General features: G+C 73.0%; 53 protein-coding genes and 1 tRNA gene (2 of these 54 cut by a window edge). 34 read left to right on the forward strand and 20 right to left on the reverse strand.

Features of this window, described 5'->3' with window-relative positions:
* The 3 genes in view from H1226_RS00255 to H1226_RS00265 are tightly spaced (at most 14 nt apart) and all read left to right on the forward strand, a layout consistent with a single transcriptional unit that may run on beyond the window.
* Window positions 1-523: the end of an ABC transporter ATP-binding protein gene (locus H1226_RS00255; RefSeq protein ID WP_258344751.1), read on the forward strand. It extends 689 nt beyond the left edge of the window; only the last 523 of its 1,212 coding nucleotides appear in the window; the start codon falls outside the window, past its left edge; it ends in the stop codon at window positions 521-523.
* Entirely contained in the window at window positions 520-1,287 is a 768-nt protein-coding gene (locus tag H1226_RS00260) for an ABC transporter permease (protein WP_258344754.1), read from the forward strand. The genes H1226_RS00255 and H1226_RS00260 overlap by 4 nt, the downstream gene beginning before the upstream one ends.
* A 14-nt stretch (window positions 1,288-1,301) precedes the next feature.
* Entirely contained in the window at window positions 1,302-2,282 is a 981-nt protein-coding gene (locus H1226_RS00265) for a glycine betaine ABC transporter substrate-binding protein (protein WP_258344756.1), read from the forward strand.
* Window positions 2,283-2,360: 78 nt separating this feature from the next.
* Here the strand turns inward: H1226_RS00265 and H1226_RS00270 are convergent, their stop codons facing one another.
* On the reverse strand, window positions 2,361-3,083 hold the full coding sequence (locus H1226_RS00270) for a DUF6474 family protein (protein WP_258344758.1): 723 nt from the start codon (window positions 3,081-3,083) through the stop codon (window positions 2,361-2,363).
* A 219-nt stretch (window positions 3,084-3,302) separates the two neighbouring features.
* Between H1226_RS00270 and H1226_RS00275 the strand changes: the two genes are divergently transcribed.
* Window positions 3,303-4,940: a TM0106 family RecB-like putative nuclease gene (locus H1226_RS00275; RefSeq protein ID WP_258344760.1), complete on the forward strand. Its 1,638-nt coding sequence runs from the start codon at window positions 3,303-3,305 to the stop codon at window positions 4,938-4,940.
* A 19-nt stretch (window positions 4,941-4,959) separates the two neighbouring features.
* On the opposite strand, the gene H1226_RS00280 is transcribed toward H1226_RS00275, so the two are convergent.
* Together H1226_RS00280 and H1226_RS00285 are read right to left on the reverse strand one after the other, a co-directional pair.
* Window positions 4,960-5,994 carry an NAD(P)-dependent alcohol dehydrogenase gene (locus tag H1226_RS00280; RefSeq protein ID WP_258344762.1) on the reverse strand — a complete coding sequence of 345 codons (1,035 nt, stop codon included), beginning with the start codon at window positions 5,992-5,994 and terminating at the stop codon, window positions 4,960-4,962.
* Between the two features lie 46 nt (window positions 5,995-6,040).
* Window positions 6,041-6,799 carry an SDR family NAD(P)-dependent oxidoreductase gene (locus H1226_RS00285; RefSeq protein WP_258344774.1) on the reverse strand — a complete coding sequence of 253 codons (759 nt, stop codon included), beginning with the start codon at window positions 6,797-6,799 and terminating at the stop codon, window positions 6,041-6,043.
* Between the two features lie 234 nt (window positions 6,800-7,033).
* Here H1226_RS00285 and H1226_RS00290 point away from each other — a divergent pair, with 234 nt between their 5' ends.
* On the forward strand, window positions 7,034-8,344 hold the full coding sequence (locus tag H1226_RS00290) for a UDP-glucose dehydrogenase family protein (protein ID WP_258344776.1): 1,311 nt from the start codon (window positions 7,034-7,036) through the stop codon (window positions 8,342-8,344).
* 711 nt (window positions 8,345-9,055) lie between these two features.
* Here the strand turns inward: H1226_RS00290 and H1226_RS00295 are convergent.
* The 3 genes from H1226_RS00295 to H1226_RS00305 are packed head-to-tail and all read right to left on the reverse strand — an operon-like array spanning window position 9,056 to window position 11,500.
* Window positions 9,056-9,718, reverse strand: coding sequence for a response regulator transcription factor (locus H1226_RS00295; protein ID WP_224966687.1), 663 nt, complete (start codon window positions 9,716-9,718; stop codon window positions 9,056-9,058).
* Window positions 9,715-11,184 carry a sensor histidine kinase gene (locus tag H1226_RS00300; protein ID WP_258344779.1) on the reverse strand — a complete coding sequence of 490 codons (1,470 nt, stop codon included), beginning with the start codon at window positions 11,182-11,184 and terminating at the stop codon, window positions 9,715-9,717. Before H1226_RS00300 ends, H1226_RS00295 begins: the two co-directional genes overlap by 4 nt.
* Window positions 11,174-11,500, reverse strand: coding sequence for a hypothetical protein (locus tag H1226_RS00305; protein WP_258344781.1), 327 nt, complete (start codon window positions 11,498-11,500; stop codon window positions 11,174-11,176). Before H1226_RS00305 ends, H1226_RS00300 begins: the two co-directional genes overlap by 11 nt.
* A gap of 185 nt (window positions 11,501-11,685) precedes the next feature.
* Here H1226_RS00305 and H1226_RS00310 point away from each other — a divergent pair, with 185 nt between their 5' ends.
* Complete coding sequence (locus H1226_RS00310) at window positions 11,686-14,925, forward strand: glycosyltransferase (protein ID WP_258344783.1); 3,240 nt, start codon at window positions 11,686-11,688, stop codon at window positions 14,923-14,925.
* Between the two features lie 304 nt (window positions 14,926-15,229).
* Here H1226_RS00310 and H1226_RS00315 read toward each other — a convergent pair whose 3' ends face one another.
* On the reverse strand, window positions 15,230-16,429 hold the full coding sequence (locus tag H1226_RS00315) for a flagellar basal body-associated FliL family protein (RefSeq protein WP_258344785.1): 1,200 nt from the start codon (window positions 16,427-16,429) through the stop codon (window positions 15,230-15,232).
* Between the two features lie 225 nt (window positions 16,430-16,654).
* Between H1226_RS00315 and H1226_RS00320 the strand changes: the two genes are divergently transcribed.
* Complete coding sequence (locus tag H1226_RS00320) at window positions 16,655-18,727, forward strand: acyltransferase (protein WP_258344788.1); 2,073 nt, start codon at window positions 16,655-16,657, stop codon at window positions 18,725-18,727.
* A gap of 179 nt (window positions 18,728-18,906) precedes the next feature.
* Entirely contained in the window at window positions 18,907-19,569 is a 663-nt protein-coding gene (gene msrA, locus H1226_RS00325) for a peptide-methionine (S)-S-oxide reductase MsrA (RefSeq protein ID WP_224958328.1), read from the forward strand.
* Window positions 19,570-19,798: 229 nt separating this feature from the next.
* On the opposite strand, the gene H1226_RS00330 is transcribed toward msrA, so the two are convergent.
* Entirely contained in the window at window positions 19,799-20,407 is a 609-nt protein-coding gene (locus H1226_RS00330) for a lytic polysaccharide monooxygenase auxiliary activity family 9 protein (RefSeq protein ID WP_224958330.1), read from the reverse strand.
* A gap of 187 nt (window positions 20,408-20,594) precedes the next feature.
* Here H1226_RS00330 and H1226_RS00335 point away from each other — a divergent pair, with 187 nt between their 5' ends.
* Window positions 20,595-20,804 (forward strand): dodecin, encoded by a 210-nt coding sequence (locus H1226_RS00335; protein ID WP_224958332.1) that lies wholly within the window; start codon window positions 20,595-20,597, stop codon window positions 20,802-20,804.
* A gap of 54 nt (window positions 20,805-20,858) precedes the next feature.
* Here H1226_RS00335 and H1226_RS00340 read toward each other — a convergent pair.
* Both H1226_RS00340 and H1226_RS00345 read right to left on the reverse strand, forming a co-directional pair.
* Window positions 20,859-20,931 (reverse strand) — tRNA-Gly (locus tag H1226_RS00340).
* A gap of 102 nt (window positions 20,932-21,033) precedes the next feature.
* The gene (locus H1226_RS00345; RefSeq protein WP_224968868.1) at window positions 21,034-21,549 is read right to left on the reverse strand and encodes a PPOX class F420-dependent oxidoreductase; all 516 of its coding nucleotides are present in this window, start codon (window positions 21,547-21,549) and stop codon (window positions 21,034-21,036) included.
* Between the two features lie 151 nt (window positions 21,550-21,700).
* Between H1226_RS00345 and H1226_RS00350 the strand changes: the two genes are divergently transcribed.
* The 15 genes from H1226_RS00350 (at window position 21,701) to H1226_RS00420 (ending at window position 35,883) form a co-directional block, all read left to right on the forward strand.
* Window positions 21,701-22,138, forward strand: coding sequence for a DUF983 domain-containing protein (locus tag H1226_RS00350; RefSeq protein WP_224958336.1), 438 nt, complete (start codon window positions 21,701-21,703; stop codon window positions 22,136-22,138).
* Window positions 22,139-22,169: 31 nt separating this feature from the next.
* Entirely contained in the window at window positions 22,170-23,015 is an 846-nt protein-coding gene (locus H1226_RS00355; protein WP_258344802.1) for an Fpg/Nei family DNA glycosylase, read from the forward strand.
* 131 nt (window positions 23,016-23,146) lie between these two features.
* On the forward strand, window positions 23,147-24,394 hold the full coding sequence (locus tag H1226_RS00360; RefSeq protein ID WP_258344816.1) for a sensor histidine kinase: 1,248 nt from the start codon (window positions 23,147-23,149) through the stop codon (window positions 24,392-24,394).
* 196 nt (window positions 24,395-24,590) lie between these two features.
* Window positions 24,591-25,487: a S49 family peptidase gene (locus H1226_RS00365; protein ID WP_224958339.1), complete on the forward strand. Its 897-nt coding sequence runs from the start codon at window positions 24,591-24,593 to the stop codon at window positions 25,485-25,487.
* A 314-nt stretch (window positions 25,488-25,801) separates the two neighbouring features.
* Window positions 25,802-26,659 carry a LytR/AlgR family response regulator transcription factor gene (locus H1226_RS00370; protein WP_258349521.1) on the forward strand — a complete coding sequence of 286 codons (858 nt, stop codon included), beginning with the start codon at window positions 25,802-25,804 and terminating at the stop codon, window positions 26,657-26,659.
* Window positions 26,660-26,777: 118 nt separating this feature from the next.
* Complete coding sequence (locus H1226_RS00375) at window positions 26,778-27,083, forward strand: hypothetical protein (RefSeq protein WP_224958340.1); 306 nt, start codon at window positions 26,778-26,780, stop codon at window positions 27,081-27,083.
* A gap of 12 nt (window positions 27,084-27,095) precedes the next feature.
* Window positions 27,096-28,880, forward strand: coding sequence for a sodium/solute symporter (locus H1226_RS00380; RefSeq protein ID WP_258344826.1), 1,785 nt, complete (start codon window positions 27,096-27,098; stop codon window positions 28,878-28,880).
* A 507-nt stretch (window positions 28,881-29,387) separates the two neighbouring features.
* Window positions 29,388-29,702 carry a DUF485 domain-containing protein gene (locus tag H1226_RS00385; RefSeq protein ID WP_258349522.1) on the forward strand — a complete coding sequence of 105 codons (315 nt, stop codon included), beginning with the start codon at window positions 29,388-29,390 and terminating at the stop codon, window positions 29,700-29,702.
* Window positions 29,699-31,339, forward strand: a complete 1,641-nt coding sequence (locus H1226_RS00390) for a solute symporter family protein (RefSeq protein ID WP_373689998.1) — start codon at window positions 29,699-29,701, stop codon at window positions 31,337-31,339. Before H1226_RS00385 ends, H1226_RS00390 begins: the two co-directional genes overlap by 4 nt.
* A gap of 103 nt (window positions 31,340-31,442) precedes the next feature.
* Entirely contained in the window at window positions 31,443-31,784 is a 342-nt protein-coding gene (locus tag H1226_RS00395) for a rhodanese-like domain-containing protein (protein ID WP_224958358.1), read from the forward strand.
* Window positions 31,781-32,707, forward strand: a complete 927-nt coding sequence (locus H1226_RS00400) for a DUF4328 domain-containing protein (protein WP_258344828.1) — start codon at window positions 31,781-31,783, stop codon at window positions 32,705-32,707. The genes H1226_RS00395 and H1226_RS00400 overlap by 4 nt, the downstream gene beginning before the upstream one ends.
* A gap of 127 nt (window positions 32,708-32,834) precedes the next feature.
* Complete coding sequence (locus H1226_RS00405) at window positions 32,835-33,653, forward strand: glycerophosphodiester phosphodiesterase family protein (RefSeq protein ID WP_258344830.1); 819 nt, start codon at window positions 32,835-32,837, stop codon at window positions 33,651-33,653.
* A 71-nt stretch (window positions 33,654-33,724) separates the two neighbouring features.
* A complete protein-coding gene (locus H1226_RS00410) occupies window positions 33,725-34,675 on the forward strand; it encodes a DUF5926 family protein (RefSeq protein WP_258344831.1) in 951 nt (316 codons plus the stop codon).
* A gap of 120 nt (window positions 34,676-34,795) precedes the next feature.
* Window positions 34,796-35,371 (forward strand): SigE family RNA polymerase sigma factor, encoded by a 576-nt coding sequence (locus H1226_RS00415; protein ID WP_373689999.1) that lies wholly within the window; start codon window positions 34,796-34,798, stop codon window positions 35,369-35,371.
* Entirely contained in the window at window positions 35,371-35,883 is a 513-nt protein-coding gene (locus tag H1226_RS00420) for a hypothetical protein (protein ID WP_258344832.1), read from the forward strand. Before H1226_RS00415 ends, H1226_RS00420 begins: the two co-directional genes overlap by 1 nt.
* 71 nt (window positions 35,884-35,954) lie before the next feature.
* On the opposite strand, the gene H1226_RS00425 is transcribed toward H1226_RS00420, so the two are convergent.
* The 6 genes from H1226_RS00425 to H1226_RS00450 all read right to left on the reverse strand — a co-directional run bounded on the left by H1226_RS00425 (window position 35,955) and on the right by H1226_RS00450 (window position 41,580).
* A complete protein-coding gene (locus H1226_RS00425) occupies window positions 35,955-36,515 on the reverse strand; it encodes a ferritin (protein ID WP_224958348.1) in 561 nt (186 codons plus the stop codon).
* A 152-nt stretch (window positions 36,516-36,667) separates the two neighbouring features.
* Complete coding sequence (locus H1226_RS00430; RefSeq protein WP_258344835.1) at window positions 36,668-37,237, reverse strand: hypothetical protein; 570 nt, start codon at window positions 37,235-37,237, stop codon at window positions 36,668-36,670.
* Window positions 37,238-37,469: 232 nt separating this feature from the next.
* Window positions 37,470-38,411: a DNA-processing protein DprA gene (locus H1226_RS00435; RefSeq protein ID WP_258344836.1), complete on the reverse strand. Its 942-nt coding sequence runs from the start codon at window positions 38,409-38,411 to the stop codon at window positions 37,470-37,472.
* A 123-nt stretch (window positions 38,412-38,534) separates the two neighbouring features.
* Entirely contained in the window at window positions 38,535-39,716 is a 1,182-nt protein-coding gene (locus tag H1226_RS00440) for an arginine deiminase (RefSeq protein ID WP_258349525.1), read from the reverse strand.
* A gap of 222 nt (window positions 39,717-39,938) precedes the next feature.
* The gene (locus H1226_RS00445; protein WP_373690000.1) at window positions 39,939-40,748 is read right to left on the reverse strand and encodes a CPBP family intramembrane glutamic endopeptidase; all 810 of its coding nucleotides are present in this window, start codon (window positions 40,746-40,748) and stop codon (window positions 39,939-39,941) included.
* 52 nt (window positions 40,749-40,800) lie between these two features.
* Window positions 40,801-41,580 carry a DUF2470 domain-containing protein gene (locus H1226_RS00450; RefSeq protein ID WP_224958367.1) on the reverse strand — a complete coding sequence of 260 codons (780 nt, stop codon included), beginning with the start codon at window positions 41,578-41,580 and terminating at the stop codon, window positions 40,801-40,803.
* 397 nt (window positions 41,581-41,977) lie between these two features.
* Between H1226_RS00450 and H1226_RS00455 the strand changes: the two genes are divergently transcribed.
* From H1226_RS00455 to H1226_RS00485, 7 genes are all read left to right on the forward strand, one after another.
* Window positions 41,978-42,844: a hypothetical protein gene (locus tag H1226_RS00455; RefSeq protein WP_224958368.1), complete on the forward strand. Its 867-nt coding sequence runs from the start codon at window positions 41,978-41,980 to the stop codon at window positions 42,842-42,844.
* Window positions 42,841-44,046 carry a fumarylacetoacetate hydrolase family protein gene (locus H1226_RS00460; RefSeq protein WP_224958369.1) on the forward strand — a complete coding sequence of 402 codons (1,206 nt, stop codon included), beginning with the start codon at window positions 42,841-42,843 and terminating at the stop codon, window positions 44,044-44,046. The genes H1226_RS00455 and H1226_RS00460 overlap by 4 nt, the downstream gene beginning before the upstream one ends.
* A gap of 120 nt (window positions 44,047-44,166) precedes the next feature.
* Window positions 44,167-44,820, forward strand: a complete 654-nt coding sequence (locus H1226_RS00465; protein ID WP_258349527.1) for an IclR family transcriptional regulator — start codon at window positions 44,167-44,169, stop codon at window positions 44,818-44,820.
* 203 nt (window positions 44,821-45,023) lie between these two features.
* Entirely contained in the window at window positions 45,024-46,529 is a 1,506-nt protein-coding gene (locus H1226_RS00470; protein ID WP_224967125.1) for a cytochrome ubiquinol oxidase subunit I, read from the forward strand.
* Window positions 46,530-46,596: 67 nt separating this feature from the next.
* Complete coding sequence (gene cydB, locus H1226_RS00475) at window positions 46,597-47,604, forward strand: cytochrome d ubiquinol oxidase subunit II (protein ID WP_224967124.1); 1,008 nt, start codon at window positions 46,597-46,599, stop codon at window positions 47,602-47,604.
* The gene (cydD, locus tag H1226_RS00480; RefSeq protein WP_258344848.1) at window positions 47,601-51,050 is read left to right on the forward strand and encodes a thiol reductant ABC exporter subunit CydD; all 3,450 of its coding nucleotides are present in this window, start codon (window positions 47,601-47,603) and stop codon (window positions 51,048-51,050) included. Before cydB ends, cydD begins: the two co-directional genes overlap by 4 nt.
* A 95-nt stretch (window positions 51,051-51,145) precedes the next feature.
* Window positions 51,146-52,285: a GAF domain-containing sensor histidine kinase gene (locus H1226_RS00485; RefSeq protein WP_258344849.1), complete on the forward strand. Its 1,140-nt coding sequence runs from the start codon at window positions 51,146-51,148 to the stop codon at window positions 52,283-52,285.
* A gap of 233 nt (window positions 52,286-52,518) precedes the next feature.
* On the opposite strand, the gene H1226_RS00490 is transcribed toward H1226_RS00485, so the two are convergent.
* Both H1226_RS00490 and H1226_RS00495 read right to left on the reverse strand, forming a co-directional pair.
* Window positions 52,519-53,154: a response regulator gene (locus tag H1226_RS00490; protein ID WP_224958377.1), complete on the reverse strand. Its 636-nt coding sequence runs from the start codon at window positions 53,152-53,154 to the stop codon at window positions 52,519-52,521.
* Between the two features lie 70 nt (window positions 53,155-53,224).
* Window positions 53,225-53,752 carry a DoxX family protein gene (locus H1226_RS00495; protein ID WP_224958379.1) on the reverse strand — a complete coding sequence of 176 codons (528 nt, stop codon included), beginning with the start codon at window positions 53,750-53,752 and terminating at the stop codon, window positions 53,225-53,227.
* A 225-nt stretch (window positions 53,753-53,977) separates the two neighbouring features.
* Here H1226_RS00495 and H1226_RS00500 point away from each other — a divergent pair, with 225 nt between their 5' ends.
* Window positions 53,978-54,472: an Hsp20/alpha crystallin family protein gene (locus H1226_RS00500; RefSeq protein ID WP_258344858.1), complete on the forward strand. Its 495-nt coding sequence runs from the start codon at window positions 53,978-53,980 to the stop codon at window positions 54,470-54,472.
* Between the two features lie 66 nt (window positions 54,473-54,538).
* On the opposite strand, the gene H1226_RS00505 is transcribed toward H1226_RS00500, so the two are convergent.
* Complete coding sequence (locus tag H1226_RS00505; protein ID WP_224967122.1) at window positions 54,539-55,138, reverse strand: macro domain-containing protein; 600 nt, start codon at window positions 55,136-55,138, stop codon at window positions 54,539-54,541.
* A gap of 120 nt (window positions 55,139-55,258) precedes the next feature.
* On the opposite strand from H1226_RS00505, the gene pheA reads away from it, so the two are divergent.
* The gene (pheA, locus tag H1226_RS00510) at window positions 55,259-56,182 is read left to right on the forward strand and encodes a prephenate dehydratase (protein WP_258344871.1); all 924 of its coding nucleotides are present in this window, start codon (window positions 55,259-55,261) and stop codon (window positions 56,180-56,182) included.
* Window positions 56,179-56,820 (forward strand): histidine phosphatase family protein, encoded by a 642-nt coding sequence (locus tag H1226_RS00515; RefSeq protein WP_258344872.1) that lies wholly within the window; start codon window positions 56,179-56,181, stop codon window positions 56,818-56,820. The genes pheA and H1226_RS00515 overlap by 4 nt, the downstream gene beginning before the upstream one ends.
* Before the next feature lie 132 nt (window positions 56,821-56,952).
* Here H1226_RS00515 and H1226_RS00520 read toward each other — a convergent pair whose 3' ends face one another.
* Window positions 56,953-57,014: the 3' end of a metallopeptidase family protein gene (locus H1226_RS00520; RefSeq protein WP_258344873.1), read on the reverse strand. The gene runs 289 nt beyond the window's last position; the window shows 62 of its 351 coding nt (coding positions 290-351); its start codon lies beyond the right edge, outside the window; its stop codon occupies window positions 56,953-56,955.

Genomic DNA, 57,014 nt, shown 5'->3' on the forward strand with positions numbered 1-57,014 from the left:
CGAGCGGTCGAAGATCCTGCAGTACGACACGCCCGAGGCGATCCTGGCGAACCCGGCCGACGACACCGTCGCGGGCTTCGTCGGCGCCGGTGCCGCGCTCAAGCAGCTCACGCTGCGCCGGGTGCGGGAGATCGAACTCGGCCAGGTGCCGACCGCCGGGATCGACGAGCAGCCCAGCGCGCTGCAGGAACGCCTCGGCACCCGGCGCGGCGCCATCGGCCTCGTGCTGGACCGCCGCAAGCGGCCGCTGCGCTGGGCCACCGCCCGCGAAGCCGGTGCCGTCTCCTCGCTGGAGCGGGCCGGCCGCGCCGTGGAGGACAGCGTCTCGCCCGCCTCCACGCTGCAGGACGCGCTGGAGGCCATCCTCACCGACGACGACGGCGTCGCCGTGGTCACCGGGTCGCGCGGGGAGTACGTCGGCGTCGTCGACATCGACACCGTGATGACGACGATCAAGGACCTCCGCGAGGAGCACGCCGACGACCACGCCGACCAGCCCGCCGACGCCGGGGACCGGTCATGAGCGGTTCCTACGCCGCCGACTCCGGGTCCCGCACCGCGGAACGGCTGCGCCTGTTCGCGCAGCCGCTCGCCGCGCTGGTGCTGGTCGTGGTCGTCGTCGGCGTGGCGTTCACCCACCGGGACAACGTCGTCACCAGCCGGAACATCACCGCCTCCACGCTGCTCACGCTCACCTGGCAGCACCTGCTGATGAGCGTGGCGGTCGCGTTGATCGTGGTGCTGGTCGCGGTGCCGCTGGGCATGCTGCTCAGCCGGTCGTGGGCGCGGCGGGTGAGCCCGCTGATCATCGGTCTGGCGAACATGGGCCAGGCGGCGCCGTCGGTCGGTCTGCTGGTGCTGTTCTTCCTGCTCACCAACGGAACCACCGGGTTTTGGATCGCGACGCTGCCGATCGCCGTGTACGCCCTGCTGCCGGTGCTGCGCAACACCCTGGTCGGCCTCCAGCAGGTCGACCCGTCGCTGATCGACGCGGGACGCGGTATCGGCATGTCCGGGTTCTCGGTGCTCGTCCGCATCGAACTGCCGCTGGCCGTGCCGTTCATCCTGGCCGGGCTGCGGACCGCGCTGGTGCTGGCGGTCGGGACCGCCACGCTGGCCTGGTTCGTCGGCGCGGGCGGGCTCGGCGAGCTGATCGACACCGGGTACAAGCTGAGCAACTGGACGGTGCTCTCCGTCGGCGCGGTGCTGGCCATGGCGCTGGCCCTGCTGGTCGACTGGCTCGGCGGGCTCGCCGAGCGGTACCTGTCACCGAGGGGGCTCCGATGATGCGTGGAACACCGATGTCCCGCCGAGGCGCGCTGAAGCTGTTCTCGGCCGCCGCGGCGGGCGCGGCGCTCACCGGCTGCGGGCTCAGCTCGGGCTCGTCGGTGCCGCTGAGCGTCCGGCCCGGCTCGATCAAGCCGGTCCCGGAGCTGGAAGGCGTCCCGCTCACCGTCGGCTCCAAGGACTTCACCGAGCAGATCGTGCTGGCCTACATCGCCGAATTCGCGCTGGTGGCCGCCGGTGCGGACGTGCGGGACCTGAGCAACATCACCGGTTCCGCGAGCGCCCGCAACGCGCTGGTCAGCAAGCAGATCGACGTGGTGTGGGAGTACACCGGCTCGTCCTGGATCAGCTACAACGGCAAGACCGACCCGATCCCGGACGCGATCGCCCAGTACGAGGCGGTGCGCAAGCTCGACATCGAGCAGAACGGGGTCACCTGGTTCGCGCCGTCGCTGAACTCGGACAACACCTACGCGCTCGCGCTGAACCGGGAGAACGCGGACCGGCTCGGCGTGCACACGCTGTCCGACCTCAAGCGGCTCGGCCAGGAGAAGCCGGACGAGCTGTCGTTCTGCCTGGAGAGCGAGTTCGCCAGCCGCAACGACGGCATGCCGGGCGTCGCGGAGACCTACGGGTTCGCGGTCGATCCGGGCCGGGTGGAGACGCTGAACACCGGCACCATCTACACGGCCACGGCGACCGGCAAGGCCTGCAACTTCGGTGAGGTGTTCACCACCGACGGCCGGATCCAGGCGCTGGACCTGAAGGTGCTGGAGGACGACAAGAAGTTCTTCCCGCGCTACAACCTGGCCGTCACGGTGCGGGTCGACATGCTGGAGAAGTACCCGCAGCTGGAGGACGTGTTCCAGCCGATCTCGGACCGGTTGAACAACCAGGAGCTGCTGGACCTCAACGCCGGGGTCGACGTGGACGGCCGGGACCCGGCCGACGTCGCCCGCGACTGGATGGTGAAGCAGGGGTTCGTCACGCTCTGACGACCCGCCTCCGACGCGGCAGGGCCGGTCGCTCCGTTCGTGGAGCGACCGGCCCTGCCGTCGTGCTGCCCGGTCCGATCAGACGCCGAGGCGCTGGAGCAGGTCGGCCTCGATGCGGTCCAGCTCGCCGGTCACCGCGCGGTGCGCGGCGCGGCGGCGCGGGGCGGGCATGTGCTCGGCCGCGCGGACGGCGCTGGTGAGCTGGCCCAGCCTGCTCTCGGCCTGGTCGGCGAACTTCTCCACCAGCGAGATCTCGGCGGCGCTGCGGCCGCCGGTGCGGGTGCGCAGGTCGCGCAGCGCCTCCGCGTCCCCGGCGATGCGGGCGTGCAGCGCCGCCCCGCGCCCGGTGAACCGGCCCAGGTCGTCGACGGGCACGCCGAGCCGCCGCGCGCGGGCCCGGTCGTAACCGTCCCGCGCGGCGGTGAACGCCTGCCACGCGTAGGGGGCCAGCGCCGGGCCGAGGATCTTGGCGACGCCGACGGCCTTGCGGGCGTCGCCGGGGGTGAACCGGCCGTGCTCGCCCTTCTTGCGCGCCTTCTCGTCCCGCTTGGCGGCCTTGGCCGCGGCCTTCGCCTCCTGCTTGGCGGCCTTGGTCTCCGCCTTGGCCCCCTGCTTGACGGCCTTGGTGCCCTCCTTGGCCGTCCTGGTCCGCTGCTGGGCGGCCTTCGCCTCCAGCTTGGCGACCTTCTTGACCTGCTTGGCGGCCGAGCGCACGTCCCCGCCGGTGTCCCCGCCGGTGAGCGGCTCGGCGTCGAGCACCTCGGTGGTCAGTGCTGCGGTGGCCGGTTCGCGTCGCGTCATCGCCGCCTCCTGCTGTTCCGGCGCGGTCCGCGCCGTGCCGATGCCCCGACCCGGGGCTTCACCTCGCTCGCGGATCACTGTAAGGAGTCGCGGCGGCGGCTGCCGGTTGACCGGAAGCGCGAGTGATCCACCAGATGTGCACGCCGAGTCACCACTCGTGCAGCTGCGTCACCGGGGTGATGGGCGCGATCGTCGGGGGCACGGCCTACGCTGCGGGGCGTGGAGAACGAGGTGCTGCTCGACGCGGGCGTGGTCACGCGATGCCGCAGGAGGGTGCACCTCGACAACGACCCGCAGGCCCGCGACCTGCCGAAAGCACCCGTGGACCCGGGCATCGAGCAGCGCGTCAGCGACGCCGCCGACCACCGCCGCGCCATCGCCGACCGGCTCGAAACCGCGCTCGGCGAGTCCTGGGCGCGCATCCCCCGCGATGCGAGCAGGCGGCAGCGCGAACGGGAGACGCTCACCGCGATGCGGGACGGCGTCCGCTTCATCTCCGGCGCGCAGCTGCCCGCCGACCCCGAAGCCGGCCGGTTCGGCGGCATCGACCTGCTGGTGCGCGTCGACTCCGGCTACCTGCCGGTGCTGGTGGTGCGGCACAAGACCACCGACCCCGGCAACGGCGCCCGCACCTCCCCGGTGGAGGACCCGCTGCCCGGCTCGGCGCGGCGGGACCCGCGGCGCAAGGTGCGGTCCCAGCCCCGGGACCAGCTGCGGCTCGCCCACCTGGTGCGGCTGCTCGCCGCGTGCGGGATGGCCGCGCCCGGCAACCCCACCGGCGGCGTCATCGGCGTCGACGGCGACGTCGTCGTCTGGCACGACCTGCTCGCCCCGAACTGGCCGGGCGGCCGCACCGCGCTCGCCGAGTACGACGCCCGGTTCACCGACCGGGTCGCCGTCGCCACCGCCGCCGCGACCGGCGCCGAACCGCTCGCCCGGCCGTCCCGCGTCACCGAGTGCAAGGGCTGCCCGTGGTGGCCGACCTGCTCGGCCGAACTGCGCGAAGCCCGGGACGTGAGCCTCGTCGTGCGCGGCGAGGACGCCACCGCGCTGCGCGGCGCCGACGTGCACACCGTCGACGACCTCGCGGCCATGACCCCCGAGCGGGGCGCGGGCACCGCGCTCGGCGCCGCCCGCACCGCCGAGGCCGTGCTGCTGGCGAAGGCGTGGCTGCGCGACCTCCCGCTGGTCCGCCGCGTCCGCGAGCTCGACGTGCCGCGCGCCGACGTGGAGATCGACGTCGACATGGAGAGCTACGCCGACTCCGGCGCCTACATGTGGGGCTGCTGGCTCTCCGGCGTCGACGTCGACGAGGAACCGGGCTACCGCGCGTTCGTCACCTGGGACCCGCTGCCCTCCGACGACGAGGCCCGCTCGTTCGCCGAGTTCTGGTGCTGGTTCACCGCCGTCCGCGAGCGGGCGCACGCGCGCGGCCTCACCTTCCGCGCCTACTGCTACAACGAGCTCGCCGAGAACCGCTGGATGCTGTCCTCCGCCGAGCGGTTCGCGGGCAAGCCCGGCATCCCCGAGGTGTCCGAGGTGCGCCGGTTCATCGGCTCCGGCGAGTGGGTCGACCTGTTCGCCGCCGTCCGCGACCAGTTCCTGTGCCCGCAGGGCAAGGGGCTCAAGGTGATCGCGCCCAGCGCCGGGTTCGCCTGGCGGGACCCGGAGGCCAGCGGGGAGAACTCGATGCGCTGGTACCGGGACGCCGTGGGCCTCGACGGGCAGCGGCCCGAGCCGTCGCAGCGGCGGCGGCTGCTGGAGTACAACGAGGACGACGTCCGCGCCACCCTCGCCGTCCGCCGCTGGATGACCTCGCCCGAAGCGGGGGAGATCCCGTTCACCGAGGACCTCTGACCCGGTCCGGCCGAACCGGTCACGGGACGAGGACCGCCCGGCCGGTGATGTCCCCGTGATGGAGCCGCTCGTAGACCTCGGGCGCCTGCTCCAGCGGGAAGGTCTCGGTGTGCACCGAGATGGCGCCGGAGCGGCCCAGCGCCAGCACGTCCAGCAGCTCGGCGCGCCCGCCCCAGCAGGGCGCCGCCACCGACACCCCGAACGGCACCGCGCCGAACGCCACCGGCAGCCGGCCCTCGCCGACCCCGACGAGCGTGACGTCCCCGGCGATGCCGACGCACTCCGCCGCGGTGCGCACCGTGGGTTCCGCGCCGACGAAGTCGACGACGAGCTCGGCGCCGCGCCCGCCGGTCAGCTCGCGGACCCGCCGGGCGGCGTGCTCGTCCGAGCGCAGCACCTCGTGCGCACCGACCCGCCGCGCCAGCTCCAGCGGCTCCTCGGCCAGGTCGATCGCGACGATCCGGGCGGGGGTCAGCGCCCGCAGCAGCTGCACGCCGAGGTGCCCGAGCCCGCCGACGCCGATCACCACGGCGGTGCTGCCCGCCACCAGCTTCGGCAGCGAGCGGCTGATCGCGTGGTACGGGGTGAGGCCCGCGTCGGTCAGCGGGGCCGCCACCACCGGGTCCAGCCCGTCCAGCGGCGCCAGGTGCCGCGGGTCGTCGACCACCATGTACTCGGCCATCGCGCCCGGAGCGCCGAGCCCGGGCGCCACCACGCCGAGTTCGGCGGTGCGGGTGCAGTAGTTCTCCATGCCGGTGGCGCACTGCCGGCAGCCGCCGCAGCCCCACGGCCCGTACACCGCGACCTGCTCGCCCTCGGCCACCGCGGTGACGCCGCGCCCGACGGCGGCGACGGTGCCCGCGCCCTCGTGGCCGAGGGTCAGCGGCAGCGGGTACGGGAAGCCCTCGGCGGGCCAGCTCATCACGGTGAAGTCGGAGTGGCAGACGCCCGCGGCCTCGACCCGCAGCAGCACCTGGCCGGGGCCCGGTTCGGGGACGGGGATCTCGACGACCTCCGGCCTGGAACCGACCTTGCGGTACTGCACGGCCTTCATCGAGCCCATTCGCGAGCGCCCTCCCCGATCCGGATCACCTGGCTGATCATTTTGGCGGCATCCGCAGCGCGCCGTCCATGCGGATGACCTCACCGTTGAGGTAGTCGTGCTCGACGATGCCGACCGCGAGCTTCGCGTAGTCGCCCGGCACGGCGAGCCGCTTCGGGAACGGCACCCCGGCGGCGAGCCCGGCGCGGAACTCCTCGCTGACGGTGGCCAGCATCGGGGTGTCCACGATGCCGGGAGCGATGGTCATCACCCGGATCCCGGCGGAGGCCAGGTCGCGGGCGGCGGGCAGCGTCAGGCTCGCCACCCCGCCCTTGGAGGCCGCGTAGGCGGCTTGGCCGATCTGCCCGTCGAAGGCGGCGACGGAGGCGGTGTTGATGACGACGCCGCGCTGCCCCTCCCGGTCGGGTTCGGTCTCGCGGATCGCCGCGGCGGCCAGCCGCAGCACGTTGAAGGTGCCCAGCAGGTTGATCTCCAGCACCTTGCGGAACAGGTCGAGGTCGTGCGGGCCCTGCTTGCCGCTGATCCGCGCGGACGGCCCGATCCCGGCGCAGTTCACCACGATCCGCAGCGGCACCCCGGCGCCCGCGGCCTGTTCGACGGCGGTGCCGACCTGGTCGGCGTCGGTGACGTCGGCGGCGGTGTAGGTGATCCCGTCGACGGGCGGCGCCGCGGTCACCGAGTCCGGCAGGTCCACGCCGAACACGTGCGCGCCGCGTTCGGCGAGCGCGCGGGCGGTGGCCGCGCCGAGCCCGGAGGCTGCGCCGGTGACGATGGCGGCGGTGCCGGTGATCTGCATGGGTCTCTCCTCGGTGTCGATCGCGATGCGCTCGTAGTCAACCAGTACTGGGTGCGGTTGTGCAGTACTGATCGGGTCGTGAACTGCCGTGCACCGCTGCGTCACCACCCGAGCAGCAGCGCGTGAACAGTTGCCGAAGCGGCCTTCCCCGCCCGGCCGGTGTGCCACGATTCGGGCGAGGTCAGCTTCCCGAACTGGGGATTTCCCGGTCGGGCCGCCGCTGTGGAGGTCGCCGTGTTCGCTCGCCGGATCGTGGTCGTCGGGACGGGGTACGTCGGGTTGACGACCGGCGCCTGCCTGGCGTCGCTGGGACACCGGGTGGTGTGCAGCGACGTGGACGCCGCGAAGGTCGCCCGCCTGTCCCGCGGCGAGGTCGGCATCCTCGAACCCGGGTTGGGCGAGCTCGTCGCCGAGGGCATCGCGGCCGGGCGGCTGGAGTTCGTGCTCGGCTCGGCCGGTGCGGTCGCCGACGCCGAAGTGGTGTTCCTCTGCGTGCCCACGCCGATGGGTTCCGGCGGTGGCGCGGACCTGGCCGCCGTCGAATCGGTCGTCGCCGAGGTCGCCGCCGAACTGCCCGCCGGGTGCGTGCTGGTGTGCAAGTCGACGGTGCCGGTGGGCACCTCCGCGCGGGTCGCCGAGCTCGTCGGCCGTCCCGACGTGGCCGTGGTGTCGAACCCGGAGTTCCTGCGCGAGGGCTCCGCGGTGCACGACTTCCTGAACCCGGACCGGATCGTGGTGGGCTCCGCTTCGCAGGACGCCGCCGAGCGGGTCGCCGCGCTCTACGCCCGGCTGGGCGCGCCGACGGTGCTCACCGACGCGCCGAGCGCCGAAATGGTCAAGTACGCGGCGAACTGCTTCCTCGCGACGAAGCTGTCCTACGTGAACGCGGTCGCGGAGCTGTGCGAGCGGCTGGGCGCCAACATCTCGGACGTCACCGAGGGCATGGGCTACGACCGGCGGATCGGGCAGTCGTTCCTGCAGCCCGGGCCCGGTTGGGGCGGCTCCTGCCTGCCCAAGGACACGGCCGCGCTGCTGCAGGTGGCGCAGTCCGTCGGGTTCGACTTCGAACTGCTCGGCGCCGCGATCGACTCGAACGCGCGGCAGCGGGAGCAGATGGTCGCGAAGGTCGCCGACGCGTGCGGGGTCGGCGTGGCCGGTTCGCTCGACGGGGTGCGGCTGGGGTTGCTGGGCCTCACGTTCAAGGCGGGCACCGACGACCTGCGGGACTCCCCGGCGCTGGCGGTGGCCGAGCTGCTGGCCGCGCGCGGCGCGGAACTCGTGGCCTGCGACCCGGGGCTGCGCGGCGACGAGGCGCCGCTGCGGGACGTGGTGACCTTGGTGGACGACCCGTACGAGGCGGCGAAGGGCTCCGCCGGGCTAGTCGTGCTCACCGAGTGGCAGCAGTTCCGCGCGCTGGACTGGCCGCGGGTGGCGGGCCTGCTCGCCGGGCCGGTCGTGGTGGACACCCGCAACCACCTGGACCCGGACGTGCTGCGGCGGGCCGGGATCTCCTGGCGAGGCGTGGGCAGGCTCCCCGTCGGCTGAGTGTTCTGTCGTTGAACTCGGTCTGCGTCGTGCTCGGGTGGCGGAACCTCAGCGGTCCCCTCGCTGCGGGATCGATTTCACAGGTGGCTCCGCCACATGAGAAATCGCTGTCCTCGCGAGGGAACCGCTGAGAACCCGCGGGTGGTCGGCCTGGGTACGTGGTCGCCGCTCATCGGCTTCGCCGCTGACAAGAAACAGCAACGGGCCGCTGGGGAGCGGCGAAGGCGGGCGGTCCGCCGCTCCGCCGGGGCTGCGCGGGGGCGGAGTGGTCACCCTGGGGCATGAGGGGTTGCTGGGACGGGTGAGGCCGGAGGGGCGGTGCCGGACGTCGGGGCGGGTCGTTCCCGGTGCCGCGGGGGTTGTGGACGGGCGGCCCGCGGGCCGTGCGCCGGGCCGGTGGTGGTGGGCCGGTGGTGGTCCGGCGCGGAACCGGTGGACGACCGGCCGGTGAACGCGCGCTCGCACCACCGGGCCAGCGCAAACATTCCTTCCACAGCCTGTGGACAACTCCGTTCCCCGAGCTCCCGGGGGTGCGCGGCACCCGCTCCGCGACCGGTTGTGCACAGGTGTGGACGAAGTTGTCCACAGGTGTGCACAACTCGGCGCGGAGCGCGACCACGGCACCGCCGGGCGTCCCGGACGGGCACCGGCCACCGCGACCCAGGGTGACGCCGACGGCCCCCGGAACCGCGCCGCCGACCGGATCGGGTCTCAGGAACCGAGGCGGTAGCCCATGCCGCGGACCGTGCGGATCCGCTCGCTGCCGATCTTGCGGCGCAGCGCCCGCACGTACACGTCCACCACGTTCGAACCGGGGTCGAAGTCGTAGCCCCACACGTGGGACAGGATCTGCTCCCGGGACAGCACTTGGCCGGTGTGCCGCAGGAACAGCTCCAGCATCGCGAACTCGCGGGCGGTCAGGTCCACCGTCGCGTCCGGCAGCTGGGCGCGCCGGGTCCGCAGGTCCAGCGACAGGTCGCCGTCGCGCAGCACCGCCACGTCCGGCGCGCGGTCCGCCGAACGCAGCCGCAGCCGGACCCGCGCCAGCAGCTCCTCGAACCGGAACGGCTTGGTCATGTAGTCGTCGGCGCCGCCCTCCAGCCCGGCGACGGTGTCGTGCACCGAGTCCCGCGCCGTCAGGATGATCACCGGGAGGGTGATCCGCTGCGCCCGCACCGCTTGCAGCACCGAGAACCCGTCCTTGCCGGGCAGCCCCAGGTCGAGCACGGCCAGGTCGTGGTCGCCGCCGAGCAGCAGCTCCTGCGCGGTGGCGCCGTCCCCGGCGACCGAGGTGCCGAAGCCGTTGGCGCGCAGCCCCTTCTCCAGGAACGCCGCGATGCGCGCCTCGTCCTCGACGATCAGGATCTTGCTCACGGGTGGGCCTCCTCGGCGGTCGCGGACGGGACGAGGCCGGGCACCGCGCCCGGCCAGGCGGGCAGGTCGAGGCCGAAGGTGGCCCCGTTCCCGGGTTCGGACAGCACCCGCACCCGCCCCTGGTGCGCTTCGGCGATGGCGGCGACGATCGCCAGTCCCAACCCGGCGCCGCCGCGGCCGGGACCGCTGCCGTGCGCGAACCGGGCGAAGATCTGCTCCACCTCGGCCGGGTCCACCCCCGGCCCGCGATCGGTGACCCACAGCGTCAACCGGCCCAGGCTCAGCGCCGAGCCGATGCGGATCTCCGAGCCGTCCTCGGTGTGCTGCACCGCGTTCTGCGCCAGCTGCACCACGGCCTGGGTGAGCCGCTGCGCGTCCACCACCACGTCGCCCTCGCCGATGCTCTCCAGCACCCAGCGCCGGTCCGCGATGGAGCGCACCTTCGCGTCGATGTCGCTGGTGAGCTCGGCCAGCGACACCTCGGCGGGGTGCACGAAGTCGGGCCGGTCCGCCTTGGCCAGCATCAGCAGGTCCTCGACGATGCGGGTCATCCGGTCCAGCTCGTCGGTGCACAGCCGCACCACCTCGTCGCGCTCCTCCGGGTCGTCCCCGAGCAGTTCGAGGTGCCCGCGCACGATGGTGATCGGGGTGCGCAGCTCGTGGCTGGCGTCGTCGACGAACTGGCGCTGCGTGCTGAACGCCGATTCGAGCCGGTCGAGCATCGCGTTGAACTGGTAGGCCAGCGCCGCGATGTCGTCGCGGCCCTCCACCGGGATGCGGCGGGTCAGGTCGTGCTCGCTGATCTCCGCGGCCGTCTGCCGCACCACCCGCACCGGTGCCAGGATCGCCCCGGCCACCACCCACGAGGAGGCCGCCGCCAGCAGCACGCCGAACGCGCTGACCAGCACCAGGGTGCGCACCACCTCGTGCACCTCGGACACGTCGGCGGCGGTGAAGTGCCCGGTGATGAACCAGGCGTGCCCGCCGTCGCGGGTGTGCACCTCCACCTTCACCCAGCGCAGCGGTCCGGCGCTGGAGCGCGCGGTGCCCTCCCGGGCGGGGGTGTGCGAGATGCGTTCCAGCAGGCCCGGGTCGTGCACCGCCGCGCGGGTGCCCTTGTCCTGCGACTGCACCCGCATCTGCAAGCCGGTGGGCGTATCCCAGGTTCCGATGAGCGCTTCCCACGCGTCCGGGTACTGCTGGCCGAGGTAGGTCTCGAACAGCACCTCCGGGTCGCCTATCGGCACGCCGGTGGCGGGGTCGCGGCCGACGTGGGCGAAGTTGACGAACTCGTGCCCCTCCTGCTCCAGGGCGGCGGTGACCTTGTTCATCGCCTCGTTGTGCAGGAACCGCCACACCAGCAGCACGATCCCGGTCAGCACCACGACCAGGACCAGCAGCATCCAGCCCATGATCTGGGCGCGGGCGGGGACGCGGGTGCCGCGGCGCGCCTGCTCAGTCGTCATCGTCCGGCCGGCTCGGGGCGTCGGGGTGGTCCGGGTGGTCGGGGGAGTCGGGGTCGTCGGGGGAGTCGTCGGGATCATCGGAATCGTCGTCGTCGTCCTCCGGTTCCGGCGGTGGCAGGTCGGCGGGCGCCGAGGTGGCGACGACCGGCGGCGTCGCCGGCCTGCTGGGAGCGGGCCCGACCAGGTCGCCGACGCGCACCTCGGCAGGCACCTGCGGGGCGCGCGGGCCGTTGCTCAGCGCGTAGCCCAGCAGCACCGCGGTGATCGGCAGCGCGAGCGCGGCGATGAGCAGCGGCAACCTCTTCACCGGCCTCATGCCCGCATCGTCGCCGCCTTCCTGGCCCCGGAGGATGAGAAGGGCATGAGAACTTTCTCATGCGGGGCGCCGGAGGTTGCGCGGATCCCGCGCCTGGCGGCACCGCCCAGCGGCTAGCCTGCACCACGAACGGGTGCCGCCGCGATCGCGGACCGGCACGGGTACTGGGGCCGAGGGCAGGCGCGATGGGTGAAGACGGCGACCGGCTGATCGACTGGACCGGGGAGCGCTGCGTGCCCTGGGCCGACGACGTGCAGGTGATCTACGAGCACTACCACCGGTACGCCCTGGCGGCCCGGTTCGTCCGCGGCAAGCGGGTGCTGGACCTGGCGTGCGGCGAGGGCTACGGGGCCGCGCTGCTGGCCGCCGAGGGCGCGGAGGTCGTGGGCCTCGACGTCGACCCGGCGACCGTGGAGCACGCCACCCGGAGCTACGGCTCCCGCGACGTCTCGTTCCGCACCGGCTCGATCACCGACCCGGACGTGCTGGCCGACGAGAAGCCGTTCGACGTGGTGGTGTGCTTCGAGGCGATCGAGCACGTCGCCGAGCACGACGCGGTGCTCGCCCTCGTCCGGTCCCGCCTCGAACCGGGCGGGTTGTTCCTGGTCAGCACTCCGGACACGGACGTCTACCAGCACGAGCACGGCAACGACAACCCGTTCCACGTCAAGGAGCTCACCGGCCCCGAGTTCGAGTCGCTGCTGGAGGGCGCGTTCCGGCACGTGGCGGTGCTGCGGCAGAACGCGGCGGTCGGCTCGGTGCTGACCCCCGCCGACCCGGGCGACCCGGACACCGCGATCGAAGGCGTCCGGTTGCAGACGCTGCACCAGGACGGGTCGGGCGCGTGGTCGGTGCGCCAGGGCCTGCCGCACACCTACCTGCTGGGGGTGGCCTCGGACCGGCCGCTGCCGAAGCTGCCCGCCGCGGCGGTGCTGCTGGACGACGAGCTCACCCTGGCCCGCCGGGCCGGGCAGGCCGACGTGCGGCCGATCATCGAGCAGCGCGACGAGGCGGTCGCCGACGTCGCGAAGCTCAACGAGCACTACCAGCGCAGCCGCGCGGAAGCCGAGGAGCTCAAGGGCGCGGTCGCCCGGCTGGAGGAGCTGCGCCGCGCCGAGGAGTCCCGCGCCGACGAGCAGGTCCACGAGCAGCAGCGGCTGCGCACCGAGCTCGAAGCGGGCCTGGAGCAGGCCCGGCTCGGTGCCGACCGGGACGCGGCGCGCATCGAGTGGCTCCGCGACACCGTCACCCGCCTGGAGCTGCGCACCGCGGAGGCCGAGCGCACCGCCGCCGAGCTCGCCGAGCGCAACGCCGAGCTCGTCGCGCAGAACTCGGCGCTGGTGCAGCGCGCCGTCCGCAAGTACCGCACCGTCGTCGAGCGCGTCGCGCCCCGCGGCACCGCCCGCCGCGACGTCTACGAGCTCGCCCTCGGCAGGCAGCCCGGCGCGGTCGCGGCCGAGCAGGCGCCCGAGACGGGCCCGGTCGCGGTGCCGCGCAGCGACGACCCGGTGGTCAGCGTGATCGTCCCGGTGCACGGCAAGTGGCCCTACACCCGGCAGTGCCTGCGGTTCCTCGGCGGGCACCTGGTGTCGGTGCCGTTCGAGGTGATCGTGGTGGACGACGCCTCCCCGGACGACAGCGCGGTGCGGCTCGCGGAGTGCGAGGGCGTCCGGCTGGTGCGCGCCGAGCGGAACCTCGGGTTCATCGGCGCCTGCAACCTCGGCGCGCAGCACGCGCGCGGCAGGCACCTGTTCTTCCTCAACAACGACGCCGAGGTCACCGAGTCCTGGCTGGACCTGCTCGTGTCCACGATGGACTCCGACGAGCGGGTCGGACTGGTCGGCGCGAAGCTCGTCTACCCGGACGGCCGCCTGCAGGAGTGCGGCGGCATCGTCTGGGCCGACGGCACCGGCTGGAACCTGGGGCGCAACGGGGAACCGAACGCCTCCGAGCACAACGTGCTGCGCGACGTGGACTACTGCTCCGGCGCGGCGATCCTGGTGCGCGCCGAGGTGTTCCACCAGGTCGGCGGCTTCGACACCCGCTTCGCGCCCGCCTACTACGAGGACACCGACCTGGCGTTCGCGGTGCGCGCCGCCGGCTACCGCACCGTGGTGCAGCCGAAGGCCGTGGTGGTGCACCACGAAGGCGTCTCCAACGGCACCGACCTGTCCACCGGGGTGAAGCGGCACCAGGAGCTGAACCGCCAGGTGTTCGTGGACAAGTGGCGGGAGGTCCTCGCCGACCACCTGCCGGAGGCCTCGCCGCGGAACCTGTGGCTGGCCCGGCAGCGCGGCGCCCGCGGGCACCACGGGCCGATCGTGCTGGTGAAGGACCACCAGGTGCCGCGCCCCGACTTCGACTCCGGTTCGGTGCGGATCCGCCGCGTGCTGGAGCAGTTCGTGGAGCTCGGCGCGCGGGTCGTGTTCTTCCCCGGCAACCACGCGAAGCTGGAGCCCTACACCACCGAGCTGCAGCAGGCGGGGGTGACGGTGCTGCCGGAACCCGAGCTGCAGCAGGCGTTCCTCGCCGAGGCGGGCTCGGAGATCTCGCTGGCCGTGCTGTCCCGCCCGCAGGTCGCGTGGAGCCTGGTGGAGGAGCTGCGGACCCGCGCGCCGCAGGCCGTGCTCGCCTACGACACCGTGGACGTGCACTTCCTCCGGTTGCAGCGGCAGGCCGCGCTGGCCGAGGAACAGGGCGAGCCGGACGTGGCGAAGGCGTTGCTGCGCAAGGCGTTCGCGTCCCGCGAGATGGAGCTCGGCCTGGTCCGCTCCTGCGACGTGACGCTGGTGGTGTCGGAGGCCGAGCAGCAGCTGCTCGGCGAACTGGTGCCGGACGCCGACGTGCGGGTGCTGTCCAACGTGCACGACGTCCGCGACGGCACCGAGTTCCCGCACGGCCGCCGCGACGTGCTGTTCGTCGGCAGCTTCGACCACCCGCCGAACCGGGACGCCGCGGAGTGGGCCGCCGCGGAGGTGCTGCCGCTGGTGCGCGAGCGGTGCCCGGAGGCGGTGCTGCACGTCGTCGGCTCCAACCCGACCGAGGAGGTGCTGGCGCTCGCCGGGGACGGCGTCGAGGTGCACGGCTGGGTGCCGGACCTCGCCGCGCTGTACGAGCGCAGCCGGGTCGTGCTGGCGCCGCTGCGCTTCGGCGCGGGCGTGAAGGGCAAGGTGGGGGAGGCCCTCGGGCTGGGTGTGCCGGTGGTGGGCACCACGCTGGCGATGGAGGGCATGCACCTGGAGCCGGAGCAGGACGTGCTCGTCTCGGACGACGCTGCGGGGCTGGCGGCGGCCGTGGTCCGGCTGCTCACCGAGGACGCCACCTGGTCGCGGCTGTCCGCGGCGGGCAAGGCGGGCATCGCCGCCCAGTTCGGCCCGGACGTATCCCGAGCAGCGATCGCGAAACTCCTCGAGACGGAACTGTGAACTCGGTCCGCGTCGTGGTGGGGTGGCGGAACCTCAGCGTCCTCCTCGCTGCGGGATCGTTTCTCCGCCACAGGAGAAAACGCTGTCCTCGCGAGGAGGGCGCTGAGAACCCGCGGGTGGTCCCGTTGATCAGGTGGTCGGCGGCTCAGCGGCTTCGCCGCTGACGGGACACGGCCGGACTCGCCGGGCCGTGAGGTTCCGCCATCTCGGTGTTGCGCGGGGCGAGTCGGCGGACGGGGCAGGGGCATCGACGTGGAACGGCCCGCCATCCCGGGGATGGCGGGCCGTCGGTGTCCGGGAGCCGTCAGTCGCGGACGGTCGGCGGCGTCTGCGCGAGCTGCTGGTCCAGCAGCGCCTTGAACGCGGTCTGCGCGGCCGCCTTGTCCGGCGCGTTCACGTCCACGATGACCGCCCAGCCGTGCGCCACGTAGGCGGTGCGGTACACGCCGCCGCCGGTCGTCATGACCTCCACGCCCCGGTACGACAGGTCCTCGTCCGCGGCGAGGCCCTGCTGGTCGTCCAGGTAGGCCTCCGCGACCGACTGCGCCGCGGTCTGGTCCGGCATCCGCACCGCGATCAGCACCGAGGTGGCGGCCCCGTCGCTGCGGCTGAAGAACGCGTCGATCAGCCCGCCCTGCAGCGCGGCGGCGCGCACCGGGTCCCGCAGCACTCCGGACTTGGGGCTGTTCTCCAGCGCCGCGCGGTCCAGCGGACCGTTGTACGGGTGCGGCTGGCCCGGCGGCACGGCCACCAGGACCTCGGGGGTGGCGGCCGGCGCGGGCTTCGGCGCGGGCGGTTCCGGCAGCGGCTCGCTGGTGGGCACCGGCGGTGCCTGCTGCTCGGTGGGGCGCTGCGGTTCCGCCTGGTCGTCACCGGAGGTGAAGTAGAAGACCCCGGCGACGATGACGCCCACGAGCAGCACCGCGCCGAGCGCGATGCCCGCGATGGTCTTGCCCTTCGAACCGCCGTCGCCGACCTCGAAGACCTCCGGGCCCTGCCGCATCCAGCTGGTGTCGCCGTGCTCGGGGGCCGACGGCTGCTCCGGTTCGCCCCACGGGGAGGCCTTCTCACCGGTGTTCCACCCGGGCTGCTGGTTCCAGCCGGGCTGCTGCTGGGCCCACGGCTGCTGCTGGCCGACGTTGACGACCTGGGTGCTCTCCGACTGCTGCGCCATCGGGTTCGGCACGACCTGCGTGGACTCGTTCGACGGCTGCGGTTGCTGCGGCTGCTGCTGGGCGGCCTGCGCGCCCTGCGCCGCGGCGGCGCCCCAGTTGAACGCGGGCGGGAACGGGCTCTGCTGACCACTTTGCGGGGTCCCCTGTTGGGGGAAGCCACCGGAGGGCGTGCCGGGCTGCTGCTGCGGGAGGTCGCCGGATGCGGGTCCGGATTGCCCGCCCTGCGACCTACCGATCAGCGCGTCCCGCCGGGAGCGGTACTCCTCGGCGGAGATCCTGCCTGCCGCGAGTTCGGCGTCGAGGTTGTGCAGCTCGTCTTGCCAGGTCACCGATGCGCCCTTTCCGGTTTTCACGAGTCGCTGCCGATGTGCGATCGATCGTCATTTTGCACCCCCAGGAGTGCGCGCGATGCACCGGCCGGATAACGATCCGCCCGGTGTGAGCAACCGCGCGCGGTCGCGCTCGTCGAAACGCGCGTCGAGATCGCGGTGCCACCGGATACGCTACTCGGCGTCGAGGCTGGGATCGACGGTGACATCGCGGGGGTGAAACGGATGGGCACGCAGCGTGTCGACCACGCCCATCCGGAGCGGTTCGCCGAGCCCTCGCACGGTTTCGCCTGGATCCGCATGATCGGTGCGCTGGTCGTGATCTACGGGCACAGCTCGCCGCTGGTCGGAACGGGAGAACTGTTCCCGCCGGAATGGCCGGTGCAGCCCGACGAGGGCGTGCTCATGGGCTTCTTCGCGATGAGCGGATTCCAGATCACCGAGAGCTGGGTGCGCGATCCGCACCCGCTCCGGTTCGCCGCGAAGCGGGTGCTGCGGCTGTGGCCGCCGATGCTGACGGTGACCCTCGGGATGGCGCTGATCGTCGGCCCGCTGGTGACGACGCTGCCGGTGCGCGAGTACTTCGCCGCGCACGACACCTGGGGCTACGTCGTCAACAACGCCGGGATGCTGACGCTGCAGCACACCCTCCCCGGCGTGTTCACCGCGAACCCGTGGCCGGACGCGGTGAACGGTTCGCTGTGGACGCTGCCGATGGAGCTGCTCGCCTACGGCGGGTTGTACGCGCTGCTGCTCCTGGGCGCGGCGAAGCAGCGGTGGCGCTGGCTGGCGGTCGCGGCGCTGGTCGCGCTGGTGGTGTGGGACCGGCACCTGGAGCAGATCCCGGGCGCGGAGTCGGGCGGTGCGCTGCTGAGCGTCCCGGTCGAGTCGCTGGTGGCGTTCCTGGTGGCGTTCGCGCTGGGCGTGGTGCTGAACCTGTACCGCGTCCCGTTGTCGCCGACGGCCGCGCTCGCGGGGCTGGTGGTGCTGGCGGCGATGCCGAACAGCATCGCGGCGTCGTTCCTGATGACCTTCGTGGCGAGCTACGCGGTGGTGGTGGCGGGGCACTTCTGGCCGTCGCGGCTGACGGTGCCCGGCTGGTTCGTCAACGGCAGCTACGGCGTGTACGTGTGGGGCTTCCCGGTGCAGCAGCTGCTGGCGATGGCGGGGATCGCGAACCAGTACGTGATGCTGCTGTGCGCGGCGCCGATCGCGTACGTGCTGGGCACGGCGTCCTGGGTGTTCGTCGAGGACCCGACGATGAAGCTGCGCCGCTACGTGGCGCCGGACCGGCCCGCCCGCGCCGCCGAGCAGCGCCCGCGGGACGGCCGGGAGGACGGCGACCGCTGGGCGGACGAGGACGGCTGGGCGGACGAGGACGACCGGGACGGCTGGGACGACGAGGACGGCTGGGACGACCGGGAGGACTGGTCGGACGAGGACCGCGACGATCGCGAACGCTGCGACGATCGCGAACGCTGGGACAGCCGGAACGACCGCGAACGCTGGGACGACCGCGACGACCGCGAACGCTGGGACGACCGCGACGACCGGTACGACCACCGGGAGAGCGGGCACCGGGCGCGTGGTGACGACCTGGGCCGCGCGGCTCGGGACGGCCGCGCCGTGCTCGCCGCCCACCCGGCCCACGCCGAGCGCGACGACCTCGACCCCCGGTTCGAGCGGGCCGCCGCGCCCGCCGGCCCGCCGGAGCAGACCCGACACCGGGCCGACCCGCCGACCCACCGCGCCGAACCCGTCCGGCCCGAACCGGCCAGGCTCGAACCCGGCAGGCCTGAACCGGCCAGGCCCGACCCGGCCGCGCGCGCCGATCCGCTCTCCCCCGCCGAGCCGACCCAGCGCGCCGAGGCGATCCGGAGCCCGGAACCGGCCCGGCCCGCCGCGCAGCCCCGGCGCTCCGAGCCCACCCAGCGGGTCGAACCGGCCCAGCACGCCGGCTCGACCCGGCGGGTGGATCCGACCCGGCGCCCCGAACCGACCCCGCGCCCCGAACCGGCCCGGCGCCCCGACTCGTCCCGGCGACCCGACGCCGACCACCACCCCGAACGCCCCGCCGAGCCCCACCCCGCCGAGGACGTGGAGACCGCCCGCGACTTCCCGCCGGTCTCCTGGCCGAGCGCCGAGCAGGACGCCGAGCCCGCCGCCGCGCGCAGCTTCACCGGCGACCTGGCCGACCCGTCCGCCACCCCGCCGCGCCGCCGCGGCAGGCACGCCGCCCCGCCGCCGGAGGCGGAGGAGACCCGCCCGTTGGACCGGTTCCCGCCGCACCGGTCCTGACCGGCGGTGTGACCTGCGCCGACCGGACTGGCGATCACTCGAACGCGCGTTCTACGGTGTTGCTGCGTTCGGGGGAGGGGAGTCCCCACGACGCATCCGCGCCCCGCGCCCGTCACCCCGGGCGCGGGGCGCTCCACACGGCCCGGACCACCGCTGATCCCGCGCGTAGCATCGGTGGCATGGCGCTGTTCTTCGGTGACAGGACCCGCATGATCGGCCCGGACGAGGCGTTGCCCGGGCGCTCCACCCCGCTGCCGGTGCCGGAGCGGCACGCGGTCTTCGGCGACCGCACCATCGTGCCGCCGTTCCCGCAGGGCACCGAGTCGCTGGTCGTCGGCATGGGCTGCTTTTGGGGCGCGGAACGGATCTTCTGGCGCACGGACGGGGTGTGGACGACGGCGGTCGGCTACGCGGGCGGCTACACGCCGAACCCGACCTACGAGGAGGTGTGCAGCGGTCTGACCGGGCACACCGAGGCCGTGCTGGTCGTGTTCGACCCGGCGGTGATCGACCTGGCCGGGGTGCTGAAGGTCTTCTGGGAGGGCCACGACCCGACGCAGGGCCTGCGGCAGGGCAACGACCGCGGCAGCCAGTACCGCTCGGCGGTCTACTTCGCCGACGACGAGCAGCGCGCCGTCGTCGAGCGGACCCGCGACGGCTACCAGGCGGCGTTGACCGCGGCGGGCCGCGGCACGATCACCACCGAGGTGGCGCCGCTGCGCGAGTTCTACTACGCCGAGGGCTACCACCAGCAGTACCTGTCCGAGGCGAAGAACCCGAACGGCTACTGCGGCATCGGCGGCACCGGGGTGTCCTGCCCTGTCGGGCTCGTCACGGAGTGATCGCGGCCGGTCGCCCGGCGTGGCAAGATCCACTCGGTTCGGCCGGGGCGATCCGGGTGAACCGCGAGCGGAATTTACCGCGATTCCGTTCAATAAACAGAATTCCCGGACGGCCGCCGAGCGCGCCGCCGGGAGCGTCGAATTCCGTTCCGCGGAATGCGATGCACCGCGGCCCGGCGTGTTAGTGGCACGCCGGGCCGCGGCACCGGGGACATTCTAGATCATCGAATCAGCCGAAGTTCACGTCCGCGCAGGAGTAGAACGCGTTCGCGGTGTCCGCGACGTCCCACACGCCGACGATGGCGTGCCTGCCGGACTTGCCTTCCGGCATCTTCCCGTCGTGGGTGTAGGTGTTCGGCGGCTGGGCGCCGCCGTAGTCCACGTCGACGAACGGGGTGGGTTCGAGCTGGTCGCGGCTGATCGGCTGGGTGGGGTCCCAACCGTCCTTCGTGACGTAGTAGCGGAACGAGCTGGTGGAGTGCGCCGCCGTGATCTTCCACTGGAACTGGAAGTCCTGACCAGCGGCGACGTCCGTGGTGGGCCACTGACCGCCGCGCGGGTCGTCCAGCTCGGAGAACTGCTCCAGGCCCGCGGAGCAGATGCTGCCGTCCTCGGGGCCGGCTTCGGGGAAGCCCTTCGGGCCTTCGACGCTCTGCGGTTCCCACTGGATCGCGCCGCAGTCGTTCAGCGTCCCGTTCGAGCAGGCCTCCTGGCGGCTCGCGGGGCTCTGGACGAATCCGTGGCCGGTCGCGACTCCGGACGTGAAAACCGGCAACGCCAATCCGGCGATGCTGACGGCGGCGATACCGATCGTGCTTTTCACACTTTTCTTGAGCATGGGGGAGTGCTCCTTTCTGAATCGGTGTCGCAAAAAGTACGTCTCACTCTTCTGGCTTAATAGCTCCGTTCCGGGCAACATGAGGTTGGCAGACACACCGCTATTGGTCCAGACCTTGAGCCCGATTGGTCTAGCCCATGATCGCCGTCGGCTTGCGGGGTGCTGCGGCCGTGCGGACCATCCCGGCATGGCAGACAACGTCTATCGGGTCACCGAGATCGTCGGAACGTCCGAGCAGGGCGTCGATGACGCCGTGCGCAACGGGGTGCGCCGCGCCGCGCGAACGCTGCGGGAGGTGGACTGGTTCGAAGTCACCGAGGTGCGCGGCCACGTCGAGAACGGCGAGGTCGCGCACTTCCAGGTCGGGCTCAAGATCGGGTTCAAGCTGGAGGACTGACCGGACCGAGCACGCACGAAAAAGGCCCCGCCGTCACCGGCGGGGCCTTCTGCGAGCGGATGACGGGACTCGAACCCGCGACCCTCACCTTGGCAAGGTGATGCGCTACCAGCTGCGCTACATCCGCATCAACGATCTCGGGAGTCCCGATCACCGGAGTGATCTTCGCGCCCCTCGAAGCGCTGTTGAGAACACTCTAACCCATCGTTCGCGAGCCGTTCCCGGGGGGTCACCGCCGGCTCGGACCGGCCCGTTCCAACTCGATCCGCAGCAGCACCCGGCGCTCCTCGGCCATCGCCCGCCGGTACGCGGACCAGTCCTCGTGCTCCCCGGCGACCCGGCGGTAGTAGTCCTCCAGCAGCGGCAACGCCGCCGGCTGCTCGACCACCTCCACCGCGCCGTCGACCTGGATCCACTCGCCGAAGAACTCGTCCGGCAGCACGCAGATCCACGCTCGGGGGTCTCGCCGCAGGTTCCGCACCTTCGCACTGCCGTCCCGGGTGCTGATCAGCGCGCGCCCGCGGTCGTCGACGGCGACGAGCACGGGCACCAGCTGCGGCGTGCCGTCGGCGCGCAGGGTGCCCAGCACCGCCCGGTGGTGCTCGCGGAGGAAGGAACGCGCCCGGTCGAGATCCATCTCGTCCTCCCCGGTCGTGGTGGTGGCGCCCACCGTAGCGCCGCGGGCCCGGGTTCCGCGGTCGGCGAACCGGCCGGGGCTGGTCCCCTCGCCGTCCGTGATCGACAATGATCCGGGTGCCCCCGGGTTTCACCCTCAAGGCCGATGACGGGCGCGATACGGTATCGGCACGCTCGGTGACGGCGCGCTGCCGCCGGAACCGGGGGCACGGCTGGGACGAACGATCCGAGAACGCCCGGCGCCGGGCGAGGAGGCGACGATGAACCGGGTGGTGCGGGGATCCGACGGCAGGCTGTGGAACGTGCGTTCCAGCCTGGAGTGGTCGAACCCGATCGCGGGCGACGACTTCGAGCACGACGTGAACGGTGGCGCCGGGCCGGCGATCCTCATGTTCGGCGTGCTCGCGGTGCTGATCCTGACCTTCGTCCTGTGGACCCCGGAGGGCGTTTACATCCCGATCTGGCTGATCCTGCTGCTGATCGTCGCGGTGCTGTTCTTCCCGGTCCGCTGGTTGATGCACCGCCCGTGGACGATCATCGCGGAGACCCCGGGCGACGAGGACGAGCACCAGCCGGAGCGCTGGGTCGGCGTGCAGCGCGGCTTCTTCAACACGCGCCAGGAGACGGCGAAGATCGCCCGCCAGATCGAGCTCTACGCCGAACCCGACATGAACGGTTCCCTGCAGCCGACCGAGTGAGCCCGGCCGCGGATCTTGGCAGACTGGTGTGGTGCCTGAGCTGCCGGAAGTCGAAGCGCTGGCGCGGCACCTGCGGGACGTCGCCGCGGGGCGCGCCGTCACCCGGGTCGACGTGGCCTCGATGAGCGTGCTCAAGACCGCCGACCCGCCGCACACCGCGCTGGCCGGCCGGGTGGTGACCGGCGCGGACCGGCGCGGCAAGTACCTGGACCTGGACTGCGACGGCCTGCACCTGGTGGTGCACCTGGCGCGGGCCGGTTGGCTGCGCTGGTCCGACGCGCTCGCGCCCGCCCCGCCGAAGCCGGGCCGCGGGCCGATCGCGATGCGGGTGCACCTCGACGGACCCGGTTTCGACCTCACCGAGGCGGGCACGCAGAAGCGGCTCGCCGCGTGGATCGTGCACGACCCCGCCGAGGTGCCCGGCATCGCGAAGCTCGGGCCGGACGCCCTCGGCATCACCGAGGAGGAGTTCGCCGCGGTGCTCGCCGGGCGCTCGGAGCGGGTGAAGACGGTGCTCACCGACCAGTCGCGGCTGGCCGGCGTCGGCGGTGCCTACTCGGACGAGGTGCTGCACCGCGCGAAGCTGTCCCCGTTCGCCACCGCCGGGAAGCTGGGCGAGGACGCGGTGCGGCGGCTGCACGCCGCGCTGCGGGAGGTGCTCTCCGACGCCGTCGACCGCTCCCGGGACGCGGCGCGGCTGAAGGCGGAGAAGCGCTCCGGGCTGCGGGTGCACGGGCGGACCGGCCTGCCCTGCCCGGTGTGCGGTGACCTGGTGCGGGAGGTGTCGTTCGCGGACCGCTCGCTGCAGTACTGCCCCACCTGCCAGACCGGCGGCAAGCGGTTGGCGGACCGGCGGATGTCGCGGTTGCTGAAGTGACCGCCGGTCCGGTTCGTCCGGCGCAGCCGACAGGTCCGAACGGAGTCGGTGAGCACCGTTCACCGCTCGGATCCGGCTACCCGGCGTAGCGTTCTTGATTCCCCGCGTGCCTGGGACGAATACTGGTGGACGTGCCGGAGCTGTTGACCGAGCGGACCGTGCTGACCGCGCTCGCCGCCCTCGCCGTGCTCGGAATGTTCGTGCTGCTGTGCCGTTCGCGCCGGGTGAGCACCTCGGTGGAGGACGCGATGCTGACGGCGCTGCACCACGTGACGGGTGCCGCGCCGTTCCTGCGCGCGGGCATGACGCAGGAATCGGCGGACAAGACCGCCCCCCACCTGCGCGAACTGCTCTCCTGCGTGGCGGTGGGCGTGGTGGACGCGGACGCGACCCTGCTGAGCTGGGACGGCGACGCGAACCAGCACTACGCGGACCTGCGCGGCAAGATCGAGATCACGCTCCGCGACGGCAAGCGCGAGTACATCGACCACACCGACCTGCTGTGCGACCAGCGGCCCTGCCTGATGCGGTACGGGGTCGTGGTGCCGCTGGAGGTGTCCGGGGAGATCCGCGGCGCGCTGGTGATCATCAGCGGTGGGGATCGGAAGCGGCTGCTGCGCGCGGCCAGCGAGGTCGCGCACCACGTGTCCACCCACCTGGAGCTCGCCGAGCTGCAGGAGTCGAAGGAGAAGCTGGCGCACGCGGAGGTGCGGGCGCTGCGGGCGCAGATCTCGCCGCACTTCATCTACAACGCGCTCAACACCATCTCCTCGCAGATCCGCAACGACCCGGAGCAGGCCCGCGACCTGCTGATGGAGTTCGCCGACTTCACCCGCTACTCGTTCCGCTCCACCGGCCTCTACACGACGCTGGCCGACGAGATCCGCAACATCGACCGCTACCTGATCCTGGAGCGCGCCCGGTTCGGCCCGGACCGGCTGAAGGTGCAGCTCAAGATCGCACCGGAGGTGCTGCCGGTGGTGGTGCCGTTCCTGGCGCTGCAACCGCTGGTGGAGAACGCGGTGCGGCACGGGCTCGCGACGAAGCCGGGCGGCGGCACCGTGTCGGTGGTGGCCGAGGACCGCGGCTCCGAGGCGCTGATCAGCGTCGACGACGACGGCATCGGGATGGACCCGAACCGGCTGGACGCGGAGCTGGCGAACGCGCACCTCACCGGCGCGCACGTCGGCCTCGGCAACATCAACAACCGGATGCGGGCCACGTTCGGCGACGACTACGGCCTGGTGGTGGAGACGGCGGAGAACGCGGGGATGAAGGTGATCATGCGGGTGCCGAAGTTCGCGCCCGGCGTGCTCCCGCTGCCGGTGGCCGCCTTCGACGAGCCGGCCCCGGGCGCGAGCGCCCAGCCCAGCCGCTGATCTACGCAGCCCAGCCGCTGATCCGCCCAGCCCAGCCGCTGATCCGCGCAGTCCAGTCCCTGACCCGCGCAGCCCACCGACCCGTCCAGCCCCGTCCCGGACCCGCGCCCGGACGGGCCGTTCACCTGGTGCGAACGGTCCCGCCGGCCGCTTCCGGAGCCCGTCGGCGGGCCCGCCGAGCCGGTAACGTCGGGGCATGAACGACAACGCACCGCAGAAGTTCACCGACGTCCTGACCGGCAAGCTCGCCTCGAAGCTGCCGCCGAAGCTGGCCGAGCGGGCCGAACGCGGACCGGTGGTGGCGGTGGTCAAGTTGCACGGCACGATCACGCCGACGCCGAGCCCGATGAACCGCGGCACCATCTCGCTGCAGACCACCGAGTCGGCGCTGAGCCGCGCGTTCGGGCACGACCGGCTGTCCGCGGTGGTGCTGTCGATCAACTCGCCGGGCGGGGCGCCGACCCAGTCGGCGCTGGTCGCGGACCGGGTCCGCCAGCTGGCGGCGGAGAAGAAGGTGCCGGTGCTGGCGTTCTGCGAGGACGTGGCCGCGTCCGGCGGGTACTGGCTGGCGTGCGCCGCCGACGAGATCTACGCGCACCGCACCTCGATGGTCGGCTCCATCGGCGTGGTGAGCGCGAGCTTCGGGCTCGACGGGCTGCTGGAGCGCATCGGCGTGCAGCGCCGGGTCTACACCGCGGGCGAGAACAAGGTGCGGCTCGACCCGTTCAGCCCGGAGAAGGACGACGACGTGCGCTGGCTGCACGGTCTGCAGACCGAGCTGCACGACCAGTTCACCGACTGGGTGCGGGAGCGGCGCGGGGGCAAGCTCGCCGACGCCGACCTGTTCACCGGCGAGGTGTGGACCGGCGCGAAGGCGAAGGAGCTCGGGCTCGTCGACGGTCTGGGCACGCTGCGCGGCATCGTCGCGGAGCGGTTCCCGAAGGCGCACATCGTGGACGTCGAACCGCGCAAGCCGCTGCTGGCCCGGCTCAGCGGCAGCGCCCCCGGCACCCGGCTGGGGCTCGGCGCCTCGGCGTCCTCCCTGGTGGAGGCGCTGGAGCAGCGCGCCCAGTGGTCCCGCTTCGGGCTGTGACCGCCCGGCGGAGCGCGACCGGCGGGACCGCCGCGGTCGCGCTTCGCCGACCCCGCCGCAGTCCTGCCCGGGTGCGCACCGTACGTTGATCCGGCGGCGTGACACACCTCACTCAGCCGTGGCTCGCGGCGTGGCCTGTGTCGCTCGGCCGAGTGATGCCACGATGATCGACGCAGCGGCTGCCACGGCATCCCTCGGCAACGCCGCACGTGCGAGCCGGGCTCCGCGACGACGCCGTCGTGGCGCACCGAGCCGAGAAACCTGATCGTGGACAGTGCGCCACCCGGCGCGGCAGGATTGGCGTTACAGTGAGTATTCAACCGGACACGAGCGCGCAGGTCGGCACCACGGGACTGGTGGTGCTGGCGGTGGACGACGAGATGGCCGGGCTGGACGAGATGAAGTTCCTGCTCGGCAACAACCCGCGGGTGGGCCGGGTGCTTACCGCGTTCGACGCCGCGGAGGCGTTGCGGTTGCTGCGCAGCGACGACCAGCTGCGTTCCCGGGACGGCGAGGACTCCGTGGTGGACGCGGTGTTCGCCGACGTCTCGATGCCGGGGCTCAGCGGCATGGAACTCGCCAGGGTGCTCAACGCCTTCAAGCAGCCGCCCTCGCTGGTGTTCATCACCGGCCACGAGGAGAACGCGCTGGAGGCGTTCGAGGTGGGCGCGCTGGACTACATCATGAAACCCGCCGACGCGGACCGGGTGGACCGGGCGCTGCGCAACATCGAGCGCAGCAAGGCCGAACGCGCCGCCGGTGGCCGGGCCGACGCCACGGCCGCGGAACTCCCCGCCGCGGCCGACGAGGACGAGGTGATCCCGGTGGAACTCGCAGGCACGACGAAGATGGTCTCCCGCAAGACGGTCCGCTGGGTGGAGGCGCAGGGCGACTACGCGCGGCTGCACACCACCGACGGCGGCTCGCACCTGGTGCGGATCCCGCTGGCGCAGTTGGAGGAGCGCTGGGCGGACGCCAACTTCATCCGCATCCACCGCTCGTACCTGGTGTCGATGACGCTGGTCACCGAGCTGCGGATGTCCTCGTCCGGCTACTCGGTGCTGCTCGGCGGCGGCGAGCCGAAGGAGCTGCCGGTCAGCAGGCGCCACACCCGGGAGCTCAAGGACCGGCTGGTGCGCGCGCCGAGACAGGGCTGGGGGTCGCAGGGATGAGCGCGCCCCGCCGCCCGGCCGGTCGGGCATGACGCCGGAACAACCGGCGACCGCCGCAGGCGGCCGTCGTCCCCGCAGGCAGCGCGTCGTTCTCTCCGATCGCCGCCGCAGCAGGCCGGTGGCCCGTACGATCATGGAGCTGGAGGAGCAGACCAGCGTCGGCGAAGTGCTGGTCAGTTACCTGGTGCGCGCCCAGCTGCGGAGCGCACTGCTGATGACGGGTCTGCTCGGGGCCGGGCTGTTCGGCCTGCCGCTGCTGTTCCACGTGCTGCCGTCGCTGGGAGACATGGTGATCGCCGGAATCCGGTTGCCCTGGTTGGTCCTCGGGGTGCTGCCCTACCCGTTCATGGTGCTGCTCGGCTTCTGGTACTCGCGGGCCGCGGCTCGGCACGAGCGCGATTTCCTGCACATGATCGAGCGGTAGCGGGGCTCGGCGGTGCCGGAGATCTCCGTGTTCTGGGCGTTGGGCGGTATCGCCGTCGTGGTGACGGCGACCTTCGCCATCGGCGTGTGGGGGTCGAGCCACGCCCGGACCACCTCGGACCTGCACCGCGCGCGGCGCCTGGTGCGGGAGGAGCGCAACGCGGCCGCGATCTCCGGCGAGTACCTGTCCGCGGCGTCGTTCCTCGGCGTGGCCGGGCTGGTGCTCAAGGACGGGTCGCAGGCGCTCTGGTACCCGATCGGGTTCGCCTCCGGCTACCTGGCGGTGATGTTGTTCGTGGCGGCGCCGCTGCGCCGGTCCGGGGCCTACACGGTGCCGGACTTCGCGGTGGTGCGGCTGGATTCGCCGTGGCTGCGCTGGTTGACCACGGCGCTGGTGGTGTTGATCGGCTGGCTGTACCTGGTGCCGCAGTTCCAGGCGGCCGGGTTGACGTTCGCGGTGCTCACCGAGCTGCCCGCCTGGGTGGGTGCGGTGGCGCTGCTGCCGGTGGTGCTGGCGAGCGTGTTCAGCGGCGGCATGCGCGCGGTGACCCTGGTGCAGGCGTTCCAGTACTGGCTGAAGCTGTTCGCGATCACGGCGCCGGCGTTCGTGCTGTTCGGGGTGTTCCTGCTGGGCGGTTCGGCGGACCGGTTGAACGAGCCGGGACCGGTGTTCGAGACCCGGACCGCGGTGGAGGTCGAGACGCCGGTGACCTTGCGGGTCGTCGAGCCGACCTGGGTGCTGGTGGACGCGCCGCGGGAGTCGCCGGGCGGCCCGCTGCAGCCGAACGGGCAGGCGAACACCTGGGTCCCGCCGGGGGAGTACGAGGTCGACGCGGGCAGCACCCTCTCGTTCGAGGCGGGCGCGGCGGTTCCGGTGGTGTCCGAGGCGGAACCGGACAACGGTTCGTGGCTGCACCCGTCCGGCTCCGGTCCGGCTTCGCTGGTGGGCACGTACTCGCTGCTGGTGGCGACGTTCCTGGGCACGATGGGCCTGCCGCACGTGCTGGTGCGCTTCTACACGAACCCGAGCGGGCACGGTGCGCGGCGCACGGCGCTGTTCGTGCTGGTCCTGCTGGGCACCTTCTACCTGTTCCCGACGGTGCTGGGGCTGCTGTCCCGGTTGTTCGTGCCGAAGCTGCTGGTCACCGGGCAGACGGATGCCGCGGTGCTGCTGCTGCCGAACGCGATGCTGAGCAGCTGGCCGGGCGGGGTCCTGACGTCGTTGACGGCGGCCGGCGCGTTCGCGGCGTTCGTGTCGACCTCGTCCGGGCTGGTGGTGAGCCTGTCCGGGGTGGTGTCGTCGAACTTCCAGCGGGTGCGGGGCTGGCACATGCCGCTGCTGCTGCTCGCCTCGGCGGCGGTGCCGATGGTGCTGGCGCTGCTGGTGGCGGAGCAGGACTTGGCGCGCAGCATCGGGTTGGCGTTCGCGATGGCGGCGTCGACGTTCTGCCCGCTGCTGGTGCTGGGGGTGTGGTGGCGCGGGCTGACGGCGTTCGGCGCGGCGGCCGGTCTGGTGGCGGGCGGCGCGCTGGTGCTGGCGGCGCTGGTGGTGGGAGCGCTGCGTCCGGGCGGCGAAGGGGTGCTGGCGGAGCTGGTGCAACAGCCGGCCCTGGTGAGCGTCCCGGTGGCGTTCCTGGTGATGGTGCTGGTCAGCGCGGGCACCAAGCGGCAGCTCCCGGAGGGCGTGTCCCGGGTGATGCTGCGCATGCACGCGCCGGACCGGCTGGGTTTCCAGGACGATCGGCGGGTGCGCAAGCCCGTGCCGAGCAAGGATTCCGGCGGTCGGCACCGGCGTTAGCCCGATCGGATCAGCTCGTTCGGCGGTGCGGTGCGTCGGCGGCGGGCGCCCGGCGACCGGTGGTGGTGGCCCCGGGCCGGTGATCAGCGCGAACGTGGTCTCGGGACCGGGCTTCCCCGGTGCTCACCGCGTGCGATCGGCGGCCGGTGCGCGCTGCTCCGCGCCGTCGCGTCCGGTTCGTCCGGGTGGTCGGCCGGGCGACTCGCTGACCTGCCGAGTCTCGTATTGGGCCGAACGGGTAGATGGCGTGACAGAGGTCACCCCGCGTGTCATGATCAGGGATATGTCGGCGCTTCGGTCACCCAGCGGATTGATATCAATCCACGTTCGGGGTCTTTCCAGATTCGGACGAACTACGTAGCGTTCGCGCGTCGACAGGAGATAGAGGTCACACGTCGCCGGCGGGTGCGACCTCTCCTACCCAGGAGGACAACCGTGAGCTCCACGGGCCAGAGCGACCCCAGCCCCGGCAGCGACCCCAGCGCCAGCGGCGACCCAGGTCCCGCCATCGACGCCGAGACCTGGGCGGCCGCGCAGAACAGCCCCGAATTCGCCACGCTCCGGCAACGGCTGCGCAAATTCGTCTTCCCGGTATCGGCGATCTTCCTCGTCTGGTACCTGATCTACGTCCTGCTCGCCGACTACGCGCACGGGTTCATGAGCATCAAGCTCATCGGCAACATCAACGTGGGCCTGGTGCTCGGGCTGCTGCAGTTCGTCTCCACCTTCCTCATCACGACGCTCTACGTCCGGTACGCCAACAAGAACCTGGACCCGGTCGCCGAGCAGATCCGCGAACGCGTCGAAGGAGAGCAGCGGTGACCACACTCCAGGCCGCCCACCCGTTCCTCGCGCAGCAGACCGACACCGCGTCCAACCGGTGGCTCAACATCGGCATCTTCGGGCTGTTCGTGCTGGTCACGCTGGTCATCGTGTTCCGCGCCAGCCGCAACACGCGCACCGCCTCGGACTACTACGCGGCGGGCCGGGCGTTCAGCGGGCCGCAGAACGGCATCGCGATCTCCGGTGACTACCTGTCGGCGGCGTCGTTCCTCGGCATCGCCGGGGCCATCGCCGTGTACGGCTACGACGGGTTCCTCTACTCGATCGGCTTCCTCGTCGCCTGGCTGGTGGCGCTGCTGCTGGTCGCGGAGCTGCTGCGCAACACCGGCCGCTACACGATGGCCGACGTGCTCAGCTTCCGGATGCGGGAACGCCCGGTGCGCACCGCCGCCTCGCTGTCCACCCTGGCGGTCTCGTTCTTCTACCTGCTCGCCCAGATGGCCGGCGCCGGCGGGCTCATCGCGCTGCTGCTCGGCATCGAGAGCAAGGGCCAGCAGGCCATCGTGATCGCCGTCGTCGGCGCGCTGATGATCCTGTACGTGCTGGTCGGTGGCATGAAGGGCACCACCTGGGTGCAGATCATCAAGGCCGCGCTGCTCATCGCGGGCGCGTTCGTGATGACCCTCTGGGTGCTCGGCCACTACGGGTTCAACCTGTCCGGGCTGCTCGGGGCCGCCGTGGAGCGGGCCGGTGCCGGTGGTGAGGAGCTGCTCAACCCGGGCGCGCAGTACGGGGCCAGCAGCACCAGCAGGCTCGACTTCGTCTCGCTGGGCATCGCGCTGGTGCTCGGCACCGCAGGGCTGCCGCACGTGCTGATGCGCTTCTACACGGTGCCCACCGCGAAGGAAGCCCGCCGCTCCGTGGTGTGGGCGATCTGGCTGATCGGGCTGTTCTACCTGTTCACGCTGGTGCTCGGCTACGGCGCCGGGGCCATGGTCGGGCCCGAGGCGATCAAGGACGCGCCGGGCGGCGTGAACTCGGCGGCACCGCTGCTGGCGCTGCAGCTGGGCGGCCCGCTGCTGCTCGGGTTCATCTCCGCGGTCGCGTTCGCGACCATCCTCGCCGTCGTCGCCGGCCTCACGATCACCGCTTCGGCGTCGTTCGCGCACGACATCTACGCCAACGTGCTCAAGAAGGGGAAGGTCGACGACAAGAACCAGGAGGTGAAGGTCGCGCGGATCACCGCGGTGGTGATCGGCATCGTCTCGATCCTCGGCGGCATCGCGGCGAACGGGCAGAACGTGGCGTTCCTGGTGGCGCTGGCGTTCGCGGTCGCGGCCTCGGCGAACCTGCCGACGCTGCTGTACTCGCTGTTCTGGAAGCGGTTCAACACCACCGGGGCGCTGTGGAGCATCTACGGCGGGCTCGCGGTGACCATCGTGCTGATCGTGTTCTCGCCCGCGGTGAGCGGCGACGAGGAGGCGATGTTCCCGGCGCTGGACTTCGCGTGGTTCCCGCTGAAGAACCCCGGGCTGATCTCGATCCCGGTGTCCTTCCTGCTCGGCTACCTCGGGACCGTCCTGAGCAAGGAGCCGCACAACGCGGCGAAGTACGCGGAGATGGAGGTCCGCTCGCTCACCGGGGCGGGCGCCGAGAAGTCCACCCCGCAGCACTGATCGCCTGGGCGGACCGCCCGTCCAGCCGAGTGGACGGGCGGCCCGCCCCACCTCACGACGGGCCCACGGGCGGCGTGGCAGCATCGGGTCCGTGACTACCCCGATGCAAGTACCCGGCGTGCCGCCGGAGGAGCTGCCCGCCGAGCTGCCGGACGCGAAGTCGGTGCTGCTGGACGTGCGGGAGAACGACGAGTGGGCCGCGGGCCACGCCCCGGGCGCGCTGCACATCCCGATGAACGAGGTGCCGCAGCGCCTCGACGAGATCCCCGAGGCCGACCAGGTCTACGTGGTGTGCCGCTCCGGCGGCCGGTCCGCGCGGGTCACGGCCTACCTGAACGCGAACGGCTGGGACGCGGTGAACGTGGAGCGCGGCATGAACGGCTGGTCGGCGATCGGCCGTCCGGTGGTGTCGGACGAGCCCGGCGCCGACCCGATCGTGCTGTGACGACGCCGCCGGACCGCCCGGCCGGATCGGGCCTGCGGGTGGAGTGGGTGGCCACTCCGCCCGGTGGCCTGCGGCCGCGGCGCCGCGCGCGCCCACCGGCCCGCTATTCGGGCCCGCCGTCCTACCCGGGCGTCCCCCGCTGGGGTTTTCCGCTGCTGGGCTGGCGGTGGCCGTTGGCGTTGCCGACGCGCCCGCAGGTCGACCCGGTGCAGCGGGTGACGTGGCTGTCGGCGATGTCGTGGTCGGCGTTGTGGCTGATGGCGGCGGTGTCCGGCGTGGCGGCGGTGGCCGAGGCCTGGCGGTACGGCCTGCTGCTGATGAGCCGCGGTTCGGCGTTGTCGAAGGTGGCGCTGGACCTGTCGGACACGCTGGTGGTGACCTCGGGCGTGCTGAGCTGGCTGCTCGGCGCGACCAGCGGGGTGTTCGCGGTGCTGTGGCTGGTGTGGGCGCGGCGCGCGTCGGCGCGGCAGCTGGAGGTGGCGCCGCGCCGCCCGGAGTGGCAGGTCGTCGCGGGCGTCCTGGTACCGGGCTGGAACCTGGTGGCGCCGGGCACGGCGCTGGCGGAGCTGGAGCACGGGGTGCTGGTGGCGGCCGGTGCGCGTCGTGCGGCGGAGCGTCCGCGGCCGTCGCGGCTGGTCGGGTGGTGGTGGGGTTCGTGGGCGTTGAGCCTGCTGCTGGGCTGGGCCGCGCTGCTGTGGGGCTTCCGGGACGGCGTGCAGGCGATGGCGGACGGCGTGGTGCTGCACTTCTGGGCGGACGTGGCGGCGGCCGCGTGCGCGGTGCTGGCGATGCGGGTGATCACATACGTGACGAGCCTGCTGGTGCCGTCGGACCCGACGCTGCTGGCGCGCCCGCGCGTCGTCGGCGTCCGCGGTGCCCCGGAACCGCCGCGCGCGGCTCGCCCGGCGGACGCCCCCCGCTGATCCGACCGCAGGCGAACGACCCACCAGAAGCCCCACCAGGCGTCCAGCCGTACTGGGCGGGTGGCCCGTTCACCTGGCGGGCCTCCGGCGTGGTGGGCTCGGGAGGGCGGTCGGGATAATGCCCGGCATGGCTTCCCCGCAGGTCGTCGCGCACCGCGGTGCGTCGGCGGAACGCGCCGAGCACACCCTCGGCGCCTACCAGGTGGCCCTGGACCAGGGGGCCGACGCGCTGGAGTGCGATGTCCGGGTCACCCGGGACGGGCACCTGGTGTGCGTGCACGACCGCCGGGTGGACCGCACCTCCTCGGGCCGCGGCGTGGTGAGCGAGTTGACGTTGCCCGCGATGTCCCGCTTCGACTTCGCGCACTGGCACCACGAGCTGCCGGAGTCGGCGGACGAGCTGGTGTTCGAGCCGCGGGCGAGCGCGGCGGTGGGCGCCGCGCAGCGCCGCATCCTGACCTTCGACGACCTGCTGGGCCTGGTGCGCGCGCAGCGCAGGCGGATCCGGTTGTTCGCGGAGACGAAGCACCCGGTGCGCTACGCGGGCCTGGTGGAGGCGAAGTTGACGGCGGCGCTGGCCCGGCACGGCGTGTCGGCGCCCGCGCACAAGGACGAGTCGCCGGTGGTGATGATGTCGTTCTCGTCGGCGGCGGTGCGCCGGTTCCGGGCGGACGCGCCGGGCGTGCCGACGGTGCTGCTGTTCGACCGGGCGTCGCGCGCGGTGCGGGCGGGGGAGCTGCCGCGCTGGGCCGACCTGGCGGGCCCGAGCATCCGGTTGCTGCGCCGGGACCCGGAGCTGGCGGGCCGGTGGGCGGCGCGGGGCCGGGACACCTACTGCTGGACGGTGGACGACCCGGCGGACGTGGAGCTGTGCCGCCGCGCGGGGGTGCGGTTCGTGGCGACGAACCGGCCGGGTGCGACGCGGCTGCGGTTGTCGGGCGGCTGACCCGGGACGTCGGCCGCGGTGGCGGCTCGATAGCGTCGGTGGGTCTTGTCACAGCTGCGAGGAGGCTTCGAGTGTCGAAGCGTACGGCCACCCCGTCCCAGCGAGCTGAGGGCGCCGTCGGCCCGAGGCAGCCTTGCCCGTGCGGGTCGGGGAAGCGCTACAAGGCGTGCCACGGCAAGGCGGGCGGCGCCACCGATGTGATCGTGACCAGGCCATTCGAGGGGCTCGCCGCGGAGGGCGATCTGGTCGCGCTGCGCGAGTTCGTGCCGTCGGCGACGGCACGGCTGCCGCTGCTGTCCGGCCCGGAGGTAACGGTCGCGTCGGTGCTGCCGATGGCGGCGGCCGCGGTGGGCCGCACGGACGGGCAGGCGTTCATCGGCCTCCAGGTGCAGACCCGTTCGGGTGATTTGAGCCGGGACCTGGCCCGCGCGATCGAGTGGGTACAGCAGGCGGAGCCGGGCCAGTCGCTGCCGGTGGTGGGCCCGGAGCCGGCGCAGGCGGAGGTCCGGACGCGCCTGCAGGACCTGCTCGACCCGGCGGCGGAGCTGGACGTGCAGCTGCACGAGGACTTCGCGTGGTGGCTGCCGGAGGGCACCGAGGCGACCGGCGAGGTCGCGCTGTCCCTGGAGCGGGCGAACGCGGCGATCATGCCCACGGAGCGGTTGACCGCGGAGGGCGCGCGCTCGGCGTACTGGGTGGACCCGGGCGAGAAGGCGCACCTGCGCTGGGTGCGCCCGGAGCCGGAGGAGAAGTTGCTGGCCGCGCTGGCCCGCCTGTCGGCGCGCGGTGAGCTGGCGCTGGACGCGGACAGCCGGTTCGCGGGTTCGTTCCGCGCGCACGGCGTGCTGGTGCCGGTGTGGGACCTGGACCGGGACAAGCACCCCCGGGAGTGGAACGAGCCGGCCGCGGCGCTGGGCCGCCGGTTGGCGGAAGCGCTGGAGTCCCTGGAGGACTCGCCGCTGGACGCGACCGAGCGCCGGTCCCGCGACGGGCTGCGCGGCCGCCAGGTCACCTTGCGCTGACGCGGTTCCCCGGGCCGGGAGCGCGCTGGGCCGTTCGAGTGAATGAGCCTCGTTCCGGCAACCGCGCCCCCCGGCCTCGCGTGTCCTCTTCGCAGCGAAAGCCCGGGGAGGGGAGGCGGCGTGACCGCTCACATGCCTGCCGTGCGCGCCTCGTCGGAGGCCTCGGTGGGCTGGTCGCGCCCGGCACTGCAAGGGGATATGGCGACGGAGGACGATTTCGCGGAGTTCGTGCGCGTCGCCCTGCCGGGCTTGATGCGCTACGGCCACGCGTTGACGGGGAACCCGCACGACGCGGCCGATCTGGTGCAGACGGTGCTGGAGAAGGTCGGCGCGCGCTGGGCGAGGATCCGGCAGCAGTGCGAGGAGCCGCGCGCGTACGTGCGCAAGGCGATGGCGAACGCGCACGTGAGCCGGTGGCGGCGGGCCCGCCGGGAGACGTTGCTGGCCGAGTTCCCGGACGTGCCCGCGGTGGAGTCGCCGGATCGGTTGGAGAACGAGCCGCTGTGGCAGGCGCTGCGCGGGTTGCCGCCGCGGCAGCGCGCCGTGGTGGTGCTGCGCTACTACGAAGGATTGTCGGAGGCGGAGATCGCCGACACCCTCGGCGTCAGCGCGGGCACGGTGAAGAGCCAGGCCAGCAAGGCGCTGGCCACGTTGCGCCGCAGGCTCGGCCCGGTGTTCGAGGGCGGTGGGGTGTGATGGGCGACCTCGACGACGAGCTGCGCCGGATGTTCGCGGACGACCGGCTGGAGGTGCCGGTCCGCACGGGAGCCGAGTGGTCGCTGGTGGCGGGCGCGCGCCGGCGGCGCAAGCGGCAGACGACGCTGGCCGCGGTGGGCGGCGTGCTGGCGATGGGGGTGCTGTTCGGCGGGGGAGCGGTGCTGGTGGCGCGGCCGGATCCGGGGCCGGTGCGCCCGGCGGTGCCGCCGGTGGTGGGCACGTCGGTGCCCTCGCCGGTGCAGCCCCCGATCCCGCTGCCGACGTCCCCGCCGGTGCCCGCGGATCCGGCGCCGGGCGGCGGCTGGGTGCCGCGCTGGTCGCCGCCGGAGCGGGGCGATCCGGCGGAGGACGCCGAGGACGAGCGGTTGTCGATCCTGCGGCAGGTCACCTCGGAACCGGAGTCCACGTCCGCGGAGCCGTCCGAACCGTCCGAGCCGCAACCGACGTCGGAACCGACGGAGCCGTCCACCGAACCGTCCGACCCGGGCTGACCCGGAACGCGCGACGGCCCCCGGCTCGGGTGAGCAGGGGGCCGTCGGCCGCTGTGGTGGGTGCGGTCAGCTCAGAGCGCTCCGCCCGCGGCGGGCGGCGCGGTGGGGTCGGCGCCCTCGTCGCCGACGGTCTCGCGGGCGAGGAAGTTCTCCACGTCGAACAGGTTGCCGCCGGAGCGGTCGACGACGGCCAGCAGCGTGGACATCTGCGAGACCTCCTCGACCTGCTCCTTGAGGAACCACTGGAGGAACTGCTCGCCGAGGTAGTCGCCTTCGTCGCGGGCGGCCTTGGCCAGCGTCACGATCTCCTGGGTGACCTCGCGCTCCTGCTCCAGGGCGAGGGCGACGAGCTCCCGGGTCTCGGTGAAGTCGTTGCGGACCTCTTCGATGGACGGGATGGCGACCTTGATGTCGTTGTCCATCAGGTACTGCACGATCATCATGGCGTGGTTGCGTTCTTCGATCGACTGGCGGTAGAAGTGCGCGGCCAGCCGGGGCAGGTCTTCGTTGTCGAACCACACCGCGACCGCGAGGTACTGCTGCGAGGCGGTGAGCTCGTTGCGCACCTGGTCCTGCAACAACTGGTGGAATCGGGATTCGCGGGGCTGGATCTTCTTTGCGGTGGTGGGCATGGCATGAAGAATACGCTCCAATTGACACCTCGCAATTCGTCAGGTAACCCTTGGAAATGTTCGCCGAACCTTGGTTAAGTTTACTTTGCCTGATTTCGGCAAGGCAATCCTAAGTGGATTTGCGGTGGCCGGTACCGCGGTTGTCGGCAGTGTCATCGGGATGCCTCCCTGGGCTGCGGGCAGCCTGACGTCAAGGCCGGGCAGTGGAACAGGTCGAGGTTGCGGTGCGCGAGCCGGCCCATGATGAATTCGGGAACGAGCTCACGGGATCGGTCCAGCCAGCGGGCCAATGTCAAGATCGTGACCGCGGATGCGCCGGCCGACCGCAATGCGACTGCTGCGCTCTGGGCATTGCCGCCCGTGGTCCAGGTGTCGTCGATGAGCAGTACGTGATGCTCTGCCGGATTGGCGCCGGGGTTGATTTTCCACATTCCGGGAACCAATTCCCTAGGTGTCCTGCGGAATTCGGCGCCGGGGCCCAGGGAGATCTCTGCATGCGGTTCGCCGGGTGGAGCCATGGTTCGGATTGCCGGAAGGACGACGGCGTGCAGGAGGGGGTGCGCGCCTGGCGATCGGGTGGAGGGGACGACCGCCCACGCGCTGATCGGTTTTCCGGTCGCCTGCTGAATGCACCGCGCGTGCAAGCCGACACCCAGGCGTGCCAGCAGCTCCAGTCGCTTCGTCCCGGCCTGGGTGGCCGCCGGAGTCTTGTAGGTGTGCATCAAGTGGCCCGACTGAGCACCTTTGATCGCGTACACGAGAGGTACGACGAGGTCCGCTGGTGCGACTCCGAGCTGGCGAGCGTGCTGGACCGTCTTGTTGCACCGGAAGCACCGGTCGAACTGGGGCTGCACCGGCGTGGTGCACACGCGACAGGTGATCCCCCGCAGGCGCAGCGTGTTCCGGAGGAAGCCGCCACCGACGCGGGCCGCGAGCTCGTCTAATTGCCCCGGCTCAGCGATGGCTCCGACCGCCCCGGTCGCGGATCAGTTCGGTGACCAGGTCTTCGGTGGGGATGCTGGGGTTCAGCGCTTCTTCGACGAGGTCCATCACCTGGCGAGTGCTGGTGGCGACGTGCACCCCTGGACGGAGGGAGATCTCCTGCGCCCACGCGTTGGCTTGGACGACTCCGTCGATGAGGATCACCGATCGGCCGTGCTCCACGGCTTGGCGGGCCTGGATGCGGGCTCCGCTGTGCTCGCCGGCCTCGACGATGATCGTCGCTCGGCCGTACCCGGACATGACGGCGTTGCGCATGGGGAAGTTCTGACGCTGGGGTGGCGCGTCCGGCCAGAACTGCGAGAGGACCAGGCCGTCGCGTGCGATGCGTTCCTGGAGCGCGCGGTTCTCGGCCGGGTACGACACCGTGATCCCGGTTCCGATGCAGGCGACCGTGCGCCCGCCCGCGTCGAGCGCGGCTTCGTGCGCGGCCGTGTCGATTCCGGCGGCTAGTCCGGAGACCACGGTGATGTCCCGCCGCGCGAGATCACCGGCTAGCGTGCTCGCCACCCGCAGCCCTCGGTCGGAAGCCTTGCGGGAGCCGACCACGGACACCGCTGGATCGACCACCCGCAGCGATCCCCGGCTGAACAGGACCGGCGGCATTTCGTGGACTTCTCTGAGCTGCACCGGGTATTCCGGGTCCAGGAAGGTGGAGAACCGGAAGTCGCTGGTGCGCCACGATTCCACGTCCGCGATCGCAGCCGTGATCGCCACCGGCTCGGTGCCGAAGAGGTCCTCCGGAACCAGGCGGCTCCACACCGCGCGGGCGCTCTCCGAAGCGCTGACCTCGGCGGCGATCTCGGCCCAGCTCATCCGGCCGGGGCGCTCGCGGAGCAGTGCGACGAGCGCAGCTCGTTCGGCGTCGTCCCACGTCAGGGTCGGATCGTCGACCATCGCGCTCACCTCGTCACCCCCTGGTCGGGTCTGAGTCCATCCTGGCACGGACTCGATCCACCTACGGTCGCACGAAGCCCCGACACTCCCGGTCGGGGCGGCGGCTGGGCGAACGCGTGCCGCTCACAGCTCGCCGCGGGTGATGGGGCAGGACATGCAGCGGGGGCCGCCGCGGCCGGAGCCGAGTTCGGAGCCGCTGATCGGGATGACCTCGACGCCGGCGTCCTCCAGCCGCGAGTTGGTCTCCGCGTTGCGCTCGTAGGCGATGACGACGCCGGGGGCGAGGGCGAGGGTGTTGTTGCCGTCCTCCCACTGCTCGCGCTCCGCCGTCACCGGGTCCAGGCCGGTGTCGATGACGCGCAGCCGGTCGATGCCCATCGCGTGCGCCGCCGACTCCAGGAACGGTTCCGGGCCGGACACGGACACGCCATCCTCGTGCGGGCGCAGCGAGTACGCGGTCAGCGAGTCCTGGATCGCCGGGTACATCACCACCGCGTCGGCGGCGACCATCGTGCACACCGTGTCCAGGTGCATCGACGCGCGCTGCTGGGTGATCGGCACGGCGAGCACGGTGTGCGCCAGGTCGTCGGCGAACATCGAGCGGGCGAACGACTCCGCGCCTGCCGGAGTGGTGCGCTCGCCGACGCCGATCGCGACCACGCCCGGCGCCAGCAGCAGCACGTCCCCGCCCTCCACCGGTGCGGAGTGCGCGCCGTACGCGCGGCCGGAGCGGGAGAACCGCGGGTGGTAGGCGTAGATCAGGTCGGTGATCGCCGATTCGCGGCGCCGCGCGGGCATCGCCAGCGCCGCCACCGCGACCCGATCTCCCACCCACACCGAGGAATCCCGGGTGAACAGCAGGTTCGGCAGCGGGGCCAGCGCGAAGTCGTGCGGCAGGTGCATCCGGCGCACCAGCGAATCGCCTTCCGCGGCGGGGAGTTCCTCGAAGGTCATGCCGGCGATCAGCGCGCCCGCCAGCGCCTTCTCGTCCACTGTGGACAGGTGGGAGCGGAGCACGTCGGCGACGTCGGTGCCGAGCTCCCGCTCGTCCACCGCGCTGTGCACGGCGGCCGCCCGCGCCCGCGGGTCGGCCAGCGTCTCCACCAGCAGCTCGTGCAGCAGCACCACCTCGATGCCGCGGGAGCGCAGCACCTCGGCGAACGCGTCGTGCTCGGCCTGCGCGCGGTCCACCCACGGGATCGCGTCGAACAGCAGCTGGTCGCTGTTGCGCGGGGTGAGCCGCTTGAGCTCGTCGCCCGGGCGGTGCAGCAGGACGGTGTGCAGCGGGCCGACCTCGCTGCGCACGTGCGGTTCGCTCGCGCGTGGGTTCACGTCGCCGAGCCTAGCCGTCACGATCGAAAACAGGGCTTCCCGCGCGCGAAAAACATCGAACGTTGCGCCGAACGACCACCGGAAGGACGATCCGTTGTCCGCCGTCGACGACTCGGATCGACCCGCCGACCGCCGGGCGGACGGCCCGTTCGCCCGACCGGGCCGGACGGGTGGGCCGTTCGCCGGGCGGGGGCGTCAGGGGAGCCAGCCGACCTTCCCGCGCAGCGCCGCGTAACCGACGAACGCCACCACGTCGATCAGCGCGTGCCCGGCCACCAGCGGCCACAACCGGTTCGCGCGCTGCCACACCCGGCCGAACACCAGGCCCATCACCACGTTCCCGATGAACCCGCCGAAGCCCTGGTACAGGTGGTAGCTGCCGCGCAGCACCGCCGACGCCCACAGCGAGCGGTTCTCCGACCAGCCCAGCTGCCGCAACCGGGTCAGCAGGTACGCCACCACCAGCGCCTCTTCGGCGAACGAGTTCCCGAACGCCGACAGCACCAGCACCGGCGCCCGCCACCACGCTTCGTCCAAAGTGGACGGTTGCACGGTGAGGCTCAGCCCGAGCGCGTGCGCCGTCAGGTACAACCCCAGCCCCGGCACGCCGATCAGCGCCGCCAGCCCCGCGCCGCCCAGCGCGTCTCGCCACGGCCGCGTGCGGTCCAGGCCGATCCGCGCCAGCGCGACCCCGCCGCGCCACAGCAGGAAGATCCCCAGTGCGCCCCAGGCGAACAACCGCAGCACGTTCGCCAGCTGCTGCGCCAGGTTCAGCAGCCCGGCCTCCGCCTGCGGCGCGTTGATCGCCACCGCCTGGTCCGCCAGCGACTGCGGCTGGGACAGCGCGTCCAGCAGCGACAGCAGGCTCTGCAGGCCGGACATGCCCAGCGTCACCGCGAACACCACGACCAGCTCCACGCCGATCGCGCGGCGCTGCGCCGGATCGGCGAGCCGGGCCGGTTCCTCGGGGCGGGCCGGGACCAGCCACTCGCGCAAGGTGCTCACCCGCCGAACCGTACCCGCGCGGCGCGGCGGAACCCGCGCCGCCGCAACGGGATCAGGCCGAGCGCTGGCCCGCCAGGAACGGGCAGCCGACCAGGCGGCGCAGCTCCAGGCCCAGCGACTCCGCGGTCTCCACCGGCTCGGAGAACGCCAGCCGCACGTCGTGATCGCCGTCGGCCGACTCCACCCGCAGCCGCAGCCCGAACCGGTCCAGGCCCAGCGGGCGGATGTGCCCGCCGCGCAGGTCGTCCGGCAGGTGCCGCGCGAGCATGCCCACCACGTCCCGGTGGGCGCTCTCCAGGTGCCGCAGCCAGCCGTCCTCCAGCATGCAGAACGGATCCGGGCGGGCGGCGGTGAACTCGGCGGCGGGCACCGAGCAGGTGCCCTCCGCGTCCGCCAGCACCAGCGACGCCGGTTCCAGCTTGAGCACCGAGGCGCCGTGGCCCGCGTCCAGCAACCGGCTGTCCGGGCGCTGCTCGGCGACCGCCAGCACGTCCTCCCGGGCGTCGGTCCCGGTCAGGACGCGGATCTGGCCGGTCAGCCACAGCAGTCCGCGCACCGATTCGCGCAGCTGCACCGGGGTCGGGTCGGCCACCTCCAGCACCGCCGCGATCTCGGTCCGCGGCGCCTGCCACGCCGTCGCGACCAGCGGGTGGTCGTCGCCGAGCAGCACTGTGGCGGTGCCATCCGGATGCACGTGGTGCAGCAGCGGTGCGATCCGGGCCGAACTCTCCCCGGAAGGCATCAACGCGGCCCTGCCACCTCGTCTAGCGATCGTTCGGGCCCGCTCCGCCGGGTTCGGCTTGGCCGGGCGACGTGTCGTCCTCTCGCGCACCGCTCACCTCCAACTTAGGTAAGCCTAACCCAGCAGGTCCGCAGGGGAAAGCCGCTGTCCGTCTTACCAGCTGATCGGCCCACCGCGGGGCCGTGCGCGGGAAGTTCCCACCGCCGCGCGGGGGTTCTCCCGCGGTCCGGGACGGTGCTCGGCGCGGAACCGGAGGAGGGATCGGCGCGGTTCCGGACCGGCTGGTGGCGAGATCGATCCGCGCAGCGGAACGGCCGCGGTGCCACCCCGCGCAGCCGCCGCGAGATCACCCGAGTGGATCAACGGGGCCCGGCGGAGCCCGCCACCAGCAGTGATGATCCGCCGAACGGCAGCAGGGGAAGACCGCCGCACGCCCGTTCCTCGGCCACCTTTGTTCACCGAACGGCGCGGCATTAGCGTGTCTGCCGTGTCAAGCGCTGTTGAGCTTCGCGCGCCGGGTCCGCGCGGCATCCCGCCACTGTTCGCCCGACTGGTCGACGACGCAGCGCTGTTCCCACCGGGCAGCGCGCAAGTCGACCACGCGGTCAACGCCCACCTCGCCGCCCGGACCGGTGAGTACTCGGGCGTGATGGGCCCGATGCTGTGCCAGGCCTCCCGGCTGGCCGAGCTCATCACCGAGCTCGCCAAGGCCAAGCCGGCCGAACCGGTCCCGCTGTCGCTGGTCTGCGACACCGGGCTCGGCGGAGTGCCCAAGGCGCTGTCCATCATCGAAGGGCGCCAGGAACTCCTGGCGCTGCGCATGGTCGAGATGCCCGCGCCCTCCGACGTCGACGACGTCTGGCTGGAACGCGTCTCCGAGTTCGTGCCCGAGGACGTCATCCGCGTCGTCGAACCCCGGCGCAGCCCCGAAGGCTGGCTGGACGGCATCAAGCGCGTCGCCGAGCACGGCTGCTGGCCGAAGCTGCGCACCGGCGGGCCCACCTCCGAATCGGTGCCGCCCGTCGACGTCGTCGCCGACTTCCTCGCCACCGTCAGCACGCTCAGCGTCCCGTTCAAGACCACCGCGGGCATGCAGACCGCCGTCCGCGGCGCCGACCCGGCGACCGGGTTCATGCAGCACGGCTTCCTCAACCTGCTCGTCGCCACCGCCCGCTGCCTGTCCGGCAAGGACGTGCGCGACGCGCTGGAGAGCGCCGACGGCGACGCCCTCGCCGCCGAAGCGGGCTCGTTGTCCGACGCGGCCGCGACCGCCGTGCGCGACGTGTTCGCCTCCTACGGCTCCTGCTCGCTGACCGACCCGGTGACCGACCTGGAAGGGCTGGGGCTGTTGTGACCTGGATCGAGGACCCCGAGTTCGCCGCCGACAAGCCGTTCGGACCGCAGACGCTCCCGTACGGGGTGCTGGTCACCGCGAGCGGACCGGTGGTGGCCGTGCGGGTCGGCAAGCACGCCTTGCCGCTGCGCGGTGTCGCGGACTCGCTGGGGCCTCGGTTGTCCGAGCTGGTCGGCGCCCGCTCGCTCGACCCGCTGCTGGCCGCCGGGCGGGCGCGCTGGCGGGAACTGCGGGAGCGGCTCACCGAACTGGTCACCGCCGACCGCGCGCCCGCCGGCGCCGAACTGGTGCGCACCGACTGGCACACGATGGTGCTGCCGTTCACCGTCGCCGACTACGTGGACTTCTACTCCTCGCCGCACCACGCGCGGAACGTCAGCCGCATCCTGCGCCGCGGCGCGAGCGAACTGCCGGAGAACTGGACGCACCTGCCCGTCGGCTACCACGGCCGCGCCGGGACCGTCCGCGTCTCCGGGACCGACGTGCCGCGGCCCAGCGGGCAGCGGCGTACCACCGGCGACCGCAACCCCGCGTTCGGCCCCACCCGCAGGCTCGACTTCGAAGCCGAGGTCGGCTTCGTGTGCGGCGGGGAGACCGCGTCGCGGGTGCCGACGGAGGACTTCGCCGAGCACTGCTTCGGCGTGGCGCTGGTCAACGACTGGTCCGCGCGGGACCTGCAGCTGTGGGAATCGCAGCCGCTGGGCCCGTTCCTGGCGAAGTCGTTCGCGACGTCCATCGCCGGGTGGATCACGCCGCTGGAGGCCTTCGAGCACGCGCGCATCGCGCTCCCGGAACGGGAGCACGCCCTGCACGACTACCTCGCCGAGACCGAGCCGTGGGGGCTGGACCTGTCGCTCGAGGTGCGGTGCAACGACATCGTGCTGTCCCGGCCGAGGTTCGCCGACATGGCCTGGTCCCCGGCGCAGCAGCTCGCGCACCTGACCGTGAACGGGGCGACCGTGCGGCCCGGCGACCTGTTCGCCTCCGGCACCGTGTCCGGGCCGGCCAAGGAGGAACGCGGCTGCCTGCTGGAGCTCACCTGGGGCGGCGCCGAACCGATCACGCTGGACGACGGGGAGCAGCGCACCTTCCTCCAGGACGGTGATCGGGTCACACTCGGTGGGACCGCGCCCGGACCGGACGGTTCGGTGATCGGCCTCAGCGAGGTGACGGGCACGGTGCTGTCCGCGACCTGGAGGTGACCGGTGGCCCGAACCCCCGACCCGGCGCGACCTCCCGATCCGGCCCCGCCGCGGGCGGCGCACCGGCCCGGTCCCGCTGACCCGGGACGCCGCGGCCCGGCGGGCGGCCACGGGCACCCGGTGGGCGGCGCGGCCAAGGACGCCCCCGCCAAGGAGACCTCGCTGACCCTGGAGCGCGGGCTCAACCTGCTGCAGGCCGTCGCCGAAGCCGACGGCGCCGCTCCCACCATCAGCGACCTCGCCGCCACCGTCGGCGTCAGCCGCGCCGCCGTGTACCGGTTGCTCGGCCCGCTGCAGGACCGGGGACTGGTGCGCCGGGAGGGCACCCGGGTGCGGCTGGGGCTCGGCGTGCTGCGCGTCGCCGGACGCGTGCTGCCGCAGCTGCGGTTCGCGGCGACGCCCGCGCTGCACGAGCTCGCCGAGCAGGTCGGCGCCACCGCGCACCTCACCGTCGCCGACGGCGGTGAGGCGCAGGCCGTCGCGGTCGCCGAACCGTCCTGGACCAGCCACCACGTGGCCTACCGGATCGGCTCCCGGCACCCCGTGCAGCGCGGTGCCGCGGGCCGGGCCGTGGACCTGCCCGCGGACGGGCCGCCGTGGGTGAGCAGCAGCGGCGAGCTGCACTGCGGCGGCTACGGCGTCGCCGCACCGGTGCTGGGCGTGCCCTCGCTGCGCGCCAGCGTCGGCGTCCTCGCGCTGGAACCCCTCGCCGTCGAGGAGGTCGGGCCGCTGGTCGCCGGTTCGGCCCGAGCGGTGGCCGAAGCCCTCCGCTGATCCCCGGGGACCGCGCCGAGCGCCGCCGCGGCCCCGATCCGGGCGAGAGGGGTTCCGATCATGGGATCCGTCCGGTAGAAAAGATCACACCCCGCCGCGGCGACCCGGGACGAAAGTCCTGGTCGGACCCGGGACCTCCGTCCTGGCCCGAGGGGGACGGCGGCCCCTGAACCCGGGGTGCCCGGCCCCGGCAGACTGGCCGCGTGGAACTCCTCGACATCGCCCGGTGGCAGTTCGGGATCACGACCGTCTACCACTTCCTGATGGTTCCGCTGACCATCGGGCTCTCCCTGCTGGTCGCGGGAATGCAGACGGCGTGGTGGCGCACCGGCAACGAGCGCTACCTGAAGATGACCCGCTTCTGGGGCAAGTTGATGATGATCAACTTCGCGATGGGCGTGGTCACCGGGATCGTCCAGGAGTTCCAGTTCGGCATGGCGTGGAGCGAGTACTCCCGCTTCGTCGGCGACGTGTTCGGCGCCCCGCTGGCGATGGAGGGCATCGTCGCGTTCTTCGTCGAGTCGACCTTCCTCGGCCTGTGGATCTTCGGCTGGGACCGGTTGTCGAAGGGCGTGCACCTCGCCTGCGCCTGGGCGTTCTCGCTGGCCACGGTCGCCTCCGCCTACTTCATCCTCGCCGCGAACTCGTGGATGCAGCACCCGGTCGGCATCGAGGTCGTCGACGGGCGGCCGCGGCTGACCTCGATCTGGGCGGTGATGACCAACAACACCGTGCTCGCCGCGTTCCCGCACACCGTCTTCGGCTGCTTCGCCGTGGCCGGGTCGTTCCTCATCGGCATCGGCGCCTACAAGATCGTGCGGCACCACCGGAACTCGCCGCGCGACGACGAGGACCGGAAGCTCTGGCACACCTCGATGCGGCTCGGGGCCTGGGTCGGCGTGGTCGCCTTCGCCGGGCTCGCGATCTCCGGCGACGTGCAGGGCAAGCTGATGTTCGAGCAGCAGCCGATGAAGATGGCCTCCGCCGAGGCGCTCTGCCACACCGAGGCGCCCGCCAGCTTCTCGATCTTCGCCTACGGCGACGTGGGGCGGCAGAACTGCGAGGACGTCAAGAGCTTCACCGTGCCCTACATCCTCTCGTACCTGGCCAACGGCGACTTCACCAGCGAGGTCGAGGGCGTGCAGGCGCTGGTGCCGCAGTACCAGGCCGCCTACGGCACGAACTACCCCGACGACCCGCGGCTCGGCCAGTTCGCCGGGCAGCCCATCGACTACGTGCCGAACCTGCCCGCCACCTACTGGGGCTTCCGGTTCATGATCGGCTTCGGCGGGGTCGCCGCGCTCGGCGCCGTCGCCGTCCTCTGGTTCACCCGCGGCGGCCGCTTCCCGAAGGGCCGCTGGTGGGGGCCGCTGGCGGTGGCGAGCATCGCGACCCCGTTCCTCGGCAACGCGTTCGGCTGGATCTTCACCGAACTCGGCAGGCAACCGTTCGTCGTCGCACCCAACCCGAACCCCTCCGGCGTGGACGGGGTGTGGATGTACACCGCGTCGGCCGTGTCCTCCGGGGTGACGCCGGGGGAGATGCTGACCTCGCTGATCGGCCTCACCACCGTGTACGGCGTGCTGGCCTGCGTCGAGATCTTCCTGATCGTCCGCTTCGTCAAGGGCGGCGTAGCCGCGACGATGCCCCACGAACCCTCCGACGACGACAAATCCGACGACGGCGAGACGCTGTCGTTCGCCTACTGAGCTGAGAAGGCCGCTGAGGTTCCGCTAGCCGGCTCACCGAGCACATCAGCCACCAATGGAGAACGTGATGGACCTGCCCACCTTCTGGTTCGCCCTGATCGCCGCGCTGTGGCTGGGCTACCTGTTCCTGGAGGGCTTCGACTTCGGCGTCGGCATGCTGCTGCCGGTCCTCGGCCGCGAGGAGCGCGAACGCCGGGTGCTGATCAACACGATCGGGCCGGTGTGGGACGGCAACGAGGTGTGGCTGATCGTCGCCGGCGGCGCCACCTTCGCCGCCTTCCCCGGCTGGTACGCCTCCCTGTTCAGCACCGCCTACCTGCCGCTGCTGCTCCTGCTGCTGGTGCTCATCGGGCGCGGCGTCGCCTTCGAGTACCGCGGCAAGGTCGACACCGCGCGGTGGCGGCGCACCTGGGACACCGTGATCGTGCTCGCCTCCTGGATCGCGCCGATGATGATCGGGCTGGTGCTGTCGGCGAGCGTGTTCGGCCTGCCGCTGGACGCCAACGGGGACCGCGTCGGCGGGCCGCTGGTGCTGCTGACGCTGCCGAACGTGGTGGGGGCGCTGGCGGTGTGGGGCTTCTCGTTCCTGCACGGCGCCGTGTTCCTGTCGCTCAAGACCGCGGGCGAGGTGCGGGAGCGGGCGCGGAAGTTCGCGCTGCGGCTCGGGCCGGTGCTGCTGCTGCCGGTGATCGCGCTGCTGCTCATCGCGCAGCTCACCCAGGGCGAGGCGTGGACGTGGGTGCCGCTGGGCATCGCGCTCGCCGCCGCCCTCGCGGCCCTCGCCCGGATGATCTCCTGGCGGGAGGGGCAGGCGTTCGCGCTGCAGGGCATCGCGCTCGCCGGCGTGGTCGTCACCCTGTTCGGGGCGCTGTGGCCGAACGTCATCCCCTCCACGCTCGACCCGGCGTTCTCGCTGTCCATCGCCGAGACCGCCTCCAGCCCCTACACGCTCACCGTCATCACCTGGGTCGCCGCGTTCGGCACCCCGGCCGTGCTGATCTACCAGGGCTGGACGTACTGGGTGTTCCGCAAGCGCATCGGCACCCACCACATCCCGCCGGTGCACGCGCCGTGAGCGGGCCGCTCGGCGCCCTGCCCCGGCTGTCCCGGTCGGCGCGGCGGGCGCTGCTCGTCGCCGGGCTGCTCGCCGCGGGCAACGCCGCCGCGCTGATCGTGCAGGCCTGGGCCCTGGCGAGCGCGCTCGCCGAGGTCGTCACCGCCGGGGTCGGTGCGGCCGCCGTCGCCGACCGGCTCGGCGTGCTCGCCGCGGCGATCGTGGCGCGCGCCGCGCTCGGCTGGGCCACCGAATCCGCCTCCGCCCGCGCCGCCGCCGGGGCGAAGGAGGAACTGCGGGCGCAGCTGCTCGACTCGGCGCTGCGCCGCGGCCCCGAGTGGATCCGCGGCCGCGGGCCGGTGGAGCTGACCTCGCTCGCCACCAAGGGGCTCGACGCGCTCGACGCGTTCTTCACCAAGTACCTGCCCGCGCTGGTCACCGCCGCGGTGGTGCCGCTGCTCGCGGGTGCCTGGATCCTGTGGTCCGACCCGATCTCGGCGGTCGTCGTGCTCGGCACCGTGCCGCTGATCCCGCTGTTCGCGTGGCTCGTCGGCCGCTACACCGAGCAGCGCACCGCGCGCGCCACCGACGACACCCAGCGGCTGTCCGCGCAGCTGCACGAGCTGGTGCGGGCGCTGCCGGTGCTCACCGCGTTCCGCCGGGCCGGCGCGCAGCGCGCCGTGGTCCGGAAGGTCGGGGACCGGCACCGGCGCAGCACCGTCGCCACGCTGCGCGTCGCGTTCCTGTCCGCGCTGGTGCTGGAGCTGTGCTCCTCGCTGTCGGTGGCGCTGGTCGCCGTCGGCATCGGGCTGCGGCTCGTGTCCGGGGAGCTGGACCTGGCGACCGGGCTGCTGGTGCTGGTGCTCGTGCCCGAGTGCTACCTGCCGCTGCGCGCCGCCGGGGCCGCGCACCACGCCAGCGAGGACGGCGTGGAAGCGGTGCGGCGCGCCGACGAGATCATCACCACCGACGCGCCCGCCAGCACCGGGGATCCCGTCGAGCTCGGCGCGGCGCGCGCGCTGCGGGTGCGGGACCTCGCCGTCGCCCGCCGCGGCCGGCACGCCCCCGACGGGCTCTCCTTCACCGCGATGCCCGGGGAGGTGCTGCGGCTCGACGGGTTCGACGGCATCGGGCCCAGCGGCAGCGGCAAGTCCACCACCTTCGGCGTGCTGCTCGGCTTCACCCGGCCCGAGCGCGGCACCCTCACCTACGCGGGCACCGACCTGCGCGACATCGACCCGGGAACCTGGCGCAGGCACCTCGCGTGGGTGCCGCAGCGGCCCGCGTTCACCGGCGGCACCGTCGCCGACGAACTCGAACTCGCCGTCGCCGACCAGCCCGCGGACACCCTCGACGCGCTCGACGACGCCCTCGCCGAAGCCGCCGCAGCGCACCTGCGGGACCGGCCCGTCGACGGGCTCTCCACCGGGGAGCGGCAGCGGGTCGCCGTCGCGCGCGCCCTGCTGCGGCTGCGCGGCACCGCCCGGGTGCTGCTGCTCGACGAACCCACCGCGCACCTCGACCCGGCCACCGCGCACCAGGTGGAGCGGGCGATCGAGCGCGCCGCCGAGCGCGGCGCCACCGTCGTGCTCGCCAGCCACCGCCCCGGCGCCGAACCCGCCGAACCCGTCCTCGCGCCCGCCACCGACGGGCCCGCGGGCACCGTGCCCGGGCTGCCCGCCGCCCGCGGCACCCTCCGCGAGCTGATCACCCCGCGCACCCTCGCCGGGGTCGGGCTGGCCGCGCTGTCGCTGCTGTCCGGGCTGGCGCTCACCGCGACCTCCGCGTGGCTGATCGCCCGCGCCTCGCAGCAGCCGCCGATCCTCACTCTGTCCGTCGCCGTCGTCGGCGTGCGCACCTTCGCGCTGTCCAGGGCCGCCGTGCGCTACGCGGAACGGCTCGTCACGCACGACGCCGCGTTCCGCACCGCCGGGATGCTGCGGGAACGGTTGTGGGACGCGCTGGTGCGGCTCGGGCCGGCCCGCACCGCCGGACTGCGGCGCGGCGACGGCGTCGCGCGGCTCGTCGACGACGTCGACGCGGTGCGCGACCTGGTGCCGCGGGTCGTGCTCCCGCCGCTGACCGCGGTGCTCGTCGCGCTCGCCGCCGTGGTGCTGCAGGCGCTGGTGCTGCCGTCCGCCGGTGCGCTGCTGGCGGTGTCGCTGCTGGTCGCGGGAGCGGGTGGGGTCGCGGCGGCGCTCGCCGCGGAACGCCGCGCCAGCACCGCCGTCGCCGCGGGGCGCAGGCGCGTCACCGACCGGGTGCTGGCGCTGCTCGACGGCGCCGCCGAACTGCTCGCCTTCGGCGCGCACACCGGGCGCCGCGCCGAACTCGCCGCCGCCGACGCCCGGCTCGCCGCCCGCGCCCGCCGCGCCGCGTTCGGCGCCGGGGCCGCCACCGCCGTCGGCATCCTCGCCGTGGGCGTCGCCGTGCTCGGCGGGGCGTGGCTCGGCGCGGACGCCGTCGCCGCCGGGCGCCTCGCGCCGGAGCTAGCGCCGCTGCTGGCGCTGGTACCGCTCGCCGCCGCCGAGGCCGTCGCGCTGCTGCCGCCCGCCGCGCAGCAGTGGCGGAACCTGCGGGCCGCGCAGGACCGGTTGGCGCCGCTGCTCGCCGCCGGGGCCGCCGAACCGCGCGCCGCCGAATCCGATGCCGCGGATCCCCGGACCGCTTCGGGCACGGCCGCCGCTTCCGGCGCTGCTCCCGGGCCGGGTGCGGGTGCCGCTCCCGCCGCCGACTCCGCTCCCGAGCCCGCCGCAACCGATCCCGCCGCCGCTCCCGCCGCCAAGCCCACCGTCGCCGAGCCCGCCGCCACCGAACCCGGGGCCGCGGCCCGCGCCACCGACGGGCGCATCGAACTGCGGGGCGTCGACGTGCGCTGGCCCGGCGCCGCCGAACCCGCGCTGCGCGACGTCGACCTGACCGTCCCGCCGGGAGCGCACGTCGCCGTCCTCGGCCCCTCGGGCAGCGGCAAGTCCACCCTGCTCGCGCTGCTGCTCGGCTTCCTGCCCGCCGAACGCGGGACCGCGCTGCTGCCGGACCGGGCCGCCTGGTGCCCGCAGGAACCGAACCTGGTGTCCACCACCGTCCGGGAGAACCTGCGGATGTCGGCGCCGCACGCCGACGACGAGCGGCTCGGCGCGGCGCTGCGGCTGGCCGGGCTCCCCGGCTGGGCGGACCGGCTCGGCGAGCACGTCGGCTCCGGCGGCACCGCGCTCTCCGGCGGTGAGGCGCAGCGCCTCGCGCTGGCCCGCGCCCTGCTCGCCGACGGCCCGCTGCTGCTCGACGAACCGACCGCGCACCTCGACGTGCCCACCTCCGCGGCCCTCCTGCGGCGGCTGCGCGACCAGGCCGACCGCACCGTGCTGCACGTGACGCACCGGCCCGCCGAAGCCGAGGCGGCCGACCTGGTGCTGCGCGTGCACGACGGCGCGGTCACCGTCCTGCGCGCCCCGGCGGCCGCCCGATGACCGCCGACCCGCGCGCGGCCGATCATCGGCCAGGTCACACCTCCCACCTGCTGCGCAGGTCAGGAGCGGGCCGGAGGACTAGCCTCGTGCACGCCATGGATCCCGCACTCGCCCGGCGCATGCTGGCCGCCTCCACCGAGATCACCAAGGCCGCCCTGTCCGCCGAAGACCCGGACGTGGTGCTGCCGATGGTGGTGCGCCGCGCCGCCGCGCTCGCCGAAGCCGACCTCGGTCTCGTCATGGTCCGAGCCGACGACGGCAGGCTCACCGTCGAAGCCGCCTACCCGGCCGAGCCCGCGTCCTCCGGCGACCCGGTCGGTGCGGTGCTCTCCGCCCGCTCCGCCGCCGCCCGCGTCGCCCGCAGCGGGGTTCCCATCGTCGTCGACGACTTGATCGACGATCCGATGACCGCGCCGTACGTGCCGCCCTCGCTGCGGATCTACGGGCCGTTCGCGGTCGCCCCGTTCGGCACCCGGGAGCGCAGGCTCGGCGCGCTCGCGGTCTACCGGCGCCGCGGCGCCACCACGTTCACCCGGGTCGCGGTCGAGGTGCTCACCGGGTTCGCCGCCCAAGCCGGGCTGGCGCTGGTGCTCGCCGAAGGCTCCACCGCTCGCGAGCGCATCGCGGTCTACCAGGAGCGGGAGCGCATCGCCCGCGACCTGCACGACGTCATCGTGCAGCGGCTCTACGCGGCCGGGATGCAGCTGGAGGTGCTGGACCGCAGGCTCGCCGGGCGCCTCGACCCGGCGGACTCCGAGCGGCTCACCGACACCATGGACCAGCTCGACCAGACCATCGCCGAGGTCCGCGCCACCGTGCGCACCCTGCGCTCCGCCGACCCGGAGACGCCCGCGCACGCCCCTGACCTGGCCGACTCCATCCGCTCCGAGGTGCAGATCGCCGGCGAACTGCTCGGCAGGCCGCCGAAGCTGGAGATGGACGGCGACCTCGGCGGAGTGCCCGTCGCGCTCGCCGACCACCTGCGGGCCGCGCTGCGCGAAGCCCTCTCCAACGTCGTCCGGCACTCCGGGGCGCGCGCCGTGCTGGTGCGGGTGCGCTGCTCGGACCGGGCGATGCGGTTGCAGGTCGTCGACGACGGCTGCGGGATCCCGCGGGACGTCACCAAGCGCGGGCTGCGGCACTTGGAGGAGCGAGCGGCGGCCTCCGGCGGCCGCTGCGTCATCCACTCCTCACCCGACAGCGGAACCACGGTCACCTGGGAAGTCCCGCTCTGACCGCCAGCCCCGAGCCCCCCGCGGCTCGTGTCGTTTTCCTGTCAGCGGCGAAGCCGCTGAGCGGAGACCACGCACGCAGCAGGACCACCCGCGGGTTCTCAGCTGGTTCCTCGCGAGGACAGCGTTTTCGCCTGTGGCGGAGCCACCGGTGAAAACGATCCCGCAGCGAGGAACCAGCTGAGGTTCCGCCACTCCAGCATTTCGCAACCCGAGTGGAAAGACAGAAGCAGTCGTCAGCCCTGGCGGCGGGCTACCCAGGCGGCGGCTTGGGTTCGGCGCTCCATGCCGAGCTTCGCGAGGACCGCGGTGACGTAGTTCTTCACCGTCTTCTCCGCCAGGAACAGCCGTTCCGCGATCTGCCGGTTCGTGAGCCCTTCGCCGATCAGGTCGAGCACCCGGCGCTCCTGCTCGGTGAGCGCGTCGAGCTCGTCGGCGGGCTGCTCGGCGCCGCGCCGCATCCGCTCCAGCACCCGCGCGGTCGTCACCGGGTCCAGCAGCGAGCGGCCCGCCGCGACCTCGCGCACCGCGTTCACCAGATCCCTGCCGCGCACCTGCTTGAGCAGGTACCCGGAGGCGCCGGCGTTGATCGCGCCGACCAGCGCCTGCTCGTCGTCGAAGGCGGTGAGCACCAGGCACTGCGGCGGGGTGGGCAGCGCCCGCAGCCTGCGGCACAGGTCCAGGCCGTCCCCGTCGGGCAGTCGCATGTCGACGACCGCGACGTCGGGTTCGGCGGCCTGCGCCCGGACGACCGCTTCGCCGACCCCGCCGGCCTCGGCGACGACGTCGAGGTCCGGCTCGGTGCTCAGCAGGTCCCGGAGGCCGCGGCGGACCACCTCGTGGTCGTCGACGAGCAGCACGCGTACCGGCACGTCCTCACGCTACGACCGCATCACCCGGACGTGCAGGTAAGGGTCCCCTGGCCGGCCACGGGGCCGGCGGTCAGCGCTGGGCCCTGCGCTTGGCCCTGCGGGCGACCTTCTTCGCGGCCTTCGCGTTGAGCTGGGTCTGCTCGGCCACGCGGGAGGCGCCGTGCTTGGCGCGGTAGGCGACGGACGGCTTGCCCTCGGTGTCCACGGCCGCGATCAGCAGGCCGCCGATGAGGCCGAGGTTCTTGAAGAAGTGGATCTGCTGCCCGGCGCGCTCCTGCGGGTCGTCGATCTCCCAGAAGGCGTGTCCGGCCAGCGTCGTCGGCACCAGGCTGCTCGCCAGCAGCACCGAGGAGAGCCGCGGAGCCTTGCCGAGCGCCAGCAGCACCCCGGCGCCGAGCTTCACGGCGCCGTCCAGCTTCACCAGCGTCACCGCGTCGGTCGGCACCTGCTCCGGCAGGGAGTCCTCGACCTTGCCGACCGTCTTGTCCAGGAAGGGCGCCGCGGCCTTGGAGTGTCCTTCGGCGTCCCGCAGCGCGTTGATGCCGCCGCTGATGAAGATCGCGGCGAGCAGCGGGCGGGCCAGGCGGCGGATCAGCATGGGTACCTCCTAGTTGGACGCGACCCCGACGGTACCGCGCCGAGCGGGCGCCGCCCCGGCGTGGAATCGATCTTGCGACCGGAGCCGCCGGAAAGAGGTTCGCTGCGCCGGGAACAATCCGCAAAGTTGAGCCGTTGGCACTCATGCAACCGCAGTGACCGGGTATCCGGTTCGGGCTGGAACCGAGCCGGTGACGTCCCGGAGTCGACGAAGGAGTGATGAGTGATGGCTCTTGCCGTTCGTGGCTGGGACCAGTTCGCCGGCCTGGACCGGGAGTTCGACGCGTTGGTCCGCGGTGCCTTCCGCGGGCGCGGCGGCGCGGAGCAGCGGTACGCCCCGGCGGCCGACGTGCTGCGCGAGGGCTCCGACCTGGTGTTCCGGCTGGACCTGCCCGGCGTGGACGTCGAGGACGTGTCCGTCGAGGTCGCCGACGGCGCCCTCAAGATCAGCGGCAGCCGCACCGCCCGCACCGAGGTCCCCGCCGAGGACGCGGACGAGTCCGGGCCGAGCCGGGTGCTGGTGCGGGAGCTGCGCAGCGGTGCGTTCAGCCGCGGCTTCCGGCTGCCGAAGGGCGTGACCGGTGAGCAGGTCGAGGCCGACTACGACCGCGGCGTGCTCGAAGTCCGGGTCCGCGGTGCCCTGGAGCAGGCCGCCCCGACGAAGGTCGCGGTCCGCGACCGCGCGGCCGAGGAGGCCGGGGCTCCCGCCGAAGACCGGTGAGGCCCCGCGGCGAGCGCCTCGTCCGGCCGGTTGGCCGGGTGGGGCGCTCGCTCGTGCGCTGGTGGGTCAGCCGTGGTCGGCCCGGGCGAAGGTCTCGTCCCAGGCAGCCGCGACCTGGTGCGCGCACAGCCGCGGGTCCACGCCGCCGACACCGGTGCCCAGCCCGGGCAGCGCGATGGTGCGCACCACGTCGCGCACCCGCATCCCGTTCTCCAGCACCCCGGCGGCCCACAGCCGCAGCACGGCCCGCGCGGCCAGGTAGGGGTGCACGGTGTCGGCGGGCAGCACTTCACCCGGTTGGCGCATCGTGGGGGAGCTGACCAGCCAGGCGGGGCAGGGCGAACCGGTGGGTACCAGCAGCGCCTCGCCGACGGGCAGTTCACCGCCGTGGTAGGCGAGCACGGCGCTGCGCACCGACTCCTCCACGTTCGGGAAGGCCCGCGAGTACAAGGCGTCCACCCCGCCGCGCATCCAGCCGTACGAGTTGGCCGGGCTCACCACCGCGTCCACCCGCAGGTCCAGCACGGATCCCTGGTGGACTTCGAGGTTGTCGCGGTCGGCGGCGACGGTTCGCCACGCTGCCGTCAGCGGCTCGTCCAAGGCGCAGAGGACGAGCCGCAGCTCCGGCTCCGCTCGGTCCGATGAGCGCTCCGAATCCGCGGTCACACTGACAGCATCGCAGGAACGGGCGACTGAATGTAATTGGGTAGGTCACACATCCGGGGAAAGATGATCACCGGTCCGGGTCTGAGTGGGACGTTCCACCCGGCCCGTAGGCTGGTGCCCGTGCCGCACATCGCCTACCTGGGGCCGCCCGGAACCTTCACCGAACAGGCGACCAGGATCCTCACCGAAGGCTTCGACGCCGAGCTGCTGCCCTACGAGTCCGTGCCGCAGGCGCTCGCCGCCCTCCGCACGGGCGACGTCCTCGCCGCGGGCGTACCGGTGGAGAACTCGGTCGAGGGATCGGTGCCCGCCACGCTGGACGCGCTGGCCGGTGGTGATTCGCTGATCGCGGTCAGCGAGGCGACCGTGTCGGTGCAGTTCGACGTGCTGGTGCGCGCGGGTGTCACCGCCGACCAGGTGCGCACCGTCGCCAGCCACCCGCACGCGATCGCGCAGGTCCGCGGCTGGCTCGCGGCGAACCTGCCGGACGCCGACGTGCGGATGGCGTCGTCCACCGCGGCCGCCGTGGAGCAGGTCGCCGCGGGGGAGCTGGACGCGGCGGTCGCCTCCCCGCTGGCGGTGGAGCTGTTCGACGGGCTGCACGTCCTCGCCAGGGGCGTCGCCGACAACGCCGACGCGGTCACCCGGTTCCTGCTGCTGCGCAGGCCCGGACCGCTGCCCGACCCGACCGGCGCGGACCGCACCTCGATCGCCGCGGTGATCGCCCACGAGCCGGGCACGCTCACCGAGATGCTGCTGGAGCTGTCGCTGCGCGGCATCAACCTGAGCCGCATCGAGTCCCGCCCGATCAAGGACCGGATCGGCGAGTACCGCTTCTTCCTGGACCTGGACGGGCACGTCGCGGACGCCCGCGTCGGGGACGCGCTCAGCGGACTGCACCGCAGGTGCAGCGAGGTGCGGTTCCTCGGTTCCTACCCGAAGGCCGACCACTCGCCGGCCAGCGTCCCCACCCCGGTGTCGGAGCAGGCGTTCCAGGCGTCCGCCCGCTGGCTGGCCCGCGTGCGCGAAGGAGGCGCCTCATGACCCCGGTGCTGCGTGCGCCCGCCGACGGGCTCCGGCTGGTGCTGGTGCGCCACGGGCAGACCCCGTCGAACGTGGCGGGCCTGCTGGACACGCTGCCGCCCGGCCCCGGGCTCACCGAGCAGGGCAAGCGGCAGGCAGCGGACCTGGCGGAGCGCCTCGGCACCGAGAAGGTGCTGTCGGTGCACGCCAGCCGCGCGTTGCGCGCCCAGGAGACGGCGCTGCCGACGGCGACCCGGCACGGGCTCGACGTGCGGATCGCCGACGGCACCCACGAGATCTTCGTCGGCGACCTCGAAGGCCGCGGCGACCTCGACGCCCGCGAGCGGTTCGACGAGATCTACGACGGGTGGCACCACGGCGAGGACCGGTCGATGCCCGGCGGGGAGACCGGCACGCAGGCGCTCACCCGGTTCTTCGCCTCCGCCCAGCCGGTGCTGGACGAGGTCACGACCGGCGCGGTGGTGCTGGTCAGCCACGGCGCGATGGTGCGGCTGGTGGCGGCCCGGCTGGCGCCCGAGGTGGAGCCGCGGCGCTCCAGCGCGGCCTACCTGCCGAACACCGGGATCATCGTGCTGGAGGCCGACTCGGCCTCGCCGACGGGTTGGCGCTGCGCCCGGTGGGATGACCTGCCGGACTGACCCGCCTGCCTTTCCGCTTCTGTTGCGTCGTGCTCGGGTGGCGGAACCGCTGAGAACCCGCGGGTGGTCTTGTCGGTCAGGTGGTCGCTGCTCAGCTGCTCCGCCGCCGACAAGAAATCAGGTGGTCGGCGGTCAGCCCCAGCCGAGGGAGTGCAGGGTGTCCTCGTCGACCCCGAAGTGGTGCGCGATCTCGT

This window comes from Saccharopolyspora gregorii (genome assembly GCF_024734405.1).
In the GTDB taxonomy this organism is placed as follows: domain Bacteria; phylum Actinomycetota; class Actinomycetes; order Mycobacteriales; family Pseudonocardiaceae; genus Saccharopolyspora_C; species Saccharopolyspora_C gregorii.

Coding starts and splice junctions, on each gene's coding strand:
- H1226_RS00495 (WP_224958379.1), bottom strand. CDS start 53,752: ATGCTGATCCGCCGCCTGGCCCGCCCGCTGCTCGCCGCGATCTTCATC.
- H1226_RS00430 (WP_258344835.1), bottom strand. CDS start 37,237: ATGCACACCTACAAGACTCCGGCGGCCACCCAGGCCGGGACGAAGCGA.
- H1226_RS00425 (WP_224958348.1), bottom strand. CDS start 36,515: ATGCCCACCACCGCAAAGAAGATCCAGCCCCGCGAATCCCGATTCCAC.
- H1226_RS00305 (WP_258344781.1), bottom strand. CDS start 11,500: ATGAGGCCGGTGAAGAGGTTGCCGCTGCTCATCGCCGCGCTCGCGCTG.
- H1226_RS00500 (WP_258344858.1), top strand. CDS start 53,978: ATGGCTCTTGCCGTTCGTGGCTGGGACCAGTTCGCCGGCCTGGACCGG.
- H1226_RS00335 (WP_224958332.1), top strand. CDS start 20,595: ATGGCAGACAACGTCTATCGGGTCACCGAGATCGTCGGAACGTCCGAG.
- H1226_RS00485 (WP_258344849.1), top strand. CDS start 51,146: ATGGATCCCGCACTCGCCCGGCGCATGCTGGCCGCCTCCACCGAGATC.
- H1226_RS00405 (WP_258344830.1), top strand. CDS start 32,835: ATGGCTTCCCCGCAGGTCGTCGCGCACCGCGGTGCGTCGGCGGAACGC.
- H1226_RS00330 (WP_224958330.1), bottom strand. CDS start 20,407: ATGCTCAAGAAAAGTGTGAAAAGCACGATCGGTATCGCCGCCGTCAGC.
- H1226_RS00350 (WP_224958336.1), top strand. CDS start 21,701: ATGAACCGGGTGGTGCGGGGATCCGACGGCAGGCTGTGGAACGTGCGT.
- H1226_RS00310 (WP_258344783.1), top strand. CDS start 11,686: ATGGGTGAAGACGGCGACCGGCTGATCGACTGGACCGGGGAGCGCTGC.
- H1226_RS00260 (WP_258344754.1), top strand. CDS start 520: ATGAGCGGTTCCTACGCCGCCGACTCCGGGTCCCGCACCGCGGAACGG.
- H1226_RS00320 (WP_258344788.1), top strand. CDS start 16,655: ATGGGCACGCAGCGTGTCGACCACGCCCATCCGGAGCGGTTCGCCGAG.
- H1226_RS00395 (WP_224958358.1), top strand. CDS start 31,443: ATGCAAGTACCCGGCGTGCCGCCGGAGGAGCTGCCCGCCGAGCTGCCG.
- H1226_RS00435 (WP_258344836.1), bottom strand. CDS start 38,411: ATGGTCGACGATCCGACCCTGACGTGGGACGACGCCGAACGAGCTGCG.
- H1226_RS00365 (WP_224958339.1), top strand. CDS start 24,591: ATGAACGACAACGCACCGCAGAAGTTCACCGACGTCCTGACCGGCAAG.
- H1226_RS00515 (WP_258344872.1), top strand. CDS start 56,179: ATGACCCCGGTGCTGCGTGCGCCCGCCGACGGGCTCCGGCTGGTGCTG.
- H1226_RS00270 (WP_258344758.1), bottom strand. CDS start 3,083: ATGACGCGACGCGAACCGGCCACCGCAGCACTGACCACCGAGGTGCTC.
- H1226_RS00420 (WP_258344832.1), top strand. CDS start 35,371: ATGGGCGACCTCGACGACGAGCTGCGCCGGATGTTCGCGGACGACCGG.
- H1226_RS00285 (WP_258344774.1), bottom strand. CDS start 6,799: ATGCAGATCACCGGCACCGCCGCCATCGTCACCGGCGCAGCCTCCGGG.
- msrA (WP_224958328.1), top strand. CDS start 18,907: ATGGCGCTGTTCTTCGGTGACAGGACCCGCATGATCGGCCCGGACGAG.
- cydB (WP_224967124.1), top strand. CDS start 46,597: ATGGACCTGCCCACCTTCTGGTTCGCCCTGATCGCCGCGCTGTGGCTG.
- H1226_RS00265 (WP_258344756.1), top strand. CDS start 1,302: ATGTCCCGCCGAGGCGCGCTGAAGCTGTTCTCGGCCGCCGCGGCGGGC.
- H1226_RS00280 (WP_258344762.1), bottom strand. CDS start 5,994: ATGAAGGCCGTGCAGTACCGCAAGGTCGGTTCCAGGCCGGAGGTCGTC.
- H1226_RS00300 (WP_258344779.1), bottom strand. CDS start 11,184: ATGACGACTGAGCAGGCGCGCCGCGGCACCCGCGTCCCCGCCCGCGCC.